Origin of the sequence: Vibrio sp. 11986-1-5, assembly GCF_963878025.1 — a bacterium.
GTDB classification, from domain to species: Bacteria; Pseudomonadota; Gammaproteobacteria; order Enterobacterales; family Vibrionaceae; genus Vibrio; species Vibrio injensis.
Genome location: NZ_CAWNVW010000051.1, coordinates 113,726 through 171,396 on the forward strand (window position 1 = coordinate 113,726; position 57,671 = coordinate 171,396).

Sequence of the window (57,671 nt, forward strand, 5' to 3'; positions counted from 1 at the left end):
ACCACTTTTTGCTGGGCGGAAAGAGGAAGAAGGGCCGGATTATTTAATAATCCGGCACCAATTGAAATGGGGTAGCTACGCTCACCTAGGCTGACCGTAATCCGTTCCATGGTTTGCACTCCAAAATAAAAGAACTGGTTAGTGTTCTTCTAGCATTTTTACGATCTGGTTGGCTACCACTTTTGCACTTTGATCGTCGGTACGTACTGTGATGTCCGCAATTTCTTCATACAAAGGATTACGCTCATCAGCAAGTGCTTCTAGCACTTCTCGAGGATGATCCGTCTGTAATAAAGGGCGTTTCTTGTCACGGTTAGTACGTGCTAATTGTTTTTCAATAGTGGTTTCTAAGTAGACAACCACGCCTCGAGCAGAAAGGCGGTTACGGTTTTCTTTGCTGATCACTGAGCCACCACCAGTGGCGAGAACAATACCTTGTTGCTCAGTAAGATCATTGATCACCGCTTCCTCGCGTTTGCGGAAGCCTTCTTCACCTTCAACGTCAAATACCCATGCGATATCTGCGCCAGTGCGCTCTTCAATGACAGTATCGGAATCAACAAACTCCATATGAAGTTGTTGAGCCAAGTGTCTACCAATTGTACTTTTGCCAGCGCCCATCGGGCCAACAAGAAAAATATTGCGTTTTTCGGCCATGTTTAGCAGTAATTTACAACGTTAATTCAATGACATCGCCACAAGATTCGCCAGACAGCGGTCGACGATAGGAATGCTTGTGGCACCTATTCCTCACAGATAATTCGTGATAAGACCCGAAATTATCTAGATAAGGTGCCACTAATGCAACTTTAATTTTGCTTTAGCGGAAATAATCACACTAAGTTACTGAATTACAACCTTTGGAGTAACAAAAATCAGTAGCTCACTTTTGCCCATTTGCTGATAGCTACGTCGAAAAAGCGCACCGAGTAACGGTAAATCACCCAGTAATGGCACTTTATCGACAGTATTAGTGATGCTGTGTTGGAAAATACCGCCCAGTACCACAGTTTCGCCATTATTGACTAAAACTTGAGTACCAATCCGTTGCGTGTGGATCGCTACCGCTTCTCCGGTACCGGTTTTGACAATATCGCCAGGTCGGTCTTGGGTAACACTTAAATCCAGCACCAAACGATTATCCGGCGTAATCTGCGGGGTAACCTGTAAACTCAGTACCGCTTTCTTAAATGCCACCGTAGTCGCACCGCTGGAAGACGATTCTAAATAGGGGATCTCTGTCCCCTGCTCTATATAAGCTGGCTTTTTATTGGTAGTGATGAGCCGTGGACTGGAAATAATTTCCGCCTTCGATTCTCGCTGCATCGCTGAAAGTTCAAGATCGAGCAGTGTCCCTGAACCCAGCTTTGCCACCTGAAACGCGATGCTCGAAGCATTCGCTGCTGTGGCTCCCAAATTGACATTAAGGAAGTTATTGATCATTTCGCTACCATCTTCTGGTTGATAGAGACCAATACCCGTTAAGTTACCTTCTATTGAACCACCAACTGTATTATTACCGCGTGTTGAGCTCACGCCCCAACGAATACCGAGTTCATCAAGATTACCTTCATTCACGGTCACAATTCGCGCTTCAATTTGTACCTGCTTAACAGGGATATCTAACGCCGAAATGATCTCTCGGATCACATGAATATTTTCCGGCAATTCGCGAATTAATAAGGCATTGGTACGTTCATCGATACTGATTGAACCTCGTTCAGAGAGCATATTCACCGCTCCCGTCCCACCAATCATCTCAGCGATATCTGACGCCTTCGCGAAACTTATTTTGATGATGGCTGACTGCAAGTCTCCCAACTCTTCTGCTAAACGGGCTTTTTCCAGCTGTTGTTTTTCACGTAAATCGAGTTCCGCCTTAGGCGCTACCAAAATCACATTGCCCTCAACCCGTTTATCCAACCCTTTCACCTGCAAAATAATGTCCAACACTTGCTGCCATGGCACACCATCTAAACGCAGGGTTAAATTCCCTACCACTGAATCAGATACCACTAAGTTAAACTGATTATAATCAGCGATCAGTTGTAAAACGTTACGTACCGGAATGTCTTGAAAGTTAATCGAAATCAGCTTGGCTGATGGTTCAAGTAGATTGGCTGGCGCACTTTGAATATCGGCTTTTAACGGCGTTATTGTCACTTCAACGTAACGACCTTTGAGCTGATAATCATAATGAAAGGGACCGTGTATTTTAGCCAACAACAACGTGCTTGGTGTTTGACGAAAAACTTCCACACTCTCAACTATGGTTGCGAAGTCTTGTACATCAAGTAAATAAAGCTGTTCCTCAGCCACATCGGTTTTTAATAATTCAATACTTAACCCCTGCGTCGTTTTCTGGACATCAACCACACTCGATGCAGACGCTAACTCAATCACAATCACCGCGGCTTTGTCGGGGGTTACCCGAAAATCGATGTGTTTAAACTGATTGCTATCACTCGCTAGAGCAGCCTGCGTCGTCAATGCCAAACCTAGCCATAGCGTGATGCGCAGGTAGCGCAGCACTACCACGATACTTGAAGGTAATCCTTTAATCATAATTTAGTCTCTAAACAGAAATGTTTATTTCAAAGCCAATGTGACGTGACGCTGATTCCAGCACCCCAATCCATCTGGTAAGGTCTCTTTAATCAATAGATGATCCTCGGCCACGCGTATAACTTGCCCATTATTTACTCCGATGTACTGACCCGTTTGGAGAGTAACCACCATCCCATCAGGTGTTTGAATCAAAGCAGAAACTTCTCTTTCACGGCGCATCACACCACGCAATTGCAACTGATTTAGCGGATATCGCTCCAGTGAAGTGGTTTTTCCTCTCGATTTAGGCTGCCAGCAATGGCGATTAGTGATCGGTTGATTTTGGGCTATCGCTTCTCGTGGTAAAACAAAAGGCTCGCGCGCGTCATGCTGTGCATATTCAAAAGCTTGAAACGCAATCACTGGCGTTAGCTGAGCGACCTCTTGTTGACTCTTGGCTTCCACTTCCGCTAAGTAGTCCACCAAAGACTCTTGATTGGCTTTACACCCCACTAAGGAAACAAAAGTGAGTAGCGCGGTCACGATTGACGTACTATTTCTCATCGCCTGCCTCCGCCTTAAACTGGTAGGTGTAAGCCCGTACTCTGAAATGTAAGGTACTGCTCTCTTGACTGACTCTTTGCCAATCCACATCATCAACATTGATGATTCTTGGTAGCGTCGCTATCGCCTGAGAAAAATCGCCAATGTTGTGGTAACTCCCCGTGAGTTCAATATTCAATGGTAAGCGATACAAAAATGCCTGCGGTTGCTTTTCTCCCCAATCAATTCGAGTAAAGGTTAACCCATGTTCTAATCCTAGTTCGTTCACAGAAGCAAGCAAACTGGCCAGCTCTTGCTGTGCTGGGAGTTGGCGCAATAAAAAATCATAACGCTCAGCTAACTCATCCAATTGAGATTGCAACTGAGGTAATGCCGCGACTTTATTGGCCTTAATGCGTACTATCGATTTAAGACTCAGCTCTTGCTGATTGAGTCCTTCGAGTGCCTCTTGTTTAGGTGATAAATACATGCCATAGCCGATGACTTGAATCACTACCATGACCAACACAATCACCGTCAGTTGTGCGTTGAGCGGCCATTCAAGCAATTCATCGATATCTAAATCACGAAAATTAGCCATGATGTTCACCTTGCCGAATCAACGCCTCTAATCCTGGTTGAGCAGTATGAAAATGAAAAGAGACCTTAAAACTCTGAAAATCTTTATTAAAACGCTGATTCCCAGCGACAATCGAGTGCATGCCTACTGCTGATAAGTGTGGTGACCTTTCTAATTTATCTAACATGGTGGCTAAGCGTGCGGTACTATCGCTAATACCACTGACTTCGACCGCATCCCCCTTCATACTAATTTTGTCGACGTAAACCCCTTCAGGAATCAACTCTGGCATCAAGTTCATCAATTGTGTGGTTTTATTGCGCTTTTGCTGTAAGGACTCAACAACACTGAGCCGGGCTTGCAGTGCTTGATGCTCAGCTTCGGTCATTTTGAGCGCCCGTAATCGCTGATCCAGTTGCTGAAGATGCTGATTCAAAAAATCTAATCGTGCCTGTTGGTGCTGTTGTTGCTGATCAAGATAATGGCCGGCACCCCATTGCATGAGCAAAGCGACTAAGACACCAAGACTCATAAGCTGGAGAAAACGCCGTTTATGATCAGCACGCTGTGCCTCTCGCCAAGGGAATAAATTGATGCTATGCAACATGCCCACTCTCCAACCATGCTATACCTCGCAACGCAAGACCGGCAGCCGTCGTGAATTTAGGCTGATCGTTTAACCGCTTACGTTGAGTGATTTTGTTGACAAAAGTCGCTAATGGCGCGAACCGTTCACAGGGTAATCCAAGCTGCTCGGTGATGGTTTCTGCTAGCCCATCCATCATCGCCCCGCCACCAGATAACCAGATCCCCGCGAGGCTTTGCTGACCATGAACGGAAGTAAATAGCTGCAGTTGACGGGTTAGGCGTTCGACAAACAATCGATTGAATAGCCATTGGTTACGTTCATCGCTGCGCGCCATCGTTTCCGCCAGAGATGGCAATTCAAACCAGCGTGTACCTAAGGCAATATCCTTATAAAACGGCGCTTTATCGGCAAAATCGATACATAACGTAGTTTGGGTATAACCGACATCGACCAACATCCAATTCGAGCGCTGTTGAGCCTGACTCACCTGCTGCCAAATCTGAGCCAGACCATGTAATTGCACATCCAGTAAAGTCGCTTCCAGCCCAGCTTGTTGAATCGCCGATAATCGACTCGCGACGACTTCTCTTCGGGTGGCATACACCTGATAGGTCGCTGTTCGGTTTTTAGCGAACGCTTGAATCGGTAAGGGAACAAAATCTAAGCTCAGCTCTTCCATCGGCAACGGGGATTGATGAGAAAAAGCCTGATAAATAGCAAACTCTTTTTCACGGGGGTCCAAGTCGCTATCTATTTGTAATACTTTACTAATTACCGCCGTGTCAGGCAGAGCAATCGCAACCTTGCGACTAAATAGCGGGAAACTCTTTTTTAGTTCTTTGAGTTTCTTTACAATTTTCTGATAATTCAACGTATCGTTATCGGCGAAAATGTCGTCAGTAATGACGATTTCTGTGCAACCGTGCAGCGAATAATTGTCGCCGTTTGGTTTAAGAGCCACAGCTTTGATGCTGTGATGACCGATATCGACACCAATAACTAATGATTTACTCATGCCATTAACTCCAGTGACAATTCTCAGCCTCACACACTTATTTGTGAGAAAATAACCGTTCACTATTTTTAAGTGCTGAGGTTTTAGTCTAGAGTACAGGGGTTTGTACTAAGACAGCCTCTACTAAACAGGGATTCTCCGGTGAAGTTCATAAAGCGTTTACTCATATTTTCATTGATTTGCATTATTCTTGGAGTCACTACAATCTTTGGCTTCTATTTTTATGTAAAGCCAGATCTACCCGATGTCGCTGAATTAAAAGACGTTCGGCTACAAACTCCCATGCAGGTGTTTAGTGAAGACGGTAAACTGATTGCTCAATTCGGTGAAAAACGACGCATTCCATTGCGCCTTGATGAAATGCCACCAGAATTACTCGAAGCGGTGATCGCAACCGAGGATTCACGTTTTTACGAACACTACGGCTTTGACCCGATTGGGATTACTCGTGCCGCTGTGGCCGTCATGGCCTCAGGGAGTGCCTCTCAAGGGGCAAGTACCATTACCCAACAACTGGCCCGTAATTTCTTCTTATCCAATGAGAAGAAAATTATGCGTAAAATTAAAGAGATCTTTATTGCCATTCATATTGAGCAGCTCTTGAGTAAAGAAGAGATCTTGGAGCTTTACCTGAATAAAATTTATCTCGGTCATCGGTCTTACGGCGTTGGTGCAGCAGCTCAAACCTACTTTGGTAAAGAAGTCAAAGATCTGACGTTAAGTGAAATAGCGATGATTGCTGGCCTACCCAAAGCCCCTTCTACCATGAATCCCCTTTTCTCTGTGGAGCGAGCCACTCACCGTCGCAATGTCGTCTTATTACGCATGCTGGCAGAAAACTACATCACCCAACAAGAGTATGATCAGGCTCGTAATGAACCATTAATCTCCAAATTCCATGGCGCAGAAATTGAGCTACGAGCTCCTTACGTGGCAGAAATTGCGCGCGCATGGATGGTCGAACGTTATGGTGAAGAAGCGGCCTATACCTCTGGGATGAATGTCTACACGACGGTCAACACCAAGTTACAACAAGCCGCAAACCAAGCCGCTATCGATAATCTCCTCGCTTACGATATGCGTCACGGCTACCGTGGTGCCGAAAAAGTACTCTGGAAAGCGGGGCAATCGGCTTGGGATACCCCGACCATGATCGCTCACTTACGTAGTGAACCCACTTACGGCGATCTTCTGCCTTCGATTGTGGTTAAGGTCGAAGAAAAATCGGCTCAGGTTTGGGTAAAAAATGCCGGACTAAAAACCATTGCATGGGAAGACATGAACTGGGCAAGGCGATTTATTACTGACGACCGTCAAGGGCCTTTACCGACTAAAGCCAGTGATATTCTAGCGGTAGGTGAACAAGTGTGGATTCGTCGCCAGCACGCTATAGGTGATGAACAAGAACACTGGACATTAAGTCAAGTGCCTAATGCGAATACGGCGTTCGTTGCTATGGATCCCGATAATGGTGCGATACTAGCACTGGTTGGTGGCTTTAACTTCGTGCACAGTAATTTTAACCGTGCAACCCAATCGGTCCGTCAGGTGGGGTCAAGTATCAAGCCGTTCATTTACTCTGCGGCTTTGGAAAAAGGCCTCACTCTAGCCTCATTAATCAATGATGCTCCGATTAACCAATGGGATCAAAGCCAAGGTATTGCTTGGCGTCCTAAAAACTCGCCCCCGACTTACGTCGGCCCCACTCGTCTGCGGATTGGTCTAGCGCAGTCGAAAAACGTCATGGCAGTCCGGGTACTGCGAGAAGTCGGTTTGGAAGAGACTCGCCATTTCTTGACCCGCTTCGGTTTTGAGTTATCTCAATTACCTCGCTCTGAGACCATTGCCCTAGGCGCAGGCAGCTTAACGCCCGTCAAAATGGCTCAAGGCTATTCGGTATTTGCTAACGGTGGATATTATGTTGAGCCGTTCTACATCAGCAAAGTGGAAGACAGTTTTGGCCATGTCGAATTTTTAGCTAACCCCAAAGTGGTTTGTCATCAGGATTGTCAATCATCATCCGATAATCCGTTCAATGAACAAGATGCCACGGTCAATTATGCACCACAGGTGATTTCCGAACAGAATGCTTTCCTCGTTCGTGAAATGATGTATAGCAATATCTGGGGTGGCGGTGATTGGCGTGCAGGAACGGGATGGAATGGTACCGGTTGGCGCGCACAAACCTTAAGACGTCGTGATGTGGGCGGAAAAACAGGAACAACTAACGACTCGAAAGATGCTTGGTATAATGGCTTTGGACCAGGCATGGTCGCAACGGCTTGGGTCGGATTTGATGATCATAGTCGTAACTTAGGTAGCACAGCCCCTAATCCGAATACTGATGATGATATTACTGGCGCGGAAGCCGGAGCGAAAACAGCCCAACCGGGATGGGTAGAATTTATGCGCATCGCTCTCGATGGTGTGCCGGCCCAACCCAAAGCCATTCCACCGAAAATCATTCGCGTGAGAATTGATCGCGACAGTGGGCTACTCACCAATAAATTAGATTCCAGTTCTATGTTCGAATACTTTGTCCAAGGAACGGAACCGAAAGAGTATGTACAAGAGGATACCCCTCACAGCATCTACTTAGATGATAGTGACAGCTTATTTTAATCTTGACCGCCCCAATTAGGGGCGGTGTTATTTTCAGACACTGAACAGGCAGGCTATTGAGTGGCTAACGCTTGTAGGCGCTCTTTCATCACCTGAGCTAGCTGTTCATAGCGCTGGCGCAGCGGTGAACCGGGGCGATAAGCCAAAACAATTTGTCGTGATGGCTGTGGATTGACCGCTTTGATATAACATACACCATCTTTGGTTTTTTCATCCGGTAGCGAGAGCTGAGGTAACAAAGTAATCCCAGCCCCAGCGGCGACCATATTACGTAAGGTTTCTAAACTGGTGGCTTTAAAACGCTCATCGTCTTTCGCCCCCGCAGCAAAACAAAAACCTAACGCTTGGTCACGTAAGCAGTGACCATCGCCTAATGCCAATACGGTTTTACCGTTCAGTTCCAACATATCCACCTCATCACGATTGGCCCATTCGTGTGAACAAGGCACAGCAATACTCATCGGCTCATTGTAGATATCGATCTCTTTAAAAGGGGCACTCTCCTCAACCGAGGCTAATACCAAGCAATCGAGCTTGCCCTCTTCTAACTGACGCACTAATTGATGCGTTTGCGCTTCATGTAAATAGAGCGCCAAGTCGGGAAAACGAGCTTTGAGCTCAGGGATAATCTTCGGCAATAAATAAGGGCCTAGCGTCGGAATAAACCCAATGTGCATCGGGCCACTCATGGCCCCTCCCTGTTGACTGGCCATATCTTTGAAAACTTTAATTTCACTGAGAATACGTTTGGCTTGGTCAACAAGCTGTAGCCCAGAATCGGTAAATAATACCCGCCGACTACTACGCTCTAACAATACCGTACCAAGTTCATCTTCTAGCTTGCGAATTTGTCCACTAAGAGTCGGCTGACTGACAAAGCAGGATTCAGCGGCTTTACGAAAATGCTTGTGCTCAGCAAGAGCAACTAAGTATTCAAAATCTCGAATGTTCATCTTATTCCTAGATAAAAACCATCAATCATATCGAAAGCAACAGAAAAGGCGTCTCGTTATAGCGTCACTGCTGCAGTAAGAATATACCTATCAAAAACCATAACATTGAATGCTGATGACTATCAAAGCTTTTATGTTTTGCCACTAATCTCACACTGATGGGTTAATACTTCTCGTGTTTCGCTTAACGCGATAACATACTTAAGCGCTGCACCTCATCCATTAAGGAGTCACCATGAAACTCACCAGTTGTCACTACTGTGATCAAGCATGGTTCTGGAAAAAAATCGGTCGTTGCCAACGCTGTATTGATTGGTTAACCGTACTATCTGTCGCTTGCTGGGGAGTCTGGTTTTGGTTATTTAGAAATGAGCCAACCGCCATCGCATCCATCGCCCTTCTCTTCGCAGGTTTCGCTTTTAATGGTTTGTTATTTTTACATTTATGGATGAAGTTTGTCGTACTGCCTTGGCGAGAGCGTCAAAAAAACTCGACTGATCACTCGCCCACAAAAAAGCCCTAAAACGAAAAGGAGTTTTAGGGCTCTCTTAGAGCGATCTAAGAAAAAGCAGTGGTATAGATATAGACTGTGCTTTTTCTGGTTGGTTCCACTTTACACGATCTTTTTTGATCTTTTCTTTTGCTTGGTTTCACCATAAAAGATCTCAACACTTATCGTTGATGGATAACAATCCGTTGGGCAAAATCCACTTCTAAGGCTACTTCATCACAAGCATGTTGCCGCGGGCACTGCTCACAATCTTTTAATACCTTTTCCGGCAATAACGTTTTCGAGGTTGGAATAAAGTTCAGTTTCATAAAGAACTCCGGAGAACGAGTCAGTACGAACACTTTATTAATCGCCATTTGCTGGGCTTTTTTCACTAAGTAATGGACAATCGCACGCCCTTGACCTTGACGCTGCCAGCCCGCTTCAACCCCAAGAGAACGAATTTCTGCTAATCCTGAATCGTAAACGTAGAGCGAGGCGCATCCCGTTATCTCACCATGATGTTCAGCCACAGCGAACGAACCAATATCGCGTACAATGTCGCTTCGTGAACGCGGTAAGTTCTCGCCCATGTTTGCCCAATAAGCAACCATGCCTTCTAAACGTTCAATATCGGTTAAGCGTGCTGGACGTACTTTGACCGCACTTGCATCCCGCTTCGCCAAACGTTTTTCGGCCTCTTCAACGGCATAAGCCACTTGTGACGGAGCGACGCCACCGAGTGCACTGCGTTTTTCTAAGCATGATTCGATGGTTAAAATGGCGTAAACATCATCTTCAATCACAGGAGAAAAGGCTTTTAACTCAGCCAAGGATAACTCTTCCAATGCGCAGCCTTTTTCGATAGCGCCAACTACCGCGACGCCAACAATATGGTGTGCTTCACGAAACGGAATACCTTTAGCAACTAAATAGTCGGCCAGCTCAGTAGCATTAGCATACCCTTGTTTGGCCGCTTCTAAAGTCCGCTCAGTTTTCACTTTGATCCCGTCAAAACACAAGACTGCCATTTCCATACAATCATGCCAAGTATCAAGCGCGTCAAACAGCCCTTCTTTATCTTCTTGCATGTCTTTGTTGTAGGCTAAAGGCAAAGCTTTTACGGTCATCATCATCGCCGCTAATGCCCCATAAACCCGACCAGTTTTACCACGGATCAATTCCAGAGCATCGGGGTTTTTCTTCTGCGGCATTAATGATGAACCAGAGGTTACCGTATCTGCTAATTCAATAAATCCAGACTCACCGGAGTTATAGAAGATCATATCTTCGGCTAAACGCGACAAGTGAAGCATCGAAATCGATGCTACCGACATTAGTTCCATCACATGATCGCGATCCGACACCGAATCGAGTGAATTACGCGTAGCCCGGCGAAACCCGAGATCATGAGCTAATTGCTGACGATCGATAGGATAAGCGGTTCCTGCCAGTGCACCAGAACCAAGTGGACAGGTATCTAATCGTTGTAGCGCATCTTTTAAGCGTGAATAATCACGCTCAAACATTTCGACATAAGCTAAACACCAATGGGCGAAGGTCACCGGTTGAGCACGCTGCAAATGTGTATAGCCAGGCAAAACAGTGGCTTGATGTTGCTCCGCAACCGAAACCAACTGACTCTGCAATCTATCCAAGCCGAGCAGTAACTGCTGGCCTTGCTGACGACACCATAATTTTAAATCGGTGGCGACTTGATCATTACGTGAACGTCCAGTGTGCAGCTTTTTACCTAAATCACCGACTTTACCGATCAGTTGCTGCTCAACCCATGAGTGAATATCTTCCGCATCCGATGACAGAATCTGCTCAGGATCTTCCATTACCGCAAGCTTTAACTCATTTAATGCCAATTCTAGCGCTTGCTGCTCTTGTTCTGTCAGTACCTTCACCGACCGTAACGCTTTCGACCAAGCAATCGAGCCGACAATATCTTGCTCAGCTAATCGGTAGTCAAAACGCAGGGAGTCGTTAAATTGTTTAAACCGGGTGTCTGCTGCTTGGGTAAATCTTCCGCCCCATAATGCCATTGCGTTTCTCCTACCTTTGACCTAAGGCGCATACGCCATAGGAAAACATCTTGTACTCGGGTTAAAAACAAGGATCGCTTAGCGATCCTTGTGGACGAATCTCTTACAGTACCATCACTCCATATCCTGATGGTTATTTGTTTTCGTTCATGGCACGAATCCGACTGGCTAAGGAGTACAAACGAATGAACCCACCAGCATGACTTTGGTCATACACTTCATCAGCCCCAAAGGTAGCAAACGCTTCTGAATACAAACTGTTCGCAGAACGTTTCTGAGTGGCGATCGCTTGCCCTTTGTAAAGCTTGATCACCACTTCACCATTAACCTGCTGAGCGAGCTGATCGGCAGCGGCAAACACTGCTTCACGTAGTGGGGTGAACCAACGGCCATCATACACCAGATGTGAGGCTTTAATGCCAAGCTCTTCACGAAACTCAAACGATGCTTTATCTAGTACCAACTGTTCAACCGCACGTAGCGCTTCCATCATAATCGTCCCCCCCGGAGTTTCATAACAGCCGCGAGATTTCATACCGACCAGACGGTTTTCAACAATATCGATTCGACCAACACCATGTTTAGCGCCTTTTTCGTTCAAATAAACTAAGGCGTTATAAGGTGTCATCAATTCACCATCAACACCAACTACCTGACCTTTTTCCACTTGTAAAGTGACATACTCAGCTTCATTTGGTGCTTGTTCAGGATCAACGGTCCATACCCAGCAGTCCTCATTAGGGGCATTCCAAGTACTCTCGAGTACGCCACCTTCCGTCGAAATGTGCCACGCATTAGCATCACGTGAATAGATTTTAGTCAACGATGCAGCGCAAGGGATATTACGTTCAGCCAAATAGTCGAGGCACTCTTCGCGGCTGACAATATCCCATTCTCGCCATGGCGCGATTACATGTAAATCCGGTGCAAGGGCAGCAAACGCGCCTTCAAAACGTACTTGATCGTTACCTTTACCAGTACAACCATGACACAGGGCATCAGCGCCTACTTTACGAGCGATCTCTACTTGCGCTTTCGCAATAATTGGCCGAGCCATTGAGGTCCCTAGCAGGTATTTTCCTTCATAATACGCCCCCGTCTTTAAGGTTGGATAAATATACTCAGCAACCATCTGTTCTTTTAAATCGACGACATAACACTCTGAAGCACCCGAGGCTTTCGCTTTTTCTTCAATACCTTGTAGCTCTTCTTCTCCTTGGCCGACATCTGCGACAAAGGCAACAACTTCACAGGCATAGTTTTCTTTTAACCATGGAATAATTACCGAAGTATCCAGACCACCAGAATAGGCAACCACTACTTTATTAACTTGAACTTTACTCATTGACGCTTTCTCCATTGCCCAGTACCGCCGATTCACGGTCTGCACTAAGGCCTATTGATTGTGTTTAGTGGCTCTCCGCCACCGATTGCCTGTGTGATTTATTGTGGTAAAAATTGGGTTCCAATACTTTCACCAGCAAATAGCTTGTGCAGTTTCTCTGGGTAACGCCATGTCGCCACTTGAATAGGACGTCCCAAATCATTGGCGGCCTCTAGCGCAGCCTTGACTTTAACGATCATGCCATCGGTGATCACTTTACCAGCAATCAAACTAGTCGCTTGCTGGGCATTTAAGCTGGCCAATAAATGCCCTTTGCCATCCAAGACTCCACTCACATCAGAGAGCAAAACTAACTCGGCATCCAAAGCACCGGCTACCGCCACCGCCGCTTGATCGGCATTGACATTCATCATTTGTCCGCTTGCAGTAAGACCAATCGAACTGATGATCGGTAGCCCGCCAGCATTAAGAATGGCTTGTAACAGTTGTGAATTACCCGGCAGAGCTTTACCTACCGCCCCAAGCTCAGGATCGAGCTCTTCAACTTGACATAGGCCACCATCCGCTAAACATAATCCGATAGCATTCAAACCGTCTTTTATGGCTTGTCCTTGGAGCATTTTATTGGCCGTTCCTGCTAACGCTCCGGCAATAAAAGGAATTTGTTCATAAGGGGTAACACGTAGCCCTTCTTTCTTTACCGTCGGCAGGTGTAATTTTGCCATTAACTCATCAACCAAATAACCGCCACCATGAACAATGACAATTCGTCGCTGAGCTTGAGCTTGATACAGTGCGATAGCGCCAAACAATTTGCTTAGCGTGTCAGAACAAGACAGCGCTGCGCCGCCTAATTTAATCACCAATGGATTATGCTGTGTATCTATCATATTTCACCCTTACGCTTGGTGCTTTACACCAAAGCCGTTAGCTCAGAAAAACCGTAATGAATATTTAAACATTGCATCGCTTGACTCGATGCCCCTTTTAACAAATTATCAATCGCCGAAACGACGATCAGATGCTGGCCCTGTACACGCCAACCCAAATCGCAAAATGGCGTAAATTCAACATCTTTAATCGATGGTAAACTGGATTTCAGTCTGACCGCGGGTTTATCAGCATAAGCTTGAATAAACGCCTCATCGACCTGCTGCGCTGTGACACCAGCAGCCAACTTCATGGTTATCGTCGCTAAAATGCCCCGTTTAAAATTACCCAGATGAGGAGTGAAGATCACCTCACAGCCTAGATGGGTGGCAATTTCTGGTTGGTGACGATGAGTAAAGACGCCATAAGGTTGTAAACTCACTTCGCAAAAACTGTTGCTTAGGGTGGCTTTTCTACCAGCGCCAGTTACACCACTGGTCGCATTAATCACTGGCCACTGCTCAGTATCGAGTAAACTTGCGTTAATCAATGGCTTGATAGCCAACTGCGCCGCTGTCGGATAGCATCCCGCCACGGCTATCAGTGAACCATGCTGAATCGCTTCCCGATTCCATTCCGCTAAGCCGTAAACCGCTTTGTCTAACCATTCACGATGTTGGTGGTCAAAACCATAATAATTGGGATAGAACCCCTCACTTTTCACACGAAAAGCACCAGATAAGTCAAACACCTGACAACCTTGGGCAAGAAAAATTGGTGCTAGGTCGTGACTGACTTCATGTGCTGTAGCTAAAAACACCACATCGCAGTCACTCGCAACAACAAGTGGGTCAACGAGAGGCTGAATCTCCATATCAACCAAATTCGCTAGTTTACCGTGCAACTCGGCCATTGATTTTCCTGCATCGAGGCTGTTGGCGGAAACATATAAACCTGCTAGTTTGAGTTGAGGGTGTTTTTCCACCATCAGTGCCAATTCAGCACCGGTATAGCCACTTGCACCAATAATTGCGGTTTTTAACATTAATACCCATCCCAAACGGAGCAAAACCTAAATTAAAACTGATTTTTAATTTATAAAAACGGGTTTTAATTGGTTTTTTATTCATAAAAAGTGATTTAATATGTGTTTTACATTTTCAGCGATATTCTGTCAATAGTAGGAGCAAAGATAATATGCAATTACCCAGTTTCTTGGAGGTCTATTCGGGCCTGATTTCCACGCCTTCCATTAGCTCCACTGACCCAACATGGGATCACGGTAATAGTGAGGTGATTGCTAAATTAGCAGAATGGTTTGAAGCGCTCGGTTTTACCACCCAAGTGGAAGAGGTTGCGCCAGGAAAACATAATTTAATTGCCCAAAAAGGCACTGGTGAAGGTGGGTTACTCTTAGCAGGACACAGTGATACCGTGCCTTTTGATCAAGGCCGCTGGAACTTTGAACCTCATGCTTTAACTCAGGCCAACGATCGTTTCTACGGCTTAGGCACAGCTGATATGAAGGGTTTTTTTGCTTTCATTTATCAGGCAGTCAAAAATATCGATTGGAGTAAGCAAAATAAACCCCTGTATGTTTTAGCGACCTGTGATGAAGAGACGACTATGTTGGGTGCCAGACATTTTACAGCTAACGCGCCTTTTCAACCCGATTACTGCATTATTGGTGAACCGACCAGCTTAGTGCCAGTTCGTGGACATAAAGGCCACGTCGCCAATGCGATTCGTGTTACAGGGCAGTCTGGTCATTCATCCAATCCTGCGCTGGGCGTTAATGCGATTGAGATTATGTACGAAGTCATGTTTGCCCTGATGCAACTGCGTGACCGACTGATTAAAGAGTATCATCACCCGGGCTTCGAGATCCCAAGCCCGACCCTCAACCTCGGCCATATTCATGGCGGCGATAGTCCGAACCGTATCTGTGGCTGCTGTGAGCTGCATTATGATGTCCGGCCTTTACCGGGAATTAGCTTAGATGGGCTCGATAATCTACTGCGCGGTGCACTCAAAGATGTTCAAGACAAATGGCCTGGCCGTATTGCGATTGAAGCATTACATGAGCCGATCCCTGGTTATGAATGCCAGCACGATCACCCGTTTATTCTTGGCGTGAGCGAACTGTGTGGACAACCCTCACAAACGGTCAATTATTGCACCGAAGCTCCGTTTCTACAGCAGTTATGTCCAACTCTAGTTCTTGGTCCCGGCTCTATCGATCAAGCGCATCAACCCGATGAATATTTATCCTTCGATTTTATCGAACCGACCGTGAATATTCTTTCTCAAGCCATCAATAAATACTGCTTTACTGAGTAATCCTTTTTCCTCCGCGCCGCTCGTTGAACCGCGTTGATAGCGAGAGCGGCGCAGCCCCCCATTCAAAGATTCAAATCCATAATGCTGGCATAACCATGATAACGATTTCGGTCAATTGTAAGAAAATTTCAACAAAATAAGTTATTTTGCCACCATTTCTCTAACAAAATACAGCCTGACATAAATGAAATCTTTGTATGCTTTGTTTGACTCCACTAGACAAACTTCGCTAGATTGTGTAATTAAATAGATGACATTGGATGTAATTTTTTTACAAGGCAGGATGATAATGAATGAAAAATACGCCGCTCTAAAAAGTAACGTGAGCATGCTGGGTCGATTACTAGGGCAAACCATCCAAGCCGCTGACGGCGACGTTATTTTGGCAAAAGTCGAAACCATCCGACAACTTTCTAAATCAGCTCGAGCAGGCAACCAAGCCGACCGAGAAAAACTCATCGAAGAAATCAAGCACCTCAATAATGATCAACTGACTCCGGTCGCGCGCGCTTTTAATCAATTTCTCAACTTAACCAATATCGCTGATCAATATCACACTATTTCTCGACACAGTGAAGACCATCTAGACGACTCCAATGCACTGCAAAGCTTGTTTAGCAAATTAGCGGATAAAAAAATCAGCCAATTTGATGCAATCCAAGCCGTTCGTGATTTAAACATCGAATTAGTTCTTACCGCTCATCCGACTGAGATCACTCGTCGTACTATGATCAATAATTTGGTCAAAATTAACCAATGTTTATCGAATCTTGAACTGAGCGATCTGTCTTCTAAAGAGCGTCAAAAAACCGAACGTCGTCTAGAGCAGTTAATTGCTCAGGGCTGGCACTCTGACGTCATTCGTAAGCAACGCCCAACACCACTCGATGAAGCAAAATGGGGCTTTGCCGTCGTTGAGAACTCACTCTGGCAAGCCGTTCCAGAATTTTTACGTGAGTTAAACGATAATATTAAGGCTAACCTTGGTGAAGGGTTACCGATTGACGCACGGCCAGTGCATTTTTCATCTTGGATGGGTGGAGATCGCGACGGTAACCCCTTTGTAACCCATAGTGTGACACGTGAAGTCTTACTCCTCTCACGCTGGAAAGCCGCCGATTTATACTTAGCTGATATTAATGAATTGATCAGCGAATTATCCATGACCAAGTGCACAGAGGCGCTACGCACTTTAGCGGGCGAAGAAGAGCACGAACCTTATCGCGCCGTTCTTAAAGGTGTACGCAGTTTATTGCAAGAAACACTGGATATTCTCGATAGCAAGTTACATGGCCAAAAACTGGCGGTTAAAGCGCCTTTACGGACCGAGAGCCAGCTATGGGATCCATTATACGCGTGCTATCAATCACTGCATGAGTGTGGCATGGGCGTCATTGCTGACGGTTCGCTACTCGATGCTCTACGCCGAGTGAAGGCTTTTGGTATCCACTTGGTTCGTCTCGATATTCGTCAAGAAAGTAGCCGCCATGCCGAAGCATTGTCCGAGCTTACTCGCTACCTAGGCATTGGCGATTACAATCAGTGGAGCGAACAAGACAAACTGGCTTTTTTAACCAATGAACTGAGCTCCAAACGTCCACTACTTCCATTGGATTGGCAGCCGTCTGAATCGGTAAAAGAGGTTTTAGAAACGTGCAAAATTATTGCAGCTCAACCGCAAGATGCCTTTGGTGCTTATGTAATTTCTATGGCTCATACCGCCTCTGATGTCTTAGCTGTCCATCTATTATTAAAAGAGTCTGGCTGTCCTTATCGAATGAGTGTTTGCCCATTGTTTGAAACGCTCGACGATCTCAATAATGCTGAAAGCGTAATCAAACAGCTACTCGCGATTGATCTCTATCGTGGCTTCATTCAAAACCAACAAATGGTAATGATTGGCTATTCTGATTCTGCAAAAGATGCAGGGGTGATGGCCGCCGGATGGGCTCAATATCGGGCTATGGAAGACCTAGTCAAGGTGTGCGAAGAAGAAAGCATTGATCTCACGTTATTCCATGGTCGTGGTGGCTCGATTGGTCGTGGTGGTGCGCCTGCTCATGCAGCGCTGTTGTCTCAACCACCGAAGAGTTTAAAAGCCGGATTACGCGTCACCGAACAAGGGGAAATGATTCGTTTTAAACTTGGCTTGCCCGAAGTTGCCATCAACAGCTTACATCTTTACGCCAGCGCTATTTTAGAAGCGAACCTACTACCACCACCAGAACCAAAGCAAGAGTGGCGCGACTTAATGGAGGTTCTCTCACAAGTCTCTTGTGAAGCGTATCGAGCTATTGTGCGTGGTGAAGCGGATTTTGTCCCTTACTTCCGTCAAGCAACGCCTGAACTTGAACTCGGAAAACTACCGCTTGGCTCTCGCCCAGCCAAACGTAATCCGCAAGGTGGTGTGGAGAGCCTACGAGCGATTCCTTGGATCTTCTCATGGAGTCAAAACCGTTTGGTTCTCCCAGCTTGGCTCGGCGCTGGTGAAGCGATTCAATACTCGGTTGATAAAGGCCACCAAGCTCTGCTCGAAGAGATGTGTCGTGAATGGCCATTCTTCTCCACTCGCTTAGGCATGTTAGAGATGGTATACACAAAATGTAACCTTGATGTCTCTCGTTACTATGACCAACGCTTGGTCGAGCCAGCATTACGTCCATTGGGTGATCGCTTACGAGACCAGCTCCAAAAAGACATCAAAACGGTACTCAATGTTGAAAACAATGAGAACCTGATGCAAAGCGATCCGTGGGGCCATGAGTCGATTCGTCTGCGTAACATCTACGTCGAGCCATTGAACATGCTGCAAGCTGAATTGTTGTATCGGACTCGTCAATCCACCGAGGCGGATCCCGAGTTAGAGGAAGCGTTGATGGTCACCATTGCAGGCATTGCAGCCGGAATGCGCAATACAGGTTGATTAAATTAGCATAAAACTCTAAGCAAAGAGCAAAAGGCCATCTTTAGATGGCCTTTTATAGGCTCGGGCGCGATTATTGAGAAAATTATCAACTTTTTTATTGAAAAAACTGTTTTTATTCTACTTTATGCTTATTATTTAGATATAATGCAAAACCCTGTGATGCCCTAATAACTATTTCAAATCACAGTCCAATCAATACAACATCATAATCCTAGGTGATACAGGCTTTTTAAGGTGACAGTGACAGCACTCGATGCTGCGTGACTGATACCTCATATCCCAATGTGCCGATAGAAGTACATAAGATGGTTCAGTCAATTACGAAGTTACTCACCATTTGGATTAAAGACATGTCATTACCACACGTTATTCTTACCGTTCTTAGTACTCGTGATGCTACTGGATACGATATCACTAAGGAATTTTCAGCCAGTATTGGCTATTTTTGGAAGGCAAGTCATCAACAAGTTTACCGTGAACTGAATAAAATGGGGCAACAAGGGCTAGTGACTTGTGTACTAGAGCCTCAAGATGGCAAGCCTGATCGTAAAGTTTACTCAATCACCGAAACGGGCCGTTGTGCTCTAGGTGAATGGTTTGACCAACCAACGGCACATCCAACGGTTAGAGATGAATTCAGCGCTAAGCTCATGGCGTGCTCAGTACAATCTGCTGAACCTTATCGTCTCCAATTAATTGGATTAATCGAAGAATCTCGTAAGCTTGTTAGCCACTATCAAGATATCGAGTCAGCCTATTATGCAAATCCTGCGATGATGGATAAACAGCAACGTTTAGAACGCCTAACCTTGCGTCGTAATTTGCTCACTCGTCAAGCATGGATCGAATGGGCGGAAGAGACGCTCGCTGAGCTCAATGCGATGGTTTGATTGACTCAACATGAAAAAGAGGATGCCGAGCATCCTCTTTTTTTGTTGGTTTGCTTCCCTTCCTAACCGCCACTCAAAGTGGTCAGGGCAGCTAAGGGGGATAGTCGGTCAAATACCATCACCACCAATAAAGGTTTGTGAACGACCATTAAATTGCTGGTCCATATCTAATGAGGGCTTATCGGTTTTCGGACGACCGACAATACGCGCAGGCACTCCAGCAACCGTTGTATGGGGAGGCACTGGCTGTAGTACCACAGAACACGAACCAATTTTCGCGCCTTCGCCAACTTCTATGTTGCCAAGGATTTTTGCCCCAGCGCCAATCATCACTCCTTCACGAATTTTCGGATGGCGATCACCACACTCTTTTCCGGTACCGCCTAGTGTCACATCTTGTAAAATGGATACATCATCTTCAACAACGGCTGTTTCACCAATCACAATCCCTGTTGCATGATCAAGCATGATTCCGCAACCAATCTTGGCCGCAGGATGAATATCTACCTGACAAGCGACTGAAATTTGATTTTGTAAATAGGTAGCTAATGCGATACGCCCTTGCTTCCACAGCCAGTTCGCGACACGATACCCCTGTAGCGCATGATAACCTTTTAAATACAATAGCGGCATTGAGTACATGGATACAGCCGGATCACGATTGACGGTAGCGCAAATATCACACGCAGCAAACTCACTAATCGTCGGATCTGCAGCCAACGCCTCTTCCACCACTTCACGTACCGCCATTGCTGGCATGGATGCTGTATTGAGTTTATTGGCTAAAATATAGCTTAATGCCGCTGACAAACTATCATGCTTAATGATCGTCGCGTGATAAAAACTCGCCAACATCGGCTCTTGCTCGGATTGTTCACGAGCTTCTTGGATGATGGTTTGCCAAACTTTTTTTTGTGCGCACTGCTTCATTTTATTTTGCCTTTCACTGAGTTAGCCTCATCACGCTCATCCTCCAGACGGGTCGCGATAGCACTATCCTTCCACAGTATCTATCAGGTATTAGAAATTCAATCGTTATCGATGACTAATGACACTAACAACATCGATTATTGCTCAGCTTTTTTATCTCGTGCGAGCAAGTCTTGCGCAGCCAAACGGGCATCTTTGCCTTGATATAATACCTGATAGATTTGCTCGACAATCGGCATCTCAACGCCCATACGTGCAGCCAATAACGACACTTCCTTAGTATTACGATAACCTTCAACCACTTGCCCAATCTCTTGCTGAGCAGTGTCCACCGCTTTCCCTTGACCTAATGCCAAACCAAAACGACGGTTACGAGACTGGTTATCGGTACACGTTAACACTAAGTCACCTAATCCTGCCATCCCCATAAAGGTTTCTGGCTGTGCTCCTAAGGCAGCGCCAAGACGAGACATCTCCGCTAAACCTCGAGTAATTAACGCCGTACGTGCATTAGCACCAAAACCAATCCCGTCCGACATGCCTGCACCAATCGCAATCACGTTTTTTACCGCACCGCCAAGCTGCATGCCGATAAAATCATGATTGGCGTACACTCGGAATGTTTTATTACAATGGATTTTTTCCTGCAAGTCAGCGACAAACTGAGCATCAGGTGAAGCTACCGCTATTGCCGTCGGCATACCCATCGCGAGCTCTTTTGCAAAAGTAGGTCCAGACAGTACCGCTAATGGAACGTGATCGCCGAGAATTTCATGCGCAACGTCTTGTAATAAACGCCCGGTTTCAGGCTCAAGGCCTTTGGTTGCCCAGCAAAGACGGCTATCTTGACGCAAATAAGGCTGTAAACTGCGTAATACAACCCCAAAGACATGGCTCGGAACGACAACCAGCAGATCTTGACTGGCTTGCACCGCTTTCGATAAATCAGATTCAATGATTAAACTGTCTGGGAACGCAATTCCAGGAAGGAACTCTTGGTTGGCACGATCAGCCTGTAGACGAGCCATGTGCTGAGGATCATGCCCCCATAGCACTATATTAGCTCCATTACGTGCTAATGAAATGGCCAGAGAAGTCCCGTAAGAACCGGCACCGATCACCGTCATGGTGATCGGTTCGGCATTAATAGAGTGTGCTTTCGAATCGGTCATTTTTTTACCTAATAAATAGTGAATGAATGGATGAATCACCTGAACGGCTCGTAACAGCACATTAGATCGAAGCTAAAAACAAAAATGCACATCGCTTAGCTCAATGAGCAGCTCTGTGCATTTTTCTACCTATTTCTTAGCTACGTCAAGTAGTCAGGAATTATAGACAACCATCAATCCAATTAAGCTTGCGCGGTTTCACCAGCAGCTTGCTGTTGTAGGTAGTTCATAAATAGAGCATCGAAGTTAACTGGCGCTAGATTTAATTGCGGGAAAGTACCTTTAACCACTAGGCTAGAGATGGTTTCACGAGCATAAGGGAAAAGAATATTTGGGCAGAATGCGCCTAAACAATGAGCCAATTGCCCCGCTTCCATTTGTTCAGCAGTAAAGATACCCGCTTGTTGAACTTCACACAGGAAGGCGGTTTCTTCCGCATTTTTTACTGTCACAGTCAGACGAAGCACAACTTCGTATACGCCTTCACCCAGTTCGCGACTTTGCGTGTCCAAATCCAGCTTGACGTCTGGATTCCACTCTTTTTGAAACATAGTCGGAGAGTTTGGCGCTTCAAAAGAAACGTCTTTGAGGAAAATGCGTTGAATTGCGAAATTTTGTTGTGGTGCTTCTTGTTGTGCGGCTTCAGCCATGATTAAAATCCTTAATATCAAAAATAGTGGTCAGTTAACTGTCTTGAGACTAAACGAGTATCGGCAAAATCATCCAGAGTAAGTTGCCAAGCAATGGCAACTCTCACTAATCGAATCATTTAGCACAGCTTGTGACAAGCAACATTACTCAAAATAACACAGCAACGATTACTTTTTGCCACGAACCAAAGGTAACTTCGCTTCGCTCCACGTCACTAAACCATTTTTAAGCAGACTCACATTTTCAAATCCTGCTTTGGCCAGAAGTGTCGCAGCTTCACGAGCATTATGACCCGTTTTACATACAACAATGATGGGGTCTGTTTTGTGTTTTTCAATAGCAGGGAAGTTACCCGCTTTAATCTCAGATAATAAAATGTGAACTGCGTCGGTAATATGTCCCTGCTTGTATTCATCTTTAGTACGAATATCAACCACAATCCCATTCTCACGGTTCATTAAATGGGTTACCTGAGCGGCACCGATCTCTTTATAGACCGCGGTAGAAGATTTATAAATATTTAAAATCAACGCGATAAACACCCCTACCCATGCGAGGGAGAGGATCATGTTCTGTTGAAAAAAGTCAATGTACTCTTGCATATCCTGTGCTCTTACAGTGGAAGTTCAAAACAGTGATGGAGTATAACGGGCTTGCCAGTTTGACGCGAGTGCTAAGCGCGAGGAAAAGGAAAAGCCGTGACCTTATCAATGTGATCTTCACCTAAAGCCAACATAATCAAACGATCAATACCTAATGCGACTCCCGCGCAAGCTGGTAATCCTGAGGTCAAAGCCGCAAGCAAATTTTCATCGATCGGCTGCGCAACAAGACCCATAGCAATTCTTTTTTGGTTGTCTTGCTCAAAGCGCTTACGCTGCTCAGCCGCATCGTCTAGTTCATGGAATCCATTCGCTAATTCAATACCTTTAAAATACACCTCAAAGCGATCTGCAACTCGTGGATCGTTTCGGTTTACCTTGGCTAACGCGGCTTGAGAGGCCGGAAAATCGTACACAAATACGGGTTTCTGCTGACCAATGTGATTTTCAACACCCATACTGAATAGTAGTTGTAACAAAGTATCGCGATCTTGCTCAGGCTCAGCAATATCACTAAGCCCTAACTGAGCAGCCACTTGCTTAAGCTCAGCTAAGCTGGCTTCAAGCGGACAAACGTTTAACACCTGCAAAAACGCGTGTTGATAAGTCATTCTCTCCGCGGTATCGGTGGAGAGTATCTTCTGCAACAAAGCATCCACCTCATCCATCAAATCATGATGATCAAAACCGACCCGATACCATTCGAGGAGCGTAAACTCTGGATTATGATAACGACCATTTTCTTCATTACGAAACGCTTTATTAATTTGATAAATAGAACCACTACCGGCTGCCAGTAAGCGTTTCATATGAAATTCAGGGCTGGTCATCAGATACAAGGTTTGCCCAGCCGCATAATCTGGTCCAACAAATTGAGTTTGAAAGGTTTGTAGATGGATATCGGTTACCGTCGCCTGACTCATGGCGGGCGTATCCACCTCTAATACCTCACGCTCAGCAAAAAACTGGCGGATATCCTGTAATAAACGGGCACGCTGTTGCAATTGGAGGATTGATGCACTCGGCATCCACTGTGGCTGGCTCATAAAAAGTATCAGTTATCGAATCAAGAGCATCATTTTACTCTGAGAAACTAAAAAACCAAGTAAACCACCACACACATTATGTACGTGATCGTTATCACACAAAGCGCATTAAGTATGCTTGTACTTGCACTACTGAAGCAAAAACCCAACAGAATCAATTTTTTCTTTGTTCTGCTCTTCTACACTAGAGCCAGCACTTGAGTTCAAGTGTTGAGTAGCGAGAGCGGATCAAGAGTATTTCTAGCCGCATCACGCGCCACATAATAATCAGAGGCAATAACCAAACCTCACAATACACTACACTGGAGGATAACTGTGCAAACGATTACCACAGATATCGCAGTCATCGGCGCTGGTGGCGCTGGTCTTCGTACTGCTATTGCAGCGGCTGAAGCTAACCCAAATTTAGAAGTTGCACTAATTTCTAAAGTTTACCCTATGCGTTCCCATACCGTTGCCGCTGAAGGTGGCTCCGCAGCAGTTATCAAGGAAGAAGACAGCCTAGACAATCACTTTAACGATACCGTTGGTGGTGGTGACTGGCTGTGTGAACAGGATGTCGTTGAATATTTCGTTGCTAATGCAACCCGTGAAATGATCCAGATGGAACAATGGGGTTGCCCTTGGAGTCGTAAAGACAACGGGGAAGTCAACGTCCGTCGTTTTGGAGGCATGAAAGTTGAGCGCACTTGGTTTGCCGCTGATAAAACCGGCTTTCATATGCTGCACACCCTCTTCCAAACCTCAATTAAATACCCACAAATTAAACGTTTTGACGAATACTTTGTGGTCGATTTATTGGTGGTTGATGGTGAAGTACAAGGTCTGATTGCCATTCATATGGCTGAAGGTGAACTGGTCGTTATTAAAGCAAAATCTGTGGTACTCGCCACCGGTGGTGCTGGCCGTGTTTACCACTGTAATACCAACGGTGGCATTGTAACCGGTGATGGTATGGCAATGGCTTATCGTCATGGCGTGCCACTGCGTGATATGGAATTTGTCCAGTATCACCCAACAGGTTTACCGGGTACGGGGATTTTGATGACCGAAGGTTGCCGTGGTGAAGGCGGTATCATCGTCAATAAACATGGTTATCGTTATTTACAAGATTACGGCATGGGGCCAGAAACGCCTGTCGGTCAGCCAAAAAATAAATACATGGAACTTGGCCCGCGTGACAAAGTGTCACAAGCCTTCTGGCATGAACAGCAAAAAGGCAACACCATCAAGCATCCGCTCGGTGATGTAGTACACCTCGATCTTCGTCATCTTGGTGAAGAGTATCTGCAAGAACGTTTACCGTTCATTTGCGAACTTGCCAAGGCTTACGTTAACGTTGATCCAGCGAAAGAACCCATTCCAATTCGCCCGACCGTACATTACACCATGGGTGGTATCGAAACCAATGGCCAGTGTGAAACTCGCATTAAAGGCTTATTTGCTGTGGGTGAATGTGCCTCGGTGGGCCTACACGGTGCCAACCGTTTAGGCTCTAACTCATTAGCTGAATTTGTTGTCTTTGGCCGTGTCGCAGGTGAACATGCGGCGCAACGTGCAGAGAGCTTTAAAGGCTGGGATGAATCCGCGATAAACCAACAAGTCAAAGCGGTTGAAGATCGCATTCAAGCCTTAATGAATCAAGAAGGTGATGAAAACTGGGCAACAATTCGCACCGAAATGGGTCACACCATGGAAGCCGGTTGTGGTATCTATCGTCAAGCTGATTTGATGCAAACCACCATCGATAAGTTAGCCGAACTGAAAGAGCGTTATAAGCGCATCAGCATCAAAGATAAAGGCAAAGTCTTTAACACCGATCTGCTGTATGCGATTGAAGTCGGTTATGGCTTAGAAGTAGCGCAAGCCATGGCACACTCAGCCATGCTACGCAAAGAATCTCGCGGTGCTCATCAGCGCTTAGATGAAGGTTGTACTGAACGTGATGATGTGAACTTCCTGAAACACTCATTAGCCTTCTATCAACCTGATAACGCGCCAAAGATTGATTATAGCGATGTAAAAATCACTAAATCTCAACCGAAAGCGCGCCTCTACGGTGAAGCCGCCGATCAAGCCGCCGCCGCAGAAAAAGCCGCTGAGCAACGCGCAGAGGAGCAAAAATAATGGCAGCAAACCGTATGCAAAAAGTTGATATTTTACGTTACGACCCAGAGAAAGATGCAAAGCCTCATTTACAGGCGTTTGAAATACCGTTTGATGACACAATGTCAGTCCTCGATGCTCTTGGTTACATCAAAGATAATGTCGATAAAGATCTCGCTTATCGTTGGTCTTGTCGGATGGCGATTTGCGGCTCTTGCGGCATCATGGTCAATGGTGTGCCTAAGTTAGCCTGCAAAAGCTTCCTACGTGATTATCCAAACGGCGTAAAAATTGAACCACTCGCCAACTTTGCGATTGAGAAAGATCTGATCGTTGATATGACGCCGTTTATCGAACGGCTAGAAGCGATTAAACCTTATATCATTGGCAATGATCGCACCCCTGAAGATGGCGCAAACTTACAAACGCCAGAACAAATGGCCCGTTATAAACAGTTTGCTGGCTGCATTAACTGCGGTTTGTGTTACGCCGCTTGCCCTCAGTTTGGACTTAACTCTGAGTTTATCGGCCCAGCGGCACTGACCTTGGCACACCGCTATAACTTGGATAGCCGAGATAACGGTAAAGCGGAACGCATGAAGCTGATCAACGGTGATAACGGCGCTTGGGGCTGTACCTTTGTCGGTTACTGCTCAGAAGTCTGTCCAAAACATGTCGATCCTGCCGCTGCGGTTAACCAAGGCAAAATCGAATCTTCAATGGATTTCGTTATTGCCATGTTGAAACCTGACGGTTCACCTAAAAAAGTGGAGGCATAGAATGAGTAATCGTAAACCTTACGTTCGTGAAATGACCCGTACGTGGTGGAAGGATGATCCTTTCTATCGTCTTTATATGCTACGCGAAGCAACGGTACTGCCACTCATCCTATTCACGCTATTTTTGACTATTGGGCTCGGTGCTTTAGTCAAAGGCCCTGAGGCTTGGCAAAGCTGGTTGGCGTTTATGGCAAATCCACTGGTGGTGGCAATTAATATCGTTGCCCTAGCGGGAAGCTTATTCCATGCACACACCTTTTTTGGCATGATGCCGCAGGTAATGCCCATTCGCATTAAAGGTAAGTTGCTGGATAAAAAGATCATTGTCTTAACTCAGTGGGCGGCAGTAGCTGCCATTTCACTGATTGTCCTCATTGTGGTGTAAGGAGCTTTATTGTGGTGAATACCAATCCAAAACGTTCAGATGAACCCGTATGGTGGAGTTTATTTGGTGCTGGTGGTACTTGGTTTGCAATGATTACCCCAGTAACGGTACTCGTACTTGGGATCATGGTTCCACTGGGTATGATTGATGCGCAAGCCTTAAGCTATGAGCGTGTAACTGCTTTCGCAACCAGTATTATTGGCGCCCTATTTATTATCGGCACCTTGGCGTTACCAATGTGGCATGCCATGCACCGTCTACACCATGGTATGCATGATCTGAAATTCCACACTGGCCTCGCCGGAAAAATTGCCTGTTATGCTTTTGCCGCGCTGATTTCTGTATTAGCCATCGTGTTTGTTTTTCTACTCTGGTAATAAACCCCAAAACTAAGATCGAACAAGCCAGCGTTATACGCTGGCTTGTTTTGTCTGACACTAAATATCAACTCTTATTTTACGCGTCCAACGTATTCGCCACTACGAGTGTCAACCTTGATGATTTCACCAATAGCGATAAATAGTGGAACTCGAACGACAGCACCCGTTGCTAGAGTGGCAGGCTTACCACCCGTTCCTTGAGTGTCCCCTTTTAGGCCAGGATCAGTTTCGGTCACTTCTAATTCAACGAAATTTGGCGGCGTAACAGAAATTGGGTTACCATTCCACAAAGTCAAAGTACAGCTAGTGTTTTCAACCAACCATTTAGCGCTATCACCCACGGATTTAACATCGGCAGCAATTTGCTCAAAGGTTTCGTTGTTCATAAAGTGATAGAATTCACCATCACTGTACAAATAATCCAGATCGATATCGATTACATCTGCCACTTCAGCAGAATCACCGGACTTGAAGGTTTTCTCTAACACTTTACCAGAAAGTAATTTACGGATGCGTACACGGTTAAATGCCTGACCTTTACCTGGCTTCACATACTCATTTTCGAGAATGACACAAGGCTCATTATCAAGCATAATTTTCAAACCGCCTTTAAATTCGTTCGTGCTAACAGTAGCCATTTTTTCCTCTTACCTTCTTCGAGTTAAATTCAATGCCAAATATAATAACCCGAAAACACCAATCTGTTGAGCAAAACTGGCTACAACAGCTAGCGAATGGGATTTCCGATCCCGAGCAACTACTTACTCGGTTGGCTATCGATCCTACCCCTTGGCGTTCAGGTTTTAAAGCTAGAGCGCTTTTTGCACAGCGAGTGCCAGAGAGTTTCGTGGAACGAATGGAAAAAGGAAACCCGGATGATCCCCTTTTACGTCAAGTGCTGCCATTAAGTGACGAATTTATTATTCAACCTGGCTACTCAACCGATCCACTTGAAGAGCAAAATAACTCGACGCCAGGATTATTGCATAAATACCGTAACCGCTGCTTACTGATCGTCAAAGGCGGCTGCGCGATAAATTGTCGTTATTGTTTTCGACGTCATTTCCCTTATCAAGATAATAAAGGCAATAAATCGGTGTGGCAGCAAAGTCTCGACTACATCGCCCAGCATCCACAGCTTAATGAAGTGATTCTCTCTGGGGGGGATCCATTAATGGCAAAAGATCATGAACTGACTTGGCTAGTCGAACAGATTGCTGCCATTCCTCATATTAAACGGTTACGGATTCACTCTCGATTGCCCGTGGTAATTCCAGCTCGCATTACCGATGAGCTAGTAAGCTTATGTGCCGAAACTCGTTTGCAGGTGATCCTTGTTACTCATATTAATCATGCCAATGAAATTAATGCTGAACTAAACCAACAGCTAACCCGCCTAAGCGCCGTCAAAGTCACCCTACTCAATCAAAGCGTGTTATTAAAAGGTGTCAACGATTCCGTAGATGCTCAAGTAGCATTAAGTGAAGCATTATTTGATGCTGGGATCCTACCTTATTACTTACATGTATTGGATAAAGTACAAGGTGCAGCTCATTTTTATGTCAGTGATGATCAAGCCAGAGCAATTATCGCGGGATTAATCGAGCAAGTTTCAGGCTACTTAGTTCCCAAACTAACCAGAGAAATCGGTGGTCGCCCAAGTAAAACGCCATTGGATCTCCATCTCGAATAATTCATCAATCATATCAATCACCATGCCAAGCAGAAGCAAACCTTCGATAACTTGCGTAGTAAAGAGTATAACCATTTTTTATCAATACCAATAAAGTCTATGATTTAACTAATCAAACAAGATCACGCATACTGACGCTTTTGTCGCGCGCTCACTTTTGGAGAGACCATGTTCACTTTAGATACCTTACTCGACCTAGGGCCATTCAATTGGTACGCACTCTTTTGTTGTGCGGTTAATGGATTGTTAATCGGTATCGAGCGACAAACTCGTGGCAAACCCGTTGGCATAAGAACGTCAATTTTGATCATCTCTGGGACTTACTTTTTTATGGCAATGGCAGTGTCTTTGTCGCCAAATACCTTAGATCAAGCACGAGTGTTAGGACAAATCATTACTGGAGTAGGCTTTCTAGGGGCCGGCGTAATGATGACTCAAGATGGTAAAATCCATGGCGTCACTTCTGCCGCCGTGATCTGGGTACTAGCAGCACTTGGTTTAATGATCGGCTTAGGGTATTGGGTACAATCGGTGGTGATTACCTTACTGGTCTTATTAGTGCTCTATGGCGTCGATAAAGTAGAAAACACTTTTCAAAGCTTACGCCGTGGTGTTCATCAACGATTTCGTGGCCGTTAATCGCATCATTTCCCTCTTGATAAACATAAAAAAACCGGAGTTTTCACTCCGGTTTTTTACTGATTAGCGCTTAGGCTAGCATCACATCATGCCGCCCATGCCACCCATACCGCCCATATCAGGCATTGCTGGGCCATCTTTCTTCGGTAGCTCAGTTACCATCGCTTCTGTAGTGATCATTAGACCTGCAACTGAAGCAGCGAACTGTAGAGCACTACGAGTTACTTTGGTTGGATCCAAGATACCCATCTCGATCATATCGCCATATTCACCCGTTGCAGCGTTGTAACCGTAGTTACCTTCACCTGCACGAACATTGTTAGCCACCACTGAATCTTCTTCGCCAGCGTTTTTGACGATTTGACGAATCGGTGCTTCCATCGCACGAAGGGCAAGACGGATACCAACTGTCTGATCTTCGTTATCACCTTCAAGACCTGCTGCTTTAGCGGCTGCGCGGATCAGGGCTACACCACCACCAGCAACAACACCTTCTTCAACTGCAGCGCGAGTCGCGTGTAGTGCATCTTCTACGCGGTCTTTCTTCTCTTTCATTTCAACTTCAGTGGTTGCACCGACTTTGATTACAGCAACACCGCCAGCCAATTTAGCTACGCGCTCTTGCAGTTTCTCTTTGTCGTAATCTGATGTGGCATCTTCCACTTGTTGACGAATTTGCGCTACACGTCCTTTGATCGCACCTTCTTCACCAGCACCATCAATAATAGTGGTATTTTCTTTGGTGATAGTCACGCGCTTCGCTTGACCAAGATCTTCTAGGGTTGCTTTTTCTAGCTCGAGGCCAATCTCTTCAGAGATAACCGTACCACCAGTAAGAATAGCAATATCTTGTAGCATTGACTTACGACGGTCACCAAAGCCAGGCGCTTTAACGGCAGCAACTTTAACGATACCACGCATATTGTTAACAACAAGAGTGGCTAACGCTTCGCCTTCAACATCTTCCGCAACAATCAGTAATGGACGAGACGCTTTAGCTACGCCTTCAAGAGCTGGCAATAGTTCACGAATGTTAGAGATTTTCTTATCAACCAACAAGATGAATGGGTTATCTAGATCTACGCTACCCGCTTCTTGGTTGTTAATGAAGTAAGGAGATAGATAGCCACGATCAAACTGCATACCTTCGACAACATCAAGTTCATCTTGCAGACCTTGACCTTCTTCAACCGTGATCACACCATCACGACCAACTTTTTCCATTGCTTCAGCAATGATGTTACCTACACTTGAATCTGAGTTAGCAGAGATAGTACCAACTTGAGCAATCGCTTTAGTGTCTGCACATGGTGCTGATAGGTCTTTCAACGCTTCAACCGCAGCAACCACGGCTTTGTCGATACCACGTTTCAAGTCCATTGGGTTCATACCCGCCGCTACCGCTTTCAAGCCTTCAGTGATGATCGCTTGCGCTAATACTGTTGCTGTTGTGGTACCGTCACCAGAAGCGTCATTGGCTTGTGAAGCGACTTCTTTCAGCATCTGTGCGCCCATGTTCTGGAATTTATCTTCCAGTTCAATTTCACGTGCAACCGACACACCATCTTTAGTGATAACTGGAGCACCAAAGGATTTGTCTAAGACAACGTTACGACCTTTAGGACCAAGAGTCACTTTTACCGCGTCAGCTAGAATGTTGACACCTTCTAGCATTTTAATTCGTGCATCGTTACCAAATTTAACGTCTTTAGCAGCCATGTTTCATTTCCTTTTCTAAATTCTGTTTTAATCAATCGTTTTTGAATCAGAGCAAAAATTACTCAATGCTTACTCTTACTCGACAATCGCCATGATGTCGTTTTCAGATAGAATCAACACTTCTTTGCCATCAATCTTTTCTGTTTTAGTGCCATAGCCTTCAGCAAAAATTACCGTATCGCCGACCTTTACGTCGAGTTCTTTAACTGAACCATTCTCAAGGATACGGCCTTTACCTACCGCTAAAACCACACCACGAGTTGATTTTTCAGCCGCTGAGCCAGTTAGAACAATGCCACCAGCAGACTTAGATTCAACTTCTTTGCGTTCAACGATAACTCGGTCGTGTAATGGACGAATGTTCATCGGTCGTCTCTCCTGATTGTATTTTCTATGAGGTTAATGAAAAGGCTGATTGCTCAGCTTGTGACTGTTATGTGGGGGAGAAAGCCAGTGATCCCAAGGGGGGAAGAATAAAAAAAACGTGATTTGGTTAACAAATTTATCGAGAAAAAATTCAGCGACCTGAAGAAATGAGCGTCCGAAAATGATCCCTAGGATCTCAAATTGAATGTTCAATGGCCATTCAACGCTATTTGTTGGCCATAATTCCATGCCTTGATGATTGTAAATCCTTTGCTTTATTAAGCGGCTTATCCATAATAGACGGAGTAATTAAAGAGGAACATCATGAAAACCATAGAGCGGATTTTACACACCATCAAACGAGAAGGTGCTGTCACAGCAAAACAAGTGGCAAATGATCTGCGTATTACCACCATGGGAGCTCGACAACATTTACAAAGCCTCGAAGAAGAAGGGATCCTGATTTTCTATGATGTTAAAGTCAAAGTAGGCCGTCCAACTCGTCATTGGTCCTTAACCAAAAAAGGTCATGACCAGTTCGCGGATCGACATGGTGAGCTAACGATTCAAATGATCGATGCCGTTGAGCATCTATTCGGTCAAGATGGCTTAGCGAAAGTCACCGCAGAACGCGAATCACAGACACTGCAACATTATCAACAAGCGCTATTAGCCTGTGATGATTTAACAACTAAATTGCACACTTTAGTCAAATTGCGTGAACAAGAAGGCTATATGGCTGAACTAGAGTGTACGGAATGGGGTTATTTATTGATTGAAAATCACTGCCCTATCTGCCGAGCCGCTAAACGCTGCCCCGCACTCTGTGCATCAGAACTCAATGTGTTTAAACAACTACTTGGTCCAGAATGCCATATTGAACGCAGCGAGCACATCATTGAAGGCCAGCACCGCTGCGCTTATCGGATCGAACCCATCTCAGCCGACCTTTGAGAATGACAACTTATTTTCTGTTTCAATAATGAGAATGGTGTGATTCCTTTCTCATTATTTTGATCTGTTACCTATACTGATCATTAAGTCATTAGGAGAAGTGACCTGCAACCAGTAAAGATGTGGTTAGCTTCAACAGATCCGCTACTGGTTATGAGCACTCTCCTTATCATCCGTCATGGTTTATCCATGGTAGGGTACTCACAGAAGATAAGGTGCACTCAATGTCTCGATCACCCAGCCCCATCCAAGCTATTCCCTCTTTTGATGAGTTAATGCTGTTAGCGGAGCAGAATCCAGAAGCATTTCGCTCATTAAAACAATCGCTCTGTAATGAATTGATTGATTCCGCTTCCGCCATCATGCAAGAGCGATTACGCGCCCAGCAGAATCATATTGATCGCATACTCAGCCGCTGTAAAAACCCCCACCATGCAAATGTAAAACTGATGCAAGAACTGAGCATACAGTTCATCAAGTTTCGCGATGCCTTAGAGGGAGATAAACAACCAACGACCTCAGCACAAATCATTCCTTTCCAGGCTCGTCACGATGATTGGCGCTAATGGTATGGGGTGATTTCCCAAAACGATTATCGGCAGCTTTACCAGCAAGAAAGCCACATTCGACTAAAATCCAACTTCCACAGCCTAATGCAAGCAAAGCCAGTGCGGTTTCCCACCAGTTGGGAGCCGCAGCCATCGCCGTCTCCCCAACAGGCATGCCCATTCGCCCGAGTAACAATGGTAGATTCAATAGTAACCACCAACTCGACTTATCGCGATCATGCCAGCGCTTAGCCGTTACCGCTAAGTCTGGTAATAAAAGTCCAAGCAGTAGCAAAGGCCAAAGGTAAGCCGCAAAACTCGGCAACCAGCGGCTCACTGTTAACATGAAAACAATAATGGTTAAATAGTAACCTAGATTCCATAACCAATAGGTTTGGCGACCAATCCGGCCATGGAAAGAGAACAATAATTGGGTTAATGGCATCACTTGCTCACTCAATAAATAATTTTCTGGAAGCTGTCTTTGTCCATATCACGCACATTGATCGTCAATGAATGAACCTGACTTGCTTGCTCTGCGAGCACGGTCATTAACTGACGAGAAAGCTCACGTTTTTGTTGGGCGCTACGTCCATCGAGTAATTCAAAGCTGAGATGGATAAAGTCGACACTATCGCCCTGTTCACCAATCAACCAATGATGACAACGCAAAGTGCGAGATTTGATCGAGGCGGTTTCAAATAACCCACTGTCTATCGCTACTTGATGTAAATCTTCCAGTAGTCCTTGGATGTTGACTCGTTCCTCAACAGAATTTGAATACTCTAAGACTAAATTTGGCATGAAAACTCCCTGTCTATCACTCTCGATGATTCATTTGCCACGATAGCAAAAATGATTCCCCTTAATATCACTCTCGTCAGCTTAACGCACTATGGGCAAGACAGAAAAGAGGATCCAAGAAAGTCATGACCCTAATCATGATCTACGCGCTTTTATCTGTTATATTCTTTGCCAGTCGTTCTTTTTTTATCAATTAAATTGGAGATATTCCTATGCGTCGTCCTGTTGTGATGGGTAACTGGAAACTTAACGGTAGCAAAACTATGGTTACTGAGCTACTGAATGGCCTGAATGCTGAGCTAGAAGGTGTAAACGGTGTTGATGTGGCTGTCGCTCCACCAGCGCTATACCTCGATCTTGCTGAGCGTTTAATCAAACAAGGTGGCAACAAAATCATTCTTGGTGCACAAAATACTGACCTAAATAACAGCGGTGCTTTTACCGGTGATATGTCTCCAGCGATGTTAAAAGACTTCGGCGCCACTCACATCATCATTGGTCACTCTGAGCGTCGCCAATACCATCACGAATCTGACGAATTTGTCGCTAAGAAATTTGCCTTTTTAAAAGAGAACGGTTTGACTCCTGTGTTCTGTATCGGTGAATCAGAAGCGCAAAATGAAGCAGGCGAAACCGAAGCCGTTTGTGCGCGTCAAATTGATGCCGTGATCAATGCTTATGGCGTAGAAGCCCTAAACGATGCGATCATCGCTTATGAACCAATCTGGGCAATCGGCACTGGTAAAGCAGCGACAGCCGATGACGCGCAGCGTATTCATGCTTCTATTCGTGCCCACATCGCCGCGAAAAGCCCAGCTGTTGCCGAACAAGTGATCATTCAATACGGTGGTTCAGTGAAAGCAGAAAATGCAGAAGCTTACTTCTCACAACCAGACATTGATGGCGCTTTAGTTGGCGGTGCTGCATTGGATGCGAAAAGCTTTGCTGCGATCGCTAAAGCAGCCGCTAAAATGAAAAATGCTTAATCATTATCAATAAGTTACCTCAAGGCCAGCTATGCTGGCCTTATTTTTACTCTCCAGTTCATCGCTAGTACCTGATCCTGATATAGAGTATCCTAGCCCATCTTGCACTTTCTATTCGCTGATTCACCATGCACGATAAACACGGCCTGTTGTCCGCACCGATCCCCCAAGTACTGCGCCAAATGACGCTGCCGATGACGGTAGGGATGATCGCTATCTTACTGTTTAACCTAGTCGATACCTTTTTTATTTCATTGCTCGGTACTCAAGCGCTAGCGGCCGTCAGTTATACCTTTCCGGTCACTTTTGCTGTTAACTGCATCACCATGGGCATCGGCGTTGGGCTCTCAACCTGTATTGGTCGTTTATTAGGCCAAGGAGAAACCAAGCAAGCGGCGCGCCTGACTAGCCATGGTTTGTTATTGGCCGTGGCCTTAGTGGTGTGTGCGTCCTTAATCGGCTTCCTGACCATCGAACCTTTGTTTCGCCTACTTGGTGCACAAACTGAACTGCTCCCCTTGATTAAGCAGTATATGCAAATTTGGTATCTGACCATTCCTCTACTGGTGATCCCCATGGCAGGCAATAGCGCGATTCGCGCCACAGGAGATACCAAGACCCCAGCTAAAATCATGTTACTGGCAGGGATCATCAACGGCGTACTCGATCCACTACTGATTTTTGGTTATGGTCCGTTTCCAGAATTAGGCATACAAGGAGCAGCAATTGCCAGTGCCTGCTCTTGGCTCGGTGCGTTAATTGGCTCACTGTATATTTTGGCTCGACGTGACAAGCTACTTGCTCGAGCTAATTTGAAAATGCTTAATAGTGACTGGCGACAAATTTTAACCATTGGCACCCCAGCGGCGCTATCGAGTGCGATGAATCCATTATGTGGTGCCGTGTTAATGATCATGCTTTCCCAACATGGCACCGCAGCCGTCGCGGCTTATGGTGCCGCGCAGCGTATTGAATCGATTTTAATCTTGGTATTAATGTCGCTTACTTCGGCTTTAACGCCATTCATGGCGCAAAACTTAGGCGCCGATAATCCCCAACGCAGCTTTGAAGGGTTATTTGTTGGCCTACGTTTTGCTGTGGTTTTTCAGTTTTTGATTTTTATCATGATGGTGCCACTGAGCATTCCTCTGGCGGCGTTGTTTTCACAAGAGCAAAGCGTGCGTGACTTACTGTGGTACTACTTACTGATTGTCCCTATCAGTTATGGCTTTCAAGGTATCGTGATGATGTTGGTTTCGGCGTTGAACGCCCTTCATCTACCGCTAAAGGCATTTCAATGGAGCGTAATGCGCCTTTTTATCTTTACTTTACCTGCCGCTTGGCTTGGAGCGTATTGGTATGGTGTGATCGGATTATTTATCGGCATCGCTCTAGGCAATATGCTTGGAGGCTTGCTAGGTTACCTGTATGCATTACGGTTACGTAAACAAATACTATCAGTAGCAAACTGAATCTTAATATTGAGTAATCGATACAAAAAACCGAAGCTTTCTGCTTCGGTTCTGTTTCGAATTAGCCAATCAAGGAAGATCAGATCTCTTCTTGTTCGTCATCTTCAATGTCTAAGTCGACGTTTAACGGTTCAGGGGATAAAATCACCCCAGTATTGTCGGCGTAGAGATAATCTTCAGGCAGGAAGGTCACCCCACCAAAGTTCACCGCCACATCAATTTCACCAATACCCAGAGACACTGCACCAACAGGAATAGACGCTAGCGCTTGAATACCAACGCTCATCTCTTCCAGTTCATCGACTTCTCGAACACAGCCATAAACGACAATGCCTTCCCACTCGTTTTCTTCAGCGATCGCAGCCAGTTCAGCATCAATCAATGCGCGACGTAATGAACCACCACCATCGATCAACAGCACACGACCAACTCCATCTTGCTCAAGAACTTCGCGAATCAACCCATTATCTTCGAAACATTTAATGGTCGTCACTTGACCAGCAAAGGATGCACGGCCTCCAAAGTTACTGAACATGGGCTCTAGTACATCGACTTGCTCGAGATAGATATCGCACAGCGCAGAGGTGTTGTATTCCATAGCTTTACTCTCTTAACGAACCATTATCCCACGAGTATATAGTGTCAGTAAGTCAATGCAATGACAGAACGCAAATTAACGTAGGATTGTTTGAGCGATGACGACGGCAATAAACAAGACATTGGTGACTAAAGCGCATTTGACTGCATTAGGTAACAAAGGAGCCATCTGTACCGGTTGCGAAGCTCGATAAACCGCTTGCCCATGTTCAAACAACACAATCAGACTGAACAAAAATGGAACACTGAGCCAAGCAGAGCGGTCTTGAAGCAATAAATAGCTGGCAAATGCACATAAGGCTCCAACTAATAATAGTAGGTGATAGATTTTGGCTCGTTGCTGGCCTAAACGAACCACAACCGTACGTTTCCCACACAGAGCATCATTTTCAATATCTCGCATATTATTAATATTTAAAACGGACACCGCCAATAATCCGCAGCCCAAGGATGGTAATAATAATCGCCATTCGATTTGCCCAGTATGTAAAAAATAACTGCCGGAGACGCCGAGTAAACCAAAAAAGATGAAAACAGACACATCCCCTAAACCGACGTAGCCATAAGGTTTATTACCAACGGTGTAAGCAATCGCGGCTAAAATGGCTAATACACCTAGAGCTAAAAAGGCAGCAATACTTTGGGCACTGTCTAACGCATAAAAAACCAAGGCTAATCCAGAGACGATCGTTAATAGCACGTTGATGATCATCGCCTGCTTCATATCGGCTAATGAAACCGCGCCAGATTGAATTGCCCGCATCGGCCCAAGACGCTGTTCGTTATCCGTCCCTTTTAACGCATCACCGTAGTCATTGGCTAAATTGGAGAGAATTTGCAATAAGGTTGCGGTCAGTAACGCTAAACCTGTGACAGGCCAAGACCACGAACCGACAGAAAACGCCAGCACACTACCTGTAAGAATGGAGACCAAAGCGAGAGGAAGAGTTTTCGGCCGCGCCGCATCGACCCAAATACGTAAAGAGTTATTCATAATAAATAGCAATGACGAAACAGTGCGCAGAGTATAAGCGCAAACTAGGGCGATAAAAAAGCCCACCAGTGCGGTGGGCGGATAATTTACAAAATGAAGCGGCTAAGATCCTCGTCTTCAACCAATTCACTGAGACGGCCACGTACATAGTCGCCATCGATGACCATTTGACTACCCGGACGTTCTGTTGCCTCATAGGAGATCTCGTCCATCAAACGCTCCATCACGGTATGCAGACGTCGAGCACCGATATTTTCTGTGCTTTCGTTGACTTGCCACGCGGCTTCGGCAATTTGTTTAATACCATCTTCAGTAAAGCTGATATCGACCTGTTCAGTCTTCATCAATGCGATATATTGCTCAGTTAAAGACGCTTTCGGTTCGGTAAGAATACGTTTGAAATCATGACTCGATAACGCTTCTAACTCAACACGAATCGGTAAACGACCTTGCAGCTCTGGAATTAAATCCGAAGGTTTAGCCACTTGGAAAGCACCCGAAGCGATAAACAAAATATGATCGGTTCTTACCATACCGTGCTTAGTTGAAACGGTACTTCCTTCAATCAGTGGTAATAAATCACGTTGCACCCCTTCACGAGACACATCAGGGCCAGAGCTTTCACCGCGCTTACAAATTTTATCAATTTCATCGATAAACACGATGCCGTTGTTCTCAACGTTGTAAATAGCTTGCTCTTTTAACTCTTCTTGGTTAACCAGTTTCGCCGCTTCTTCTTCAACCAAGGCTTTTAAAGCCTCTTTGATTTTCAGTTTACGCTTTTTCTTGGTATCACCAGCAAGATTTTGGAACAGCCCTTGCAGTTGATTGGTCATCTCTTCCATACCAGGAGGAGCCATAATTTCAACGCCCATTTGTGGTACGGCAACGTTAATTTCAATCTCTTTGTCGTCTAACTGGCCTTCACGAAGTTTCTTGCGAAACACTTGGCGAGTCGATGATGACTGCTCGGTTTTTTCTGATTCTCCCCAAGCATCACGCGCAGGAGGCAACAGAACGTCAAGCACTCGTTCTTCCGCCAATTCTTCAGCGCGAAACTTGACCTTTTCCATCGCCTGTTGATGGGTTAATTTAACCGCGACATCAGTCAGATCGCGAATAATACTTTCGACTTCTTTACCAACATAACCCACTTCGGTAAATTTCGTCGCTTCTACTTTGATAAATGGTGCATTGGCTAGCTTAGCTAAACGGCGAGCAATTTCTGTTTTACCCACCCCTGTTGGACCAATCATCAGAATATTTTTCGGTGTCACTTCCACCCGTAAACTTTCTTCAAGTTGCATACGGCGCCAGCGATTACGCAATGCAATCGCCACGGCACGTTTGGCTTTCTCTTGACCGATAATATGGCGGTTTAGTTCGTGAACAATTTCACGAGGCGTCATTTCAGACATCATCAATTCCTTACATTCAGTACAGAGTTCACACCAGATTATGCGTTCTTTTCAGGCAATAGCGCTGCTGGTATTTCTAGTTCTTCAATGGTGTGATGGTGGTTGGTAAAGACACAAATATTGCCAGCAATATTCAACGCTTTTTCAGCAATTTCACGCGCGTCTAATTGAGTGTTTTCCAACAACGCGAGCGCTGCGGCTTGAGCATAATTACCACCAGAACCAATCGCAATCAGATCATGTTCAGGCTGAACCACATCGCCATTACCAGTAATGATCAATGATGTGGTTTCATCAGCAACCGCTAAAATGGCTTCCAAACGACGTAAAGCACGATCACTACGCCAATCTTTAGCAAGCTCAACCGCTGCTTTGGTTAAATGACCTTGATGCATTTGCAATTTACTTTCAAAACGCTCAAATAGCGTGAAGGCATCCGCGGTACCACCAGCGAATCCAGCCAGAACTTTATTGTTGTATAAACGACGAACCTTGCGCGCATTACCCTTCATTACGGTATTGCCAAGCGAGACTTGGCCGTCTCCTGCAATCACAACTTTATTATCACGACGTACAGATACAATGGTAGTCACGTGAGGACCTCTTTATTATTTCACTGGGTGTTTAAGGTATATGAGGATGCGGAAAAACGATTTCAAGGTAAGGGGAAACTGAATACAGAAAAAAGGCCAACGCGGTCATTTTCTCACATCTTACGAAGAAGATGCGAGAGAAAGTGACTCGTTAGCCATCTTGCAAGGTTCAATCACCTAAATACTGTTTATTGTGATTCTTTCCATATCGCGCAAGGCTCAATTTTAGCCCGCTGTAAACGGTGGCGATCTCGCTCAGCATCTCGTTTTAATGGATACGGTCCTAACACAACTCGAAACCAACTGCTATTTTCAGTTTTACGAATGTTGCTCTTCAACCCTTGAAAAGCAATCTCGACCTTACGCGCTTCTGCTTGTTGCAAGGTTTTAAATGCCCCACACTGCATGATGTACGGGATCTCCGACAGTTGTTGCTCCTTAGCGGTCACTTCAATTTCACGCTGAGGCAGACTCTGCACATAGTCCCACTTTTCCGTCGGAGGTGGCGGGATCACTCGTGCAGGTGGCGTCGCAGGTTTAACCGGAGAAACGGTTTTGGCTGGTGGTGCAGGCGGCTCAGGTGTTTGGTTTAGCCAATACAGCCCATAAACAAACCCACTGAGTAGGATTAACGCGATCAAGCCACTGCGCCAAGGTTTTCGGCGCGTTGTCGTTTTTGCGGTCGACTTCTTTGGACTACGACCCCTTCTTACATAATCTTTATTAGCCACGATTCAATTCAAACGCTGACAATTGTAGCGCCATGGTAAAGGAGTTTGGCGTCGGATAACAGCGTCAATATGTAAGCAACGCTGCTTATCCTCTGCAAACCCGCCCAATCAGGACAATATTTACCTTGGCGGCGCGGCACTGGATCTCACTACCAGATGAGTTTCTAACAACCGTGATCCAGCCTGCACATCACGCCCTCGCAGTAGTTCAAGCATCATCAACATCGTTTGTCGGCCAATTTCATAACGTGGCTGACAAATCGTCGTTAACGGTGGATCGCAATACTGAGCAAACTGAATATCGTCAAATCCAACAACGGATAAGTCTTGCGGTACTCTTAAGCCTAAGCGCTTCGCCTCTTGCATCGCACCAATCGCCATTGCGTCATTGTGACAAAAAATCGCACTCGGTGGCTCAGATAGTGCTAACAACTGTCGCACGGCTTTAGCACCGGATTCAAAAGAGAAATCCCCAATAACCGTATAGGTTGGATTTTTGACCAATCCAGCTCTACGCAGCGCTTGCTGATAACCTTGCTGACGAAATTCACACAACACAGCGCCTACTGGTCCGCTGATTTGAGCAATTTTTTTATGTCCCATCTGAGTAAGATAGTTTACCGCCTCAAACGCTGAAGTAAGGTTATCAATATGCACCGTCGGCAGTTCTAACTCTGGGGCATATTCACAGGCCATCACCATCGGTGGCAGATTTTTCTGTTCCGCTTTACTGACATCAAACGGCAGATCAGCACCAAGCAATAGCATACCGTCAGCTTGCTTGGTGAAGACTAAGTTCACAAACGAGCTTTCACGCTTCTTTTGTTGGCCACTGTCACCAAGCAGCACCAAATACCCATGTTCCATCGCCACATCTTCGATACCACGAATGATCTCGGTGTAATAAGGGTCACAAATATCGGGCACAATCACCACAATGGTTTTTGATTCATTACGGCGCAGATTTCGCGCTAAAGAGTTGGGGGAGTAGCCAGCTTCAAGTACCGCCTCTTCCACTCGTTTACGAGTCGTGGTGGATACTTTCTCAGGATTCATCAACGCACGAGATACCGTCGCGGTAGAGACACCTGCCAACTGGGCAACGTCCTTCATTGTCGCCATAAATTTTTAACCCTCTCTATTTTCTCTCAATACCTAAGCCTAATAAACGTTATCGATAAAACGACCCTCTTTATTATGGAGCCATAGATTGGTCGACGAAAACGATTCACTGAACGTATAGTGCCTCTAGTTTATTTCTTTCCATAGAGAAAGTTACGGCTTAAGTAACATTTTTTGCATTACAAATATGATATCGATCACAGCAAGTGATTTTAGTTGCGCAAATAAAACTCACTGCTATTTAGAACCACTAAAAACCGCGCTCAGTCAGCACTACTATCAATAAGCATCAGCGAGTGAGAGGCGAGATTTAACTCAAATCTTGCGGCTCAATATCCAAAGACCACCGCACCTTACTCGCTAAAGGCAATAACTGAATGGCGGTTTTTGAACTGGTTAATATTGCCTGCATCGTGCTGCGTGAAGGGGTTTGCAATAACAGTTGCCAACGGTGCTTACCCGCTCGCTTAGCCAGTGGTGCTGGTGTTGGTCCTAATACTAGCGAGGCTTGATCAAACAACGGATGCACTTGTAAGGTTTGCCGAACTTGCCTTAAGAAGGTTTCCACCACCGATGACTGATTCGCTTCAGCGCGAAACAGCGTTAAATAAGTGTATGGCGGAAGTTGAGCGACGTGCCGCTCAGCAAGAGCGGTTCGAGCAAAATGGTCGTAACCTTTATGCAGTAGCGCTTGTAATAAGCTGTGCTCAGGATGATGAGTTTGCAAAACCACTTCACCTGGTTTACTTGCCCTTCCCGCACGACCAGCAACTTGAATGAATAACTGTGCCAAGCGCTCTGGAGCACGAAAGTCACTGCTGTACAGCGAACCATCTACATCCAATAGCGCAACTAAGGTCACATTGGGAAAATGGTGTCCTTTAGCTAACATCTGCGTACCAATCAAAATTTGATACTGATTATTGTGGATAGCGGTCAAGGCGGCTTCTAAACTGCCTTTACGCCTAGTGCTGTCTCGATCAATTCGAATCGTGCGATAATCAGGAAATAACTGAGCAAGCTGCTGTTCAAGTTGCTCAGTCCCGACCCCAACAGTCACCAACTGATGTGAACCACAGCTTTGACAGTGCTGAATCACCGGACGTTGCGAGCCACAATGATGACAACGGACCTCGTTACTGTATTGATGATAAGTGTAATAAGCATCACAGCGCTGACAATCGGCAATCCAACCACATTCGTGACACATCAAGGCGGGAGAAAAACCACGCCGATTAAGAAACAGCAGCACTTGATTGCCTTGCTGTAAATGACGACGCATTTCGGCGATCAACGGCGCAGAAAGTCCGCTCTCTAAATACTCGCCTTTAATATCCAATACGCGATTTTTCGTCGGCACAGCGTGCCCCGCTCGCTCGGTGAGTTGCAGATGATAGTACTTACCCGTCAACGCATTATGCAGTGTTTCTAAAGCAGGCGTTGCCGAGCCAAGGACAATCGCCACTTGCTCAAGATTGGCTCGCATGACAGCGACATCGCGCGCGTGATAACGCAAGCTGTCTTGCTGTTTATAAGAAGTATCGTGCTCCTCATCAACAATAATAATCCCGAGAGCAGCAAAAGGCGTCAATAAGGCTGAACGCGTACCTATAATAATCCCCGCTGCTTTATCTCGTGCCGCTAACCAAGCATTAAGACGCTCAGTGTCATTTAATCCTGAGTGAATCACGACCACAGGCACGGTAAAACGCTGACGAAAACGTTGGATAGTTTGAGGGGTTAAACCTATCTCAGGCACTAATACTAAGGCTTGTTTGCCTTGTTCCAAGATAGGTTTGATTAAGTTTAAGTAGACTTCGGTCTTACCTGACCCCGTGACGCCTTGCAATAAATAACACCCAAAACCCGGCTGACTGTTCACCGTCGCAATCGCAATCGCCTGCTCTGGGTTTAATTTCGGTTTATCCACGGGAGCTTCAACATTAGCCGGCCAAGGTACGATCTGCGGAGCTTGTTCCTGCACCTCAATCCACTGCTTCTCAAGTAAAGCATTTAACGTGCTACTTGAGACCGCTTCATCCAGCAGCGTTTGATGAGATACGGGGCCCGCTTGCAATAACCACATAACCTTGGCCTGCTTAATGGCACGACCAAAACCTTGAAATAGTTGATTACGCCCTTGCTCAGTCAGTCGCCACTCCTTAGTCACCGCAAATTGCGCCGCTTTGCCCTTACGCAACGCACTTGGCATCGCGTTAGCTAGCGTTTCTCCCAAAGGGTAATGGTAATATTGACTGCACCACTGCAATAACCCGTAGAGTGTTTCTGACCATAACGGTTGTGTATCTAACACCGCATGCAGCGATTTCAATTGATGCAGAGGAAAATCGGATTCAGACACCAACGCAATGACTATCCCCACTAAGGTTTGGCGACCAAACGGAACCGAAACCCGTCCGCCAATCGCAGGAGACATGCCATCAGCAATTAAATAATCGAAGGATTTATCAAGAGGAACCGGTAAAGCAACACGAGCAATAGTGGGGCGCATAACCATCCGTTAGCAATTTAAAGAAGCAGAAAACACAGTCTACTGGATGCTAACTAGAAATTCGACCAACAAAAGTGGTGAAAATAGCGTCGAAAGCAGTTGATCCGATGGCGTGGATTCATTAATATATCGCGCCTTAAAGATGCTTGGCAAATCGGTTTGGCATCTGCATATTATCATTAACATACGTGTGGTGTCCGGCATCAGATCCGGATAGCGACACGGCCTACATTTGAGGTTATCCCATGAAAGCTGGTATCCACCCAGAATACAAAGAAGTTAGCGCAACTTGTTCTTGCGGCAACGCATTCACTTTCAAGTCTACTTTAGCAAAAGAAAGCATCTACCTTGACGTATGTGACAAGTGCCACCCATTCTACACTGGTAAGCAACGTATCGTTGATACTGGCGGCCGTGTTGATCGCTTTAACAAGCGTTTCGGTGCTCTATCAAGCAAGAAGTAATTATTACTTTAAGCGCAAGTTATACAAAGAGAACGCTACGGCGTTCTTTTTTATTGCCAGTTTTAGTGTGCTTTACTTGGTCGTCATTAGCACTCAGCTGGTCTTATCAGTCTTCATCTTACCGATTTGATGGTTTGTGATCGCAATCCCACCTAGGCAGCTCAATCGACATCCTTTAGAATCATAGCTTCGTTGATAACATTATAAGAGAAGCTCCCCCTATGTCTGATGATCATCGCCAAGACCTCTCGCCACAAGAAGCATTTCGCCAACGTGCTCTTGATTACCATGCACTACCGACTCCAGGTAAAATTGGCATCGCCTTAACCAAGCCGGCCGATTCAGCCAGTGACCTAGCGCTGGCCTATAGCCCAGGCGTAGCAGAACCGGTTCGTGAAATCGCCCAACAACCTGATAACGTGTACAAGTATACCGCCAAAGGCAACACGGTCGCCGTCATCTCTAATGGCACGGCAATTCTTGGCTTAGGCAATCTTGGTCCGATGGCATCAAAGCCAGTAATGGAAGGTAAAGCGCTGCTCTTTAAACGTTTTGCTGGCCTTGATTCGATCGATATCGAAGTCAAACATCGTACTATCGATGAGTTTGTCGATACCGTTGCCAACATCGCCGATACCTTTGGCGGGATCAATTTAGAAGATATTAAAGCGCCAGATTGCTTTGAAATTGAACGCCGTCTCATCGAGCGCTGTGATATTCCTGTCTTCCATGATGATCAACACGGCACCGCGATTGTGACCGCCGCTGGAATGCTCAACGCGATTGAACTGCAAGGCAAACAACTCAATGAATGTATTATTGTTTGTCTGGGTGCGGGCGCTGCAGCAGTCGCTTGTATGGAACTATTGATTAAATGCGGTGCGATGCGTGAAAAAATTTACATGCTGGATCGTAAAGGCGTCATCCATACCCGCCGTGACGATTTAAACGAATATAAACAATTATTTGCCAACAATACCGATAAGCGCACTTTGGAAGATGTGATTGCCGGCGCCGATTTGTTCCTCGGGGTTTCTGGCCCGAATTTATTGCCACCAGAAGCCCTAGCATTGATGGCTGATAAACCCGTCGTCTTTGCTTGCTCCAACCCCGATCCAGAAATCAAACCTGAGTTAGCTCATCAGGTGAGAAACGATTTAATCCTCGGTACTGGGCGCAGCGATTACCCCAACCAAGTGAATAATGTGCTGTGTTTCCCATTTATTTTCCGTGGTGCATTGGATGTTCGCGCCAGCGAAATTAATGATCAAATGAAACGTGCTGCTGTCGATGCCATTCGTCAATTAGCGAAAGAGCCGATCCCAAGCGAAGTACTCAAAGCCGCTGGGGTAGAAAAGCTTAGCTATGGCGCTGATTATATTATTCCAAAACCAATGGACCCACGCTTACTACCACGAGTCGCCAAAGCGGTCGCTCAAGCCGCCGTCGAGTCCGGCGTGGCGCGTATCGACATGCCAGAAAATTATATGGCAGAAAATTGTCGTTAAGGTGACCTTATAGCGACCCTCGATCTAAAAAAACCTAGCGTAGCTAGGTTTTTTTGTCGACATCATTCAATCATCGTACGCTTCAAACTCAATACCCATTGCGGTCATCAAAGCTTTAGCTTCGCTTGGAATATCATCAGGCCTATCTTTACGTAAATCTTCATCAGTCGGTAACGGCTGTCCCGTATACGCATGCAAAAAAGCTTCACACAATAATTCACTGTTAGTGGCGTGACGTAAATTGTTGATTTGTCGGCGAGTTCGTTCATCAGTAAGCACTTTGAGTACCTTCAACGGAATGGATACCGTGATTTTTTTTACCTGCTCACTCTTTTTACCATGCTCCGCGTAGGGGCTAATATAATCGCCATTCCAGTCTGCCATTGCGCACCTTCGTTGTGTGAATTTGAGTCTACTAATCAAAGTCCCTAATTTTAGCGGGATTTACTGCCATAAGCAAAGACATATAGACATCTAGATGTGTTGACGTCTTCTTTTTTGATCAGTAAAGTGTGACTCTAGTGACGACGAGATCCTCCCTCTTCCGTTAGCCCATTTATTGTAGATTCAGAAAGGAAGCCACTATGACCACTCGCCAACCTGCCACCATTGCCGTTCGCACAGGAATAGAATCGGACAGCCAATACCATGCGGTGGTACCACCGATCTATCTATCGACTAACTTTGGCTTTCCAGCCTTTGGTGAAGTGCCTACCTATGATTACACCCGCTCAGGCAATCCAAACCGTAGCTTACTGGAACAAACCCTAGCGGATCTCGAAGGGGGACAAGCGGCGATTGTCACCAACTGTGGAACCTCGGCTATCAATCTGTGGATTTCGACCTTTTTGTCTCCTCAAGAGTGGATTGTCGCTCCTCATGATTGTTATGGCGGCACCTATCGACTGCTCAATTCACGAGCGAAAAAAGGCGATTTTAAAGTCTTGTTTATCGATCAATCGGATCCGACTGCGGTCAGTGAGGCGCTGGCGCTAAAACCCAAACTGCTGCTGATAGAAACCCCTTCCAACCCTTTAGTTCGAGTGGTCGATATTCAGCAGCTCTGCCAACAAGCCAAGGCAACTAATACATTGGTGGCAGTAGACAATACGTTTTTAACTCCCATTTACCAGCAACCTATCGCCTTAGGGGCGGATTTTGTCATTCACTCCACCACCAAGTATCTCAATGGGCATTCTGATGTGATTGGTGGCGTTATCATCAGCCGAACAGCCGAGCATGGCGAACTATTAGCGTGGTGGGGAAATTGCCTTGGTTCGACTGGCACCCCGTTTGATAGTTATATGACTTTGCGCGGCTTACGCACTTTATCGGCCCGAATGCGCGTTCACGAAGAGAGTGCACAACAAGTACTCGCTTACCTACAAACTCAACCACTGGTTGGACAAATTTATCACCCGAGCTTGGTCAGCCATCCCGGCCATGAGATTGCTAAACAACAGCAAAGTGGCTTTGGTGCCATGCTCAGTTTTGAGTTTGCAGGTACCTTTGAACAACTCAAACACTTTGTCGGTGCATTAGGTCTGTTTTCTTTAGCGGAATCTTTAGGCGGGGTGGAAAGCTTAATTTGCCATCCCGCCTCGATGACGCATCGGGCTATGGGGGAGATTGCCCTTGCCGAAGCTGGCGTCGGCCAACAACTGCTGCGCCTCTCTGTCGGATTGGAGGCCGCTAGCGATCTGATTGCCGACCTTGAACAAGCCTTTAAGCAAGCACAGGAAAAAAATTAATGAAGCAGCAATTACATAAATTTGGCGGTAGTAGCCTAGCCGATCGTGATTGCTACCTAAACGTGGTGGATATTTTACAGCAGTATTCGCAGCATCATGATCTAGTGGTCGTCTCTGCCGCTGGCAAAACCACCAATCAATTAATTGATTTTGTCAGTCACCTTGAAAAAGATGCCCTGACTGCACATCAACAACTGCAAGCCATTCGCCAATATCAAACGCAGTTAATTGACGAATTATTGAATGGCGATATCGCCAATCATCTTATGACTCAGCTCAATCAGGAGTGCTCTCAACTGGCCGCGCTCACCGCTCCATTGAACTACGCTCAGCAATCCGCGGTACTGGCGCATGGTGAGGTATGGTCGGCGCGCTTATTGGTAGCACTACTCAATCAGCAACAATTACCCGCTATTGCGCAAGATGCCCGTGCTTTCTTACGCGCCGAAACCGGACCACAACCCGAGGTTGATCGCGCTCGCTCCGCTCCTTTACTTAAAGCGATTCTCGCCCAGCATCCGCAGCAGCGCATCATCATTACCGGCTTCATTGCACAAAATAGCGCAATGGAAACGGTTCTGCTTGGACGTAATGGTTCCGATTATTCTGCGACCATGATTGGTGCTCTCGCGGACGTTGAACGCGTCACCATCTGGAGTGATGTCGCGGGAGTATACAGTGCAGATCCAAGAGTGGTGGATGATGCCTGTTTATTGCCACTACTGCGCTTAGATGAAGCCAACGAACTGGCTCGACTGGCCGCGCCAGTACTGCATAGCCGAACTTTACAGCCAGTGGTGCAAAGCACTATGGAACTGCATTTACGCTCTAGCCATCAGCCAGAATCGGGCTCAACACGCATTGAACGTATTCTTGCCTCTGGGCGAGGAGCAAAAATCATCACCTCTTTGGAGGATGTGCTGCTGATTGAATTGACGCTCGCCGCCGGACAAGATTTCCAACGCCTACAACACACGGTATTAGCACATCTCAAACGGGCTCAACTTGAGCCATTGGCCTTTGAAGTGCAAGCCGATCAGCATCAACTGCGCCTTGCCTACACCAGAGAAATGGCCAGTGATGTATTTGGTTATTTACAGGACTCGGCACTCGCTACCGAGAGTAAACTCAAAGAAGGTTATTCACTATTAGCTGCCGTAGGTGCAGGCGTCACTCGTAACGCGCAGCACAATCACGGTTTTTACCAGCAACTGAAAACCTGCCCAGTTGAGTTTATCTGCACAGCGGAATCCGAACTCAGCTTAGTGGCAGTATTAAGACAAAATACATTAACCGAAAGGGTCATTGGCTTACATAAGCAGCTGTTTCAAGCCCAAAAACGCGTTGCCTTAGCGCTCTGCGGTAAAGGTAACATTGGTAGTAGTTGGTTAAAGCTGTTTGCAGATCAGCAAACCGAATTAGAAAAACGCTACGGCATGCAATTTTCATTAGTCGCGATCATCGATAGCCAAACCTTTTGGTTTGATGAGGCTGGGATCAATCCAAGCCAAGTTGCGGCTCGATATCAAGATGAAGCACAACCCAATGATGGTCAGCGCTGGCTGCAACAGCTCGGTGAACTGCGTAACTATGATGAGGCCATTGTCTTAGACGTGACGGCCAGCGAACATCTAGCGCAGCAATATTTAGCCATGGCGCAGCATGGTTTGCATCTGATCAGTGCCAATAAAGTCGCAGGATCAGCCAATGGAGAATACTACCATCAAGTCAAACATGCTTTCAGCAAAATTGGTCGCCATTGGTTATACAATGCTACCGTGGGAGCGGGCCTTCCCATCAATCATACCGTTCGCGATCTGCGTGAAAGTGGCGATGACATCACCGCACTGTCCGGAATTTTCTCCGGCACACTGTCGTGGCTGTTTCAACAATACGACGGCACCACCCCATTCAGCGAACTGGTTGAATTGGCTTGGCAACAAGGGTTAACGGAGCCAGATCCACGCCATGATCTCGATGGTTCAGATGTGATGCGTAAACTGGTTATTCTGGCCAGAGAATCAAGCTTAGAGATTGAACCTCAGCAAGTCAAGGTGGAATCTTTGGTCCCAGAGGCACTACGCCACTTATCCTTAGATGAGTTTCTTGAGCAAAGTCATCTACTCAATCAAAGCCTTGCTGAACGGTTAGCTCGTGCCCAAAAAGAACATAAGGTTATCCGTTATGTGGCTCGTTTAGAGAAAAATGGTCAAGCCTCGGTTGGCGTAGAAGCCGTGGAGCGTGACCATCCACTGGCTAATTTACGCCCTTGCGATAATATTTTTGCGATTGAAAGCAAATGGTACCGAGATAATCCACTGGTGATTCGAGGCCCTGGTGCAGGACGTGAAGTCACCGCTGGTGCGATTCAATCGGACCTAAACCGTCTCGCAAGTCTGTTATGAGCGAGTATTAATACTTTTCCTTATCTTTATATCGTACTCACTCAACACGTCTCCGTTTGCAATAAACAGGGACGTGTCAGCCACACTCACCCCCTATCCGCTTAAGCGGGTGAATTTTACTCAGCATCAACATGAAAAACCTTCATACTAGTAATATTGACATTAAAATCGATTCATTACATTCTGTAGACATATGGACGTCTATACGTAAAGAATGTTGTGTTTGCGTTGTGGTCGTTAGCACAGGGAGAGAAAAATGGGATACACGCACGCCAGTCATATCGATGCTTTAAATCAAAGTATCGCTGAAGTTTCAGATATCAATGTCTCGTTTGAGTTTTTTCCACCTAGTACACCGCAAATGGAAGAAACCTTGTGGAGCTCGGTGCATCGCTTAAAAGATCTTAAACCGAAATTTGTCTCCGTGACCTACGGAGCCAACTCTGGTGAGCGTGACAGAACCCACTCGATCATCAAAGCCATCAAAGATCAAACGGGATTGATTGCAGCGCCACATCTCACCTGTATTGATGCCAGCCGCGAAGCGTTAATCACCATCGCCGATGACTACTGGCACAATGGCATTGCCAGTATTGTCGCCCTACGTGGGGATATTCCACCGGGTGGCGGCAAGCCGGAGATGTACGCCGCTGACTTAGTTGCTCTACTCAAATCTTGCCACGATTTTGACATTTCCGTGGCCGCCTTTCCTGAAGTGCATCCAGAGGCGAAAAGTGCCCAAGCCGATCTGCTCAATTTGAAACGTAAAGTCGAAGCGGGAGCCAACCGAGCCATCACTCAGTTCTTTTTTGATATTGAGAGCTATCTTCGCTTTCGAGACCGCTGCGTTGCAGCAGGTATCGATGTCGAAATCATTCCCGGTATTTTGCCCGTTTCGAACTTTAAACAAGCTGCGCGCTTTGCCGCGCAAAACCACGTTAAAGTGCCGCAGTGGATGGCCAAACAATTTGCCGGATTAGATGATGATCCGATCACCCGACAATTAGTCGGTGCTAGTCAGGCAATTGATATGATCAGAGTGCTAAGCCGTGAAGGAGTGAAAGATTTTCATTTTTACACCTTAAACCGCGCCGAAATGACTTACGCGCTTTGCCATACTCTTGGTGTACGCCCGATGACTACCGCTTAACCAAAGGGCTATAACCACAACGCCGAACAAAGTTCGGCGTTGTTAGCTATCAATAACGGCTGGAGATTACTCAACCTCTTCCATCTTACCAAGCAAGCTACGAATGCGCGTTTGCCATGCAGCATGCTCTTGTTCCATTTCTTGCGCTTTTTGCTCAAGCGCTGCACGGCTGGCTTTTAATTCATTCGCTTCTTGCGTGAGCTGTTGTTTCTCTTCTTTCAGCTCTTCCACTTCCATTTGCAGTAAGGCGATGGTATCAACCGCAGTTTGAATTTTTGCTTCGAGTTGTTCTAGTACTTCAAAAGACATGTGACTTACCTTTGTTTATTCCGTGATGTGAATTCAATTCACTCTATTTAACCATTCTACTCAGCGATGCGCAGAGAAACACTTACTATATTCGATCTTGTTCGCTATTCGGTCAAAAAAACAACGCAATTGACGCTATCTTTACTTCTCACGCTCAAAGAGAGCTTATCTCGCCCTTAAAAGACAAAGTTTTGATCCACTACAAAGCTTACGGCGCTAAATAGCAAACGTTTACTTATGAGTATGCTAGAATCCGCGCAACTTTTTTATCCTCTTTAAATTGGTGGTTGGAGTAAGCATGAAACGCGATTTAGCAATGGCTTTTTCTCGGGTAACCGAAGGTGCAGCACTGGCAGGTTACAAATGGCTTGGCCGAGGTGATAAAAACGCGGCTGACGGCGCAGCCGTAGAAGTGATGCGGATTTTATTGAACAAGACAGAAATCAATGGCGAAATCGTTATTGGTGAAGGAGAGATCGATCAAGCTCCGATGCTCTATATCGGAGAACAGGTCGGCTTAGGTGGTGACGACGTCGATATCGCTGTCGATCCCATTGAAGGGACACGCATGACCGCAATGGGTCAATCCAATGCATTAGCGGTATTGGCAGCGGGAGAAAAAGGCAGTTTTCTCAAAGCACCGGACATGTACATGGAAAAACTTGTCGTCGGTCCTGGAGCCAAAGGCTGCATCGATTTAAATAAACCATTAGCCGACAATTTACAGGCCATCGCTACCGCACTGGATAAAGCTTTACACCAACTGACGGTGGTGACTCTGGCGAAACCGCGTCACGATGCCGTGATACGTGAGATGCAGCAAATGGGTGTGCGTGTTTTTGCGGTGCCTGATGGCGATGTGGCCGCATCAATTCTCACTTGCATGCCGGACAGTGAAGTCGATGCCATGTACTGTATTGGTGGCGCTCCTGAAGGGGTAATTTCTGCAGCGGCGATTCGAGCATTAGATGGTGATATGCAAGGCCGGTTGTTGGCTCGCCATCACGTTAAAGGCGACAGTGAAGATAATCGTATTTGGGGCGCCAAAGAATTGGCTCGCTGTGCCCAAATGGGGGTGCAAGCTAACCAAGTACTGGCACTCCATGATATGGCACGCAGTGATAATGTCATTTTCTCAGCCACAGGGATCACCAAAGGCGATTTATTGGAAGGGATTAGCCGACAAGGTAATATCGCGACGACAGAAACACTACTGATCCGTGGTCGCTGCCGGACAATTAGACGAATAAAGTCCATCCACTACTTAGAGCGTAAAGATAGTGATGTGTTACCGATGATTATTTAACACCTTAGCTGAGATTTAAAATCATAAAAAAGACCGCATCGCGGTCTTTTTTATTGGATAGTGATTTTTTCAGTCTGAGATAATCATCAAACGTCTTAAAATAACTCTTCAGCTACTTTGTACAAATCTTGGCGTACCGGACGCTTCATGGTTTCAATCGCTTCGATGATATCATGATGCACCAGCTCTTCTTTTTGGATACCCACGCAACGACCACCGTGTCCTTCTAGCAACATATGCACCGCATAGTTACCCATACGTGAAGCTAAAATACGGTCAAATGCGGTTGGTCGACCACCACGTTGAATATGCCCCAGTACCGTTGCACGCGTTTCACGACCGGTTGATTTCTCAATCTCTTTTGCCAATTGGTTAGCGTCTGTCATCAGCTCCGTTAAGGCAATGATCGCGTGTTTTTTGCCTTTTTTGATCCCGTCTTGAATATTAGAAATCAACTGCTGCATATCCAAACCCGTTTCTGGCGTGATGATGTACTCACAACCACCGGCAATCGCTGACATCAGGGTTAAATCACCACAGTGACGGCCCATGATTTCTACAATGGAAATACGTTGATGTGAAGAAGACGTATCACGCAAACGGTCGATCGCGTCGATAACGGTATTGATCGCCGATAAATAACCAATCGTGTAATCGGTACCCGCGATATCGTTATCGATCGTGCCTGGTAAACCAATGCAAGGGAAACCCATTTCAGTCAGTTTTTTTGCGCCCATGTAAGAACCATCACCACCGATCACGACTAAAGCATCGATATTATGCTGCTTTAAATTCTCAATCGCTTTTAGACGTACTTCTTCATTACGAAACTCAGGGAAACGAGCTGAGCCTAACATAGTCCCGCCTTTGTTGATCACATCCGAAACGCTGTAGCGATCCAGTTGCTTAATATTCCCTTCGTAGAGTCCAAGATAACCATCATAGATACCATAGACACCTAAACCTTCACCTAATGCAGTACGAACAACGCCACGAATCGCTGCGTTCATGCCGGGCGCATCACCACCACTTGTCAAAACACCGATATTTTTAATCATGCTCACCCTCGATTTTTTGAGAATTCAAAACTCATTTTTAGTCGTGCTCATTCAGACCAAACAAGCAACAAAATTGTGCGATATGTTACCTCGCCCGATAAGGAATACTACTGTTATTTGAGCGTTTTTTTGTAACTTTATTACTTATGTAAGAGTATTACAGCTTTATCCTATCGCTTCGTTGATTCATATCAGAATACTGTTTTTTAATTAAACTGACTGAAATATAGTCAAGTTGAGCGCTCTTTGCCTTACCACGTCGATAATTTTTGTTTACGTTCCACGTTAAACACGACAGAGTAAGGATCTTGGTGAATAATCACATCCGCACCGGGAAATAGGTGGCGTAATTTTTCCTCAACTTGATCAGAAATGCGATGGGCTTCAATAAGCGGAATATGATCATCTAATTCGAGATGCAATTGAATGAATCTGACTGGTCCAGCCATGCGCGTTCGCAATTGATGAACCCCTAACACACCATTGACCGACAAACAGGTGGATCGGATCTGGGCTAATTCGTCATCAGGAAGCTTTCTATCCATCAGTGTTTGCACCGCCTGATAAGCCATGCCAATCGCACTATATAAAATGTATAAGCCTATCCCAATAGCAAAAATCGCATCGGCTTGTTTAAAACCCAACCAACTCAAACCCAGAGCCAAAATAATCGCCGCATTCATATATAAATCAGTTTGGTAATGCAAAGAATCGGCGGCAATCGCTTGGCTGTTGGTTTTTTTGACCACATAACGCTGAAACGAGACTAAGCCAAAGGTCACCAATAAAGCAAATACACTGACATAAATGCCATATTCTGGCGATTGGAGTTCGTGAGGGCGGAAAAAACGCTCAACCCCATTGAGGAGTAAGAAACACGCTGAACCGGAGATAAACATCGCTTGCGCTAAGGCCGCTAAAGATTCGGCCTTACCATGACCAAAGGTATGTTCTCGATCGGCTGGTTGCAGGGCATAACGTATGACAATTAAATTGACCACAGAGGCGGCAATGTCGAGTAAAGAATCCACCACTGAAGCAAGTAGACTGACCGACCCAGTCATCCACCACGCGGCTATTTTAACCACTAATAAACCACTGGCTACAATGGTGGCGGTCCATGCAGCCAGTGTTACTAAGCGAGCGTACTCTTGTTTCATTATTGTCCACCGAGACTCAATAAACCCATGCACATGATATATTCTGAATGCTGAGTGATAAAGTGGCCTACCCTTGCCTAGTTATTTTGCAACACAAGGAGTGAAATTAACCACCCTACACCAGCACATCGATTGCATCAAGTTAGCAGAGTAACCGCTGTGGTGGAGTTTATTTAAGCTCGGCCTTTCCCTTTCGCGCCATCTTTAGGTCCACGTGGCTCATCACCTTCTCGACGATACTTTTCCATACACTCTTGCTGTAAAGTCTGTAGCTGGGTCTTTTGCTCATCGGTCAAAATACTCATCATTTGATGACGCTTCTCCAACATATTTACTCGGCGTTCTACCTGTTTATCGACCATCTGTTTAGCCAGATCGTTAGCCGCAGCGCGATCAAAATCCGCGGAGAGCATTAACGCTCGCTCTTGTTCACGCAAGGTACTCATTTCATCACGCGAGCCACGACTACGCTGATCTTGCATGGCTTGGCGATGCGCTTCGCGCAAGGCTTTTAGCTGGCTCTGCTGTTCTGTGGTTAAGTTCAGTTGACTGACGATACCTCTTTCACTGTGTAAACCACATCTTTGATGCTCAGTATGCTTGCCCTTACCATAAGCCAAGGCTCCGGCACTACCGAGGGCCAAAGGTAAAGCGACTGCAGCGAGAATCATTTTCTTAGTCATATTCATCATTATTTCCTCTCAATAGTTATCGTTGATAAGCTTAGTCTTCCAAGCTTGCTACGATGGGAGAACTGCCCAAGCAGCACTTAATCAAACAATACAAGTTGACGAGTAAAGTGGCGTGTAGAGAGCGTAAAGAATCGTAAATAGTCACAAACACCCCATTATCTCAGCCCATTTCGCAGTAAACTATCCTCATCCAGCAAGAAAGTAATATCGGTAACGAGGCAGCAATGGCACATATTCTTCTGATCGACGATGACACCGAACTCACCAATCTACTCAAAGAAGTCCTCAGTTATGAGGGGTTTGACGTCTCTGAAGCCAATGACGGTCAATCCGGTTTGGCGGCGCTTAACGATGAGGTTGATCTGATTTTATTGGATGTCATGATGCCTAAACTCAATGGTATGGAAACCTTGAAGAAACTGCGTGAAAACTGGGCGACTCCGGTCCTGATGTTAACCGCAAAAGGCGAAGAAATTGATCGTGTGATCGGTCTAGAATTGGGAGCCGATGATTACCTTCCCAAACCATTTAGTGATCGCGAATTGCTCGCTAGAATTCGAGCGATTTTACGCCGCACGCAGCATCAACCCGTGCATAAATCCTCCGATGTGATTGAGTGTCAAGACATTCAAGTTTATCCCGGCAAACAAGAAGCCTACTGCCAAGGCCAACTGCTCGACTTAACCACTACTGAATTTGCCCTATTAGGCCATTTTGCCCAAAATCCAGGAGAAACCCTCACTAAAGAAATGCTCAGCTTGGATGTGTTAGGCAAACGACTGGCCGCTTTTGACCGAGCGATTGATATGCATGTCTCGAATTTGCGCAAAAAATTACCAGAACGACTCGATGGTAAACCTCGAATCAAAACCTTGCGTGGTCGTGGCTACTTAATGGTGGCGGAAGAA

56 protein-coding genes (2 of these 56 running past the window's edge) are annotated in these 57,671 nt (G+C 45.8%); 22 read left to right on the forward strand and 34 right to left on the reverse strand.

Features of this window, described 5'->3' with window-relative positions; translation table 11 throughout:
- From aroB to pilM, 7 genes are all read right to left on the reverse strand, one after another.
- On the reverse strand, positions 1 to 110 hold the beginning of the coding sequence (gene aroB / locus AACS00_RS13545; RefSeq protein WP_110167717.1) for a 3-dehydroquinate synthase. 976 nt of this gene lie to the left of the window's left edge; 110 of the gene's 1,086 nt are visible here — the first part of the coding sequence; the start codon lies at positions 108 to 110; its stop codon lies off the left edge, out of view.
- A gap of 28 nt (positions 111 to 138) precedes the next feature.
- A complete protein-coding gene (gene aroK, locus AACS00_RS13550) occupies positions 139 to 657 on the reverse strand; it encodes a shikimate kinase AroK (RefSeq protein ID WP_040903956.1) in 519 nt (172 codons plus the stop codon).
- Between the two features lie 186 nt (positions 658 to 843).
- Positions 844 to 2,565, reverse strand: coding sequence for a type IV pilus secretin PilQ (locus AACS00_RS13555; RefSeq protein WP_110167718.1), 1,722 nt, complete (start codon positions 2,563 to 2,565; stop codon positions 844 to 846).
- A gap of 24 nt (positions 2,566 to 2,589) precedes the next feature.
- Complete coding sequence (locus AACS00_RS13560; RefSeq protein ID WP_181397581.1) at positions 2,590 to 3,111, reverse strand: pilus assembly protein PilP; 522 nt, start codon at positions 3,109 to 3,111, stop codon at positions 2,590 to 2,592.
- Positions 3,101 to 3,691 (reverse strand): type 4a pilus biogenesis protein PilO, encoded by a 591-nt coding sequence (locus AACS00_RS13565; RefSeq protein ID WP_110167720.1) that lies wholly within the window; start codon positions 3,689 to 3,691, stop codon positions 3,101 to 3,103. Before AACS00_RS13565 ends, AACS00_RS13560 begins: the two co-directional genes overlap by 11 nt.
- Positions 3,684 to 4,277: a PilN domain-containing protein gene (locus tag AACS00_RS13570; protein ID WP_110167721.1), complete on the reverse strand. Its 594-nt coding sequence runs from the start codon at positions 4,275 to 4,277 to the stop codon at positions 3,684 to 3,686. Before AACS00_RS13570 ends, AACS00_RS13565 begins: the two co-directional genes overlap by 8 nt.
- A complete protein-coding gene (gene pilM / locus AACS00_RS13575) occupies positions 4,267 to 5,274 on the reverse strand; it encodes a type IV pilus assembly protein PilM (protein ID WP_004394480.1) in 1,008 nt (335 codons plus the stop codon). The genes AACS00_RS13570 and pilM overlap by 11 nt, the downstream gene beginning before the upstream one ends.
- 141 nt (positions 5,275 to 5,415) lie before the next feature.
- Between pilM and AACS00_RS13580 the strand changes: the two genes are divergently transcribed.
- Positions 5,416 to 7,896, forward strand: a complete 2,481-nt coding sequence (locus AACS00_RS13580; protein ID WP_110167722.1) for a penicillin-binding protein 1A — start codon at positions 5,416 to 5,418, stop codon at positions 7,894 to 7,896.
- Positions 7,897 to 7,949: 53 nt separating this feature from the next.
- Here AACS00_RS13580 and oxyR read toward each other — a convergent pair whose 3' ends face one another.
- Complete coding sequence (oxyR, locus tag AACS00_RS13585; protein ID WP_110167723.1) at positions 7,950 to 8,849, reverse strand: DNA-binding transcriptional regulator OxyR; 900 nt, start codon at positions 8,847 to 8,849, stop codon at positions 7,950 to 7,952.
- Positions 8,850 to 9,084: 235 nt separating this feature from the next.
- On the opposite strand from oxyR, the gene AACS00_RS13590 reads away from it, so the two are divergent.
- Complete coding sequence (locus AACS00_RS13590) at positions 9,085 to 9,372, forward strand: DUF3624 domain-containing protein (RefSeq protein WP_040903944.1); 288 nt, start codon at positions 9,085 to 9,087, stop codon at positions 9,370 to 9,372.
- Positions 9,373 to 9,521: 149 nt separating this feature from the next.
- Here the strand turns inward: AACS00_RS13590 and argH are convergent, their stop codons facing one another.
- The 4 genes from argH to argC all read right to left on the reverse strand — a co-directional run bounded on the left by argH (position 9,522) and on the right by argC (position 14,650).
- Positions 9,522 to 11,390, reverse strand: a complete 1,869-nt coding sequence (argH, locus tag AACS00_RS13595) for an argininosuccinate lyase (RefSeq protein ID WP_110167724.1) — start codon at positions 11,388 to 11,390, stop codon at positions 9,522 to 9,524.
- A 133-nt stretch (positions 11,391 to 11,523) separates the two neighbouring features.
- On the reverse strand, positions 11,524 to 12,735 hold the full coding sequence (locus tag AACS00_RS13600; protein WP_110167725.1) for an argininosuccinate synthase: 1,212 nt from the start codon (positions 12,733 to 12,735) through the stop codon (positions 11,524 to 11,526).
- 98 nt (positions 12,736 to 12,833) lie between these two features.
- Positions 12,834 to 13,625, reverse strand: coding sequence for an acetylglutamate kinase (gene argB / locus AACS00_RS13605; protein ID WP_072670468.1), 792 nt, complete (start codon positions 13,623 to 13,625; stop codon positions 12,834 to 12,836).
- A gap of 23 nt (positions 13,626 to 13,648) precedes the next feature.
- Positions 13,649 to 14,650 carry an N-acetyl-gamma-glutamyl-phosphate reductase gene (argC, locus tag AACS00_RS13610; protein WP_072670469.1) on the reverse strand — a complete coding sequence of 334 codons (1,002 nt, stop codon included), beginning with the start codon at positions 14,648 to 14,650 and terminating at the stop codon, positions 13,649 to 13,651.
- Positions 14,651 to 14,802: 152 nt separating this feature from the next.
- Here argC and argE point away from each other — a divergent pair, with 152 nt between their 5' ends.
- The 3 genes from argE (at position 14,803) to AACS00_RS13625 (ending at position 19,761) form a co-directional block, all read left to right on the forward strand.
- The gene (argE, locus tag AACS00_RS13615) at positions 14,803 to 15,945 is read left to right on the forward strand and encodes an acetylornithine deacetylase (protein ID WP_072670470.1); all 1,143 of its coding nucleotides are present in this window, start codon (positions 14,803 to 14,805) and stop codon (positions 15,943 to 15,945) included.
- A gap of 289 nt (positions 15,946 to 16,234) precedes the next feature.
- The gene (gene ppc, locus AACS00_RS13620; RefSeq protein ID WP_110167726.1) at positions 16,235 to 18,868 is read left to right on the forward strand and encodes a phosphoenolpyruvate carboxylase; all 2,634 of its coding nucleotides are present in this window, start codon (positions 16,235 to 16,237) and stop codon (positions 18,866 to 18,868) included.
- A gap of 353 nt (positions 18,869 to 19,221) precedes the next feature.
- Complete coding sequence (locus AACS00_RS13625; protein WP_110167782.1) at positions 19,222 to 19,761, forward strand: PadR family transcriptional regulator; 540 nt, start codon at positions 19,222 to 19,224, stop codon at positions 19,759 to 19,761.
- Positions 19,762 to 19,869: 108 nt separating this feature from the next.
- Here the strand turns inward: AACS00_RS13625 and cysE are convergent, their stop codons facing one another.
- The 5 genes from cysE to epmA form a co-directional block, all read right to left on the reverse strand.
- Positions 19,870 to 20,691, reverse strand: a complete 822-nt coding sequence (cysE, locus tag AACS00_RS13630; protein ID WP_072670472.1) for a serine O-acetyltransferase — start codon at positions 20,689 to 20,691, stop codon at positions 19,870 to 19,872.
- Positions 20,692 to 20,828: 137 nt separating this feature from the next.
- Positions 20,829 to 21,863, reverse strand: a complete 1,035-nt coding sequence (gpsA, locus tag AACS00_RS13635; RefSeq protein ID WP_110167783.1) for an NAD(P)H-dependent glycerol-3-phosphate dehydrogenase — start codon at positions 21,861 to 21,863, stop codon at positions 20,829 to 20,831.
- Positions 21,864 to 22,045: 182 nt separating this feature from the next.
- Positions 22,046 to 22,513, reverse strand: a complete 468-nt coding sequence (secB, locus tag AACS00_RS13640) for a protein-export chaperone SecB (RefSeq protein WP_004394468.1) — start codon at positions 22,511 to 22,513, stop codon at positions 22,046 to 22,048.
- A 168-nt stretch (positions 22,514 to 22,681) separates the two neighbouring features.
- On the reverse strand, positions 22,682 to 23,116 hold the full coding sequence (locus AACS00_RS13645; RefSeq protein ID WP_072670473.1) for a rhodanese-like domain-containing protein: 435 nt from the start codon (positions 23,114 to 23,116) through the stop codon (positions 22,682 to 22,684).
- 71 nt (positions 23,117 to 23,187) lie between these two features.
- Positions 23,188 to 24,162: an elongation factor P--(R)-beta-lysine ligase gene (epmA, locus tag AACS00_RS13650; protein WP_110167727.1), complete on the reverse strand. Its 975-nt coding sequence runs from the start codon at positions 24,160 to 24,162 to the stop codon at positions 23,188 to 23,190.
- Between the two features lie 315 nt (positions 24,163 to 24,477).
- Here epmA and frdA point away from each other — a divergent pair, with 315 nt between their 5' ends.
- Genes frdA through frdD form a run of 4 tightly spaced genes read left to right on the forward strand, consistent with a single transcriptional unit; the run spans position 24,478 to position 27,809 of the window.
- Positions 24,478 to 26,289, forward strand: coding sequence for a fumarate reductase (quinol) flavoprotein subunit (gene frdA, locus AACS00_RS13655; protein ID WP_072670475.1), 1,812 nt, complete (start codon positions 24,478 to 24,480; stop codon positions 26,287 to 26,289).
- A complete protein-coding gene (locus AACS00_RS13660; RefSeq protein WP_072670476.1) occupies positions 26,289 to 27,047 on the forward strand; it encodes a succinate dehydrogenase/fumarate reductase iron-sulfur subunit in 759 nt (252 codons plus the stop codon). Before frdA ends, AACS00_RS13660 begins: the two co-directional genes overlap by 1 nt.
- 1 nt (position 27,048) lies before the next feature.
- Positions 27,049 to 27,432: a fumarate reductase subunit FrdC gene (frdC, locus tag AACS00_RS13665; protein WP_072670477.1), complete on the forward strand. Its 384-nt coding sequence runs from the start codon at positions 27,049 to 27,051 to the stop codon at positions 27,430 to 27,432.
- A gap of 11 nt (positions 27,433 to 27,443) precedes the next feature.
- Positions 27,444 to 27,809, forward strand: a complete 366-nt coding sequence (frdD, locus tag AACS00_RS13670) for a fumarate reductase subunit FrdD (protein ID WP_072670478.1) — start codon at positions 27,444 to 27,446, stop codon at positions 27,807 to 27,809.
- 74 nt (positions 27,810 to 27,883) lie between these two features.
- On the opposite strand, the gene efp is transcribed toward frdD, so the two are convergent.
- The gene (efp, locus tag AACS00_RS13675; protein WP_072670479.1) at positions 27,884 to 28,450 is read right to left on the reverse strand and encodes an elongation factor P; all 567 of its coding nucleotides are present in this window, start codon (positions 28,448 to 28,450) and stop codon (positions 27,884 to 27,886) included.
- A 32-nt stretch (positions 28,451 to 28,482) separates the two neighbouring features.
- Between efp and epmB the strand changes: the two genes are divergently transcribed.
- Both epmB and AACS00_RS13685 read left to right on the forward strand, forming a co-directional pair.
- The gene (gene epmB / locus AACS00_RS13680) at positions 28,483 to 29,505 is read left to right on the forward strand and encodes an EF-P beta-lysylation protein EpmB (RefSeq protein WP_072670480.1); all 1,023 of its coding nucleotides are present in this window, start codon (positions 28,483 to 28,485) and stop codon (positions 29,503 to 29,505) included.
- A 168-nt stretch (positions 29,506 to 29,673) separates the two neighbouring features.
- A complete protein-coding gene (locus AACS00_RS13685) occupies positions 29,674 to 30,144 on the forward strand; it encodes an MgtC/SapB family protein (protein ID WP_072670481.1) in 471 nt (156 codons plus the stop codon).
- Between the two features lie 81 nt (positions 30,145 to 30,225).
- Here AACS00_RS13685 and groL read toward each other — a convergent pair whose 3' ends face one another.
- Both groL and AACS00_RS13695 read right to left on the reverse strand, forming a co-directional pair.
- A complete protein-coding gene (gene groL / locus AACS00_RS13690; protein ID WP_072670482.1) occupies positions 30,226 to 31,863 on the reverse strand; it encodes a chaperonin GroEL in 1,638 nt (545 codons plus the stop codon).
- A 75-nt stretch (positions 31,864 to 31,938) separates the two neighbouring features.
- Entirely contained in the window at positions 31,939 to 32,229 is a 291-nt protein-coding gene (locus AACS00_RS13695; RefSeq protein ID WP_072670483.1) for a co-chaperone GroES, read from the reverse strand.
- A gap of 324 nt (positions 32,230 to 32,553) precedes the next feature.
- On the opposite strand from AACS00_RS13695, the gene AACS00_RS13700 reads away from it, so the two are divergent.
- Together AACS00_RS13700 and AACS00_RS13705 are read left to right on the forward strand one after the other, a co-directional pair.
- Positions 32,554 to 33,183 (forward strand): helix-turn-helix transcriptional regulator, encoded by a 630-nt coding sequence (locus AACS00_RS13700; protein ID WP_072670485.1) that lies wholly within the window; start codon positions 32,554 to 32,556, stop codon positions 33,181 to 33,183.
- Between the two features lie 224 nt (positions 33,184 to 33,407).
- The gene (locus tag AACS00_RS13705) at positions 33,408 to 33,749 is read left to right on the forward strand and encodes a DUF3135 domain-containing protein (protein ID WP_110167729.1); all 342 of its coding nucleotides are present in this window, start codon (positions 33,408 to 33,410) and stop codon (positions 33,747 to 33,749) included.
- Here AACS00_RS13705 and AACS00_RS13710 read toward each other — a convergent pair.
- On the reverse strand, positions 33,712 to 34,176 hold the full coding sequence (locus AACS00_RS13710) for a DUF805 domain-containing protein (protein WP_072670487.1): 465 nt from the start codon (positions 34,174 to 34,176) through the stop codon (positions 33,712 to 33,714). The genes AACS00_RS13705 and AACS00_RS13710 overlap by 38 nt on opposite strands.
- Positions 34,177 to 34,187: 11 nt before the next feature.
- The gene (locus AACS00_RS13715) at positions 34,188 to 34,535 is read right to left on the reverse strand and encodes a 5-carboxymethyl-2-hydroxymuconate Delta-isomerase (protein WP_072670488.1); all 348 of its coding nucleotides are present in this window, start codon (positions 34,533 to 34,535) and stop codon (positions 34,188 to 34,190) included.
- A 212-nt stretch (positions 34,536 to 34,747) separates the two neighbouring features.
- Between AACS00_RS13715 and tpiA the strand changes: the two genes are divergently transcribed.
- Complete coding sequence (tpiA, locus tag AACS00_RS13720; protein WP_004394450.1) at positions 34,748 to 35,521, forward strand: triose-phosphate isomerase; 774 nt, start codon at positions 34,748 to 34,750, stop codon at positions 35,519 to 35,521.
- 128 nt (positions 35,522 to 35,649) lie between these two features.
- Complete coding sequence (locus tag AACS00_RS13725) at positions 35,650 to 36,993, forward strand: MATE family efflux transporter (protein WP_110167730.1); 1,344 nt, start codon at positions 35,650 to 35,652, stop codon at positions 36,991 to 36,993.
- 79 nt (positions 36,994 to 37,072) lie between these two features.
- Here the strand turns inward: AACS00_RS13725 and rraA are convergent, their stop codons facing one another.
- The 7 genes from rraA to priA form a co-directional block, all read right to left on the reverse strand.
- Positions 37,073 to 37,591 (reverse strand): ribonuclease E activity regulator RraA, encoded by a 519-nt coding sequence (rraA, locus tag AACS00_RS13730; RefSeq protein ID WP_072670490.1) that lies wholly within the window; start codon positions 37,589 to 37,591, stop codon positions 37,073 to 37,075.
- Positions 37,592 to 37,666: 75 nt separating this feature from the next.
- Complete coding sequence (locus AACS00_RS13735) at positions 37,667 to 38,584, reverse strand: 1,4-dihydroxy-2-naphthoate polyprenyltransferase (RefSeq protein ID WP_072670491.1); 918 nt, start codon at positions 38,582 to 38,584, stop codon at positions 37,667 to 37,669.
- Positions 38,585 to 38,670: 86 nt separating this feature from the next.
- Positions 38,671 to 40,002: an HslU--HslV peptidase ATPase subunit gene (gene hslU / locus AACS00_RS13740; protein WP_110167731.1), complete on the reverse strand. Its 1,332-nt coding sequence runs from the start codon at positions 40,000 to 40,002 to the stop codon at positions 38,671 to 38,673.
- 38 nt (positions 40,003 to 40,040) lie between these two features.
- On the reverse strand, positions 40,041 to 40,595 hold the full coding sequence (gene hslV, locus AACS00_RS13745; protein ID WP_004394445.1) for an ATP-dependent protease subunit HslV: 555 nt from the start codon (positions 40,593 to 40,595) through the stop codon (positions 40,041 to 40,043).
- Positions 40,596 to 40,783: 188 nt separating this feature from the next.
- Positions 40,784 to 41,326, reverse strand: coding sequence for an SPOR domain-containing protein (locus AACS00_RS13750; RefSeq protein WP_072670493.1), 543 nt, complete (start codon positions 41,324 to 41,326; stop codon positions 40,784 to 40,786).
- 120 nt (positions 41,327 to 41,446) lie between these two features.
- Complete coding sequence (gene cytR, locus AACS00_RS13755) at positions 41,447 to 42,448, reverse strand: DNA-binding transcriptional regulator CytR (RefSeq protein ID WP_072670494.1); 1,002 nt, start codon at positions 42,446 to 42,448, stop codon at positions 41,447 to 41,449.
- Positions 42,449 to 42,758: 310 nt separating this feature from the next.
- Positions 42,759 to 44,960, reverse strand: coding sequence for a primosomal protein N' (gene priA, locus AACS00_RS13760; protein ID WP_110167732.1), 2,202 nt, complete (start codon positions 44,958 to 44,960; stop codon positions 42,759 to 42,761).
- A gap of 245 nt (positions 44,961 to 45,205) precedes the next feature.
- Between priA and rpmE the strand changes: the two genes are divergently transcribed.
- Together rpmE and AACS00_RS13770 are read left to right on the forward strand one after the other, a co-directional pair.
- Positions 45,206 to 45,424, forward strand: coding sequence for a 50S ribosomal protein L31 (gene rpmE, locus AACS00_RS13765; RefSeq protein ID WP_004394441.1), 219 nt, complete (start codon positions 45,206 to 45,208; stop codon positions 45,422 to 45,424).
- A 221-nt stretch (positions 45,425 to 45,645) separates the two neighbouring features.
- Positions 45,646 to 46,932 (forward strand): malic enzyme-like NAD(P)-binding protein, encoded by a 1,287-nt coding sequence (locus AACS00_RS13770; protein WP_110167733.1) that lies wholly within the window; start codon positions 45,646 to 45,648, stop codon positions 46,930 to 46,932.
- Between the two features lie 66 nt (positions 46,933 to 46,998).
- Here the strand turns inward: AACS00_RS13770 and metJ are convergent, their stop codons facing one another.
- Positions 46,999 to 47,316, reverse strand: a complete 318-nt coding sequence (gene metJ, locus AACS00_RS13775) for a met regulon transcriptional regulator MetJ (protein ID WP_040903918.1) — start codon at positions 47,314 to 47,316, stop codon at positions 46,999 to 47,001.
- 200 nt (positions 47,317 to 47,516) lie between these two features.
- On the opposite strand from metJ, the gene AACS00_RS13780 reads away from it, so the two are divergent.
- From AACS00_RS13780 to metF, 3 genes are all read left to right on the forward strand, one after another.
- A complete protein-coding gene (locus AACS00_RS13780; protein WP_110167734.1) occupies positions 47,517 to 48,683 on the forward strand; it encodes an O-succinylhomoserine (thiol)-lyase in 1,167 nt (388 codons plus the stop codon).
- Positions 48,683 to 51,088: a bifunctional aspartate kinase/homoserine dehydrogenase II gene (locus tag AACS00_RS13785; RefSeq protein ID WP_110167735.1), complete on the forward strand. Its 2,406-nt coding sequence runs from the start codon at positions 48,683 to 48,685 to the stop codon at positions 51,086 to 51,088. Before AACS00_RS13780 ends, AACS00_RS13785 begins: the two co-directional genes overlap by 1 nt.
- A 256-nt stretch (positions 51,089 to 51,344) precedes the next feature.
- Entirely contained in the window at positions 51,345 to 52,238 is an 894-nt protein-coding gene (gene metF / locus AACS00_RS13790; protein ID WP_110167736.1) for a methylenetetrahydrofolate reductase, read from the forward strand.
- A 66-nt stretch (positions 52,239 to 52,304) separates the two neighbouring features.
- On the opposite strand, the gene zapB is transcribed toward metF, so the two are convergent.
- Entirely contained in the window at positions 52,305 to 52,547 is a 243-nt protein-coding gene (gene zapB / locus AACS00_RS13795) for a cell division protein ZapB (RefSeq protein ID WP_072670500.1), read from the reverse strand.
- Positions 52,548 to 52,845: 298 nt separating this feature from the next.
- Here zapB and glpX point away from each other — a divergent pair, with 298 nt between their 5' ends.
- Positions 52,846 to 53,853: a class II fructose-bisphosphatase gene (gene glpX, locus AACS00_RS13800; RefSeq protein ID WP_110167737.1), complete on the forward strand. Its 1,008-nt coding sequence runs from the start codon at positions 52,846 to 52,848 to the stop codon at positions 53,851 to 53,853.
- A gap of 95 nt (positions 53,854 to 53,948) precedes the next feature.
- Here glpX and pfkA read toward each other — a convergent pair whose 3' ends face one another.
- The 3 genes from pfkA to AACS00_RS13815 form a co-directional block, all read right to left on the reverse strand.
- Complete coding sequence (pfkA, locus tag AACS00_RS13805; protein WP_072670502.1) at positions 53,949 to 54,911, reverse strand: 6-phosphofructokinase; 963 nt, start codon at positions 54,909 to 54,911, stop codon at positions 53,949 to 53,951.
- Positions 54,912 to 55,162: 251 nt separating this feature from the next.
- Positions 55,163 to 56,071, reverse strand: coding sequence for a CDF family cation-efflux transporter FieF (gene fieF, locus AACS00_RS13810; RefSeq protein ID WP_110167738.1), 909 nt, complete (start codon positions 56,069 to 56,071; stop codon positions 55,163 to 55,165).
- A 173-nt stretch (positions 56,072 to 56,244) separates the two neighbouring features.
- Positions 56,245 to 56,760, reverse strand: a complete 516-nt coding sequence (locus AACS00_RS13815) for a CpxP family protein (protein WP_110167739.1) — start codon at positions 56,758 to 56,760, stop codon at positions 56,245 to 56,247.
- Positions 56,761 to 56,987: 227 nt separating this feature from the next.
- Here AACS00_RS13815 and AACS00_RS13820 point away from each other — a divergent pair, with 227 nt between their 5' ends.
- A protein-coding gene (locus tag AACS00_RS13820; protein WP_110167740.1) for a response regulator crosses the window boundary here: on the forward strand, positions 56,988 to 57,671 show its 5' portion. 3 nt of this gene lie beyond the right edge of the window; only the first 684 of its 687 coding nucleotides appear in the window; the start codon lies at positions 56,988 to 56,990; its stop codon lies beyond the right edge, outside the window.

What these genes read in the sequence shown, in the direction of transcription:
- AACS00_RS13770 (WP_110167733.1), top strand. Translation starts at nt 45,646, where the DNA reads ATGTCTGATGATCATCGCCAAGACCTCTCGCCACAAGAAGCATTTCGC.
- AACS00_RS13555 (WP_110167718.1), bottom strand. Translation starts at nt 2,565, where the DNA reads ATGATTAAAGGATTACCTTCAAGTATCGTGGTAGTGCTGCGCTACCTG.
- fieF (WP_110167738.1), bottom strand. Translation starts at nt 56,071, where the DNA reads ATGAAACAAGAGTACGCTCGCTTAGTAACACTGGCTGCATGGACCGCC.
- pilM (WP_004394480.1), bottom strand. Translation starts at nt 5,274, where the DNA reads ATGAGTAAATCATTAGTTATTGGTGTCGATATCGGTCATCACAGCATC.
- AACS00_RS13590 (WP_040903944.1), top strand. Translation starts at nt 9,085, where the DNA reads ATGAAACTCACCAGTTGTCACTACTGTGATCAAGCATGGTTCTGGAAA.
- AACS00_RS13780 (WP_110167734.1), top strand. Translation starts at nt 47,517, where the DNA reads ATGACCACTCGCCAACCTGCCACCATTGCCGTTCGCACAGGAATAGAA.
- metJ (WP_040903918.1), bottom strand. Translation starts at nt 47,316, where the DNA reads ATGGCAGACTGGAATGGCGATTATATTAGCCCCTACGCGGAGCATGGT.
- hslU (WP_110167731.1), bottom strand. Translation starts at nt 40,002, where the DNA reads ATGTCTGAAATGACGCCTCGTGAAATTGTTCACGAACTAAACCGCCAT.
- AACS00_RS13700 (WP_072670485.1), top strand. Translation starts at nt 32,554, where the DNA reads ATGAAAACCATAGAGCGGATTTTACACACCATCAAACGAGAAGGTGCT.
- oxyR (WP_110167723.1), bottom strand. Translation starts at nt 8,849, where the DNA reads ATGAACATTCGAGATTTTGAATACTTAGTTGCTCTTGCTGAGCACAAG.
- AACS00_RS13705 (WP_110167729.1), top strand. Translation starts at nt 33,408, where the DNA reads ATGTCTCGATCACCCAGCCCCATCCAAGCTATTCCCTCTTTTGATGAG.
- secB (WP_004394468.1), bottom strand. Translation starts at nt 22,513, where the DNA reads ATGGCTGAAGCCGCACAACAAGAAGCACCACAACAAAATTTCGCAATT.
- AACS00_RS13600 (WP_110167725.1), bottom strand. Translation starts at nt 12,735, where the DNA reads ATGAGTAAAGTTCAAGTTAATAAAGTAGTGGTTGCCTATTCTGGTGGT.
- tpiA (WP_004394450.1), top strand. Translation starts at nt 34,748, where the DNA reads ATGCGTCGTCCTGTTGTGATGGGTAACTGGAAACTTAACGGTAGCAAA.
- cytR (WP_072670494.1), bottom strand. Translation starts at nt 42,448, where the DNA reads ATGGCGACAATGAAGGACGTTGCCCAGTTGGCAGGTGTCTCTACCGCG.
- rraA (WP_072670490.1), bottom strand. Translation starts at nt 37,591, where the DNA reads ATGGAATACAACACCTCTGCGCTGTGCGATATCTATCTCGAGCAAGTC.
- cysE (WP_072670472.1), bottom strand. Translation starts at nt 20,691, where the DNA reads ATGAAGCAGTGCGCACAAAAAAAAGTTTGGCAAACCATCATCCAAGAA.
- metF (WP_110167736.1), top strand. Translation starts at nt 51,345, where the DNA reads ATGGGATACACGCACGCCAGTCATATCGATGCTTTAAATCAAAGTATC.
- AACS00_RS13695 (WP_072670483.1), bottom strand. Translation starts at nt 32,229, where the DNA reads ATGAACATTCGTCCATTACACGACCGAGTTATCGTTGAACGCAAAGAA.
- argE (WP_072670470.1), top strand. Translation starts at nt 14,803, where the DNA reads ATGCAATTACCCAGTTTCTTGGAGGTCTATTCGGGCCTGATTTCCACG.
- efp (WP_072670479.1), bottom strand. Translation starts at nt 28,450, where the DNA reads ATGGCTACTGTTAGCACGAACGAATTTAAAGGCGGTTTGAAAATTATG.
- AACS00_RS13785 (WP_110167735.1), top strand. Translation starts at nt 48,683, where the DNA reads ATGAAGCAGCAATTACATAAATTTGGCGGTAGTAGCCTAGCCGATCGT.
- groL (WP_072670482.1), bottom strand. Translation starts at nt 31,863, where the DNA reads ATGGCTGCTAAAGACGTTAAATTTGGTAACGATGCACGAATTAAAATG.
- glpX (WP_110167737.1), top strand. Translation starts at nt 52,846, where the DNA reads ATGAAACGCGATTTAGCAATGGCTTTTTCTCGGGTAACCGAAGGTGCA.
- aroK (WP_040903956.1), bottom strand. Translation starts at nt 657, where the DNA reads ATGGCCGAAAAACGCAATATTTTTCTTGTTGGCCCGATGGGCGCTGGC.
- AACS00_RS13645 (WP_072670473.1), bottom strand. Translation starts at nt 23,116, where the DNA reads ATGCAAGAGTACATTGACTTTTTTCAACAGAACATGATCCTCTCCCTC.
- AACS00_RS13715 (WP_072670488.1), bottom strand. Translation starts at nt 34,535, where the DNA reads ATGCCAAATTTAGTCTTAGAGTATTCAAATTCTGTTGAGGAACGAGTC.
- AACS00_RS13725 (WP_110167730.1), top strand. Translation starts at nt 35,650, where the DNA reads ATGCACGATAAACACGGCCTGTTGTCCGCACCGATCCCCCAAGTACTG.
- gpsA (WP_110167783.1), bottom strand. Translation starts at nt 21,863, where the DNA reads ATGACCGATTCGAAAGCACACTCTATTAATGCCGAACCGATCACCATG.
- AACS00_RS13710 (WP_072670487.1), bottom strand. Translation starts at nt 34,176, where the DNA reads ATGCCATTAACCCAATTATTGTTCTCTTTCCATGGCCGGATTGGTCGC.
- AACS00_RS13560 (WP_181397581.1), bottom strand. Translation starts at nt 3,111, where the DNA reads ATGAGAAATAGTACGTCAATCGTGACCGCGCTACTCACTTTTGTTTCC.
- ppc (WP_110167726.1), top strand. Translation starts at nt 16,235, where the DNA reads ATGAATGAAAAATACGCCGCTCTAAAAAGTAACGTGAGCATGCTGGGT.
- argH (WP_110167724.1), bottom strand. Translation starts at nt 11,390, where the DNA reads ATGGCATTATGGGGCGGAAGATTTACCCAAGCAGCAGACACCCGGTTT.
- epmA (WP_110167727.1), bottom strand. Translation starts at nt 24,162, where the DNA reads ATGAGCCAGCCACAGTGGATGCCGAGTGCATCAATCCTCCAATTGCAA.
- pfkA (WP_072670502.1), bottom strand. Translation starts at nt 54,911, where the DNA reads ATGATTAAAAATATCGGTGTTTTGACAAGTGGTGGTGATGCGCCCGGC.
- AACS00_RS13570 (WP_110167721.1), bottom strand. Translation starts at nt 4,277, where the DNA reads ATGTTGCATAGCATCAATTTATTCCCTTGGCGAGAGGCACAGCGTGCT.
- AACS00_RS13625 (WP_110167782.1), top strand. Translation starts at nt 19,222, where the DNA reads ATGTCATTACCACACGTTATTCTTACCGTTCTTAGTACTCGTGATGCT.
- AACS00_RS13565 (WP_110167720.1), bottom strand. Translation starts at nt 3,691, where the DNA reads ATGGCTAATTTTCGTGATTTAGATATCGATGAATTGCTTGAATGGCCG.
- epmB (WP_072670480.1), top strand. Translation starts at nt 28,483, where the DNA reads ATGCCAAATATAATAACCCGAAAACACCAATCTGTTGAGCAAAACTGG.
- AACS00_RS13815 (WP_110167739.1), bottom strand. Translation starts at nt 56,760, where the DNA reads ATGAATATGACTAAGAAAATGATTCTCGCTGCAGTCGCTTTACCTTTG.
- AACS00_RS13660 (WP_072670476.1), top strand. Translation starts at nt 26,289, where the DNA reads ATGGCAGCAAACCGTATGCAAAAAGTTGATATTTTACGTTACGACCCA.
- AACS00_RS13735 (WP_072670491.1), bottom strand. Translation starts at nt 38,584, where the DNA reads ATGAATAACTCTTTACGTATTTGGGTCGATGCGGCGCGGCCGAAAACT.
- argC (WP_072670469.1), bottom strand. Translation starts at nt 14,650, where the DNA reads ATGTTAAAAACCGCAATTATTGGTGCAAGTGGCTATACCGGTGCTGAA.
- AACS00_RS13685 (WP_072670481.1), top strand. Translation starts at nt 29,674, where the DNA reads ATGTTCACTTTAGATACCTTACTCGACCTAGGGCCATTCAATTGGTAC.
- rpmE (WP_004394441.1), top strand. Translation starts at nt 45,206, where the DNA reads ATGAAAGCTGGTATCCACCCAGAATACAAAGAAGTTAGCGCAACTTGT.
- frdC (WP_072670477.1), top strand. Translation starts at nt 27,049, where the DNA reads ATGAGTAATCGTAAACCTTACGTTCGTGAAATGACCCGTACGTGGTGG.
- priA (WP_110167732.1), bottom strand. Translation starts at nt 44,960, where the DNA reads ATGCGCCCCACTATTGCTCGTGTTGCTTTACCGGTTCCTCTTGATAAA.
- zapB (WP_072670500.1), bottom strand. Translation starts at nt 52,547, where the DNA reads ATGTCTTTTGAAGTACTAGAACAACTCGAAGCAAAAATTCAAACTGCG.
- argB (WP_072670468.1), bottom strand. Translation starts at nt 13,625, where the DNA reads ATGATAGATACACAGCATAATCCATTGGTGATTAAATTAGGCGGCGCA.